General features: G+C 42.6%; 56 protein-coding genes, 21 tRNA genes, 1 rRNA gene, 2 pseudogenes and 1 riboswitch (1 of these 81 running past the window's edge). Of the genes and pseudogenes, 25 read left to right on the top strand and 55 right to left on the bottom strand.

Translation table 11 applies throughout. From position 1 onward, the window contains the following. From mnmL to ACIQXN_RS18280, 3 genes are all read left to right on the top strand, one after another. Positions 1–253, top strand: the 3' portion of a protein-coding gene (gene mnmL / locus ACIQXN_RS18290; RefSeq protein WP_402969836.1) for a tRNA modification radical SAM protein MnmL/YtqA. It extends 713 nt beyond the left edge of the window; 253 of the gene's 966 nt are visible here — the last part of the coding sequence; the start codon falls outside the window, past its left edge; the stop codon is at positions 251–253. Then, positions 250–822: a tRNA 5-(aminomethyl)-2-thiouridylate-methyltransferase MnmM gene (mnmM, locus tag ACIQXN_RS18285; protein WP_402969833.1), complete on the top strand. Its 573-nt coding sequence runs from the start codon at positions 250–252 to the stop codon at positions 820–822. Before mnmL ends, mnmM begins: the two co-directional genes overlap by 4 nt. A 126-nt stretch (positions 823–948) precedes the next feature. Further along, positions 949–1593: an alpha/beta hydrolase gene (locus ACIQXN_RS18280; protein WP_402969830.1), complete on the top strand. Its 645-nt coding sequence runs from the start codon at positions 949–951 to the stop codon at positions 1591–1593. 61 nt (positions 1594–1654) lie between these two features. On the opposite strand, the gene ACIQXN_RS18275 is transcribed toward ACIQXN_RS18280, so the two are convergent. After that, complete coding sequence (locus ACIQXN_RS18275) at positions 1655–2458, bottom strand: alpha/beta hydrolase (protein WP_402969827.1); 804 nt, start codon at positions 2456–2458, stop codon at positions 1655–1657. Positions 2459–2672: 214 nt separating this feature from the next. Here ACIQXN_RS18275 and ACIQXN_RS18270 point away from each other — a divergent pair, with 214 nt between their 5' ends. Continuing rightward, positions 2673–3191, top strand: a complete 519-nt coding sequence (locus tag ACIQXN_RS18270) for a gamma carbonic anhydrase (protein ID WP_402969872.1) — start codon at positions 2673–2675, stop codon at positions 3189–3191. Positions 3192–3304: 113 nt separating this feature from the next. Here the strand turns inward: ACIQXN_RS18270 and metK are convergent, their stop codons facing one another. Beyond that, positions 3305–4501 (bottom strand): methionine adenosyltransferase, encoded by a 1197-nt coding sequence (gene metK, locus ACIQXN_RS18265; protein ID WP_402969824.1) that lies wholly within the window; start codon positions 4499–4501, stop codon positions 3305–3307. A gap of 166 nt (positions 4502–4667) precedes the next feature. Then, positions 4668–4830, bottom strand: a riboswitch (SAM riboswitch). A gap of 576 nt (positions 4831–5406) precedes the next feature. Between metK and pckA the strand changes: the two genes are divergently transcribed. Then, positions 5407–6990: a phosphoenolpyruvate carboxykinase (ATP) gene (pckA, locus tag ACIQXN_RS18260; RefSeq protein WP_402969821.1), complete on the top strand. Its 1584-nt coding sequence runs from the start codon at positions 5407–5409 to the stop codon at positions 6988–6990. A 165-nt stretch (positions 6991–7155) separates the two neighbouring features. Here the strand turns inward: pckA and ACIQXN_RS18255 are convergent, their stop codons facing one another. The 4 genes from ACIQXN_RS18255 to ACIQXN_RS18240 form a co-directional block, all read right to left on the bottom strand. Continuing rightward, entirely contained in the window at positions 7156–8844 is a 1689-nt protein-coding gene (locus tag ACIQXN_RS18255; RefSeq protein WP_402969818.1) for a methyl-accepting chemotaxis protein, read from the bottom strand. Positions 8845–9017: 173 nt separating this feature from the next. Continuing rightward, positions 9018–9809, bottom strand: coding sequence for a DUF4097 family beta strand repeat-containing protein (locus ACIQXN_RS18250; RefSeq protein ID WP_402969815.1), 792 nt, complete (start codon positions 9807–9809; stop codon positions 9018–9020). Beyond that, the gene (locus ACIQXN_RS18245; protein ID WP_402969812.1) at positions 9806–11431 is read right to left on the bottom strand and encodes a hypothetical protein; all 1626 of its coding nucleotides are present in this window, start codon (positions 11429–11431) and stop codon (positions 9806–9808) included. The genes ACIQXN_RS18250 and ACIQXN_RS18245 overlap by 4 nt, the downstream gene beginning before the upstream one ends. Beyond that, on the bottom strand, positions 11428–12303 hold the full coding sequence (locus ACIQXN_RS18240; protein ID WP_402969809.1) for an ABC transporter ATP-binding protein: 876 nt from the start codon (positions 12301–12303) through the stop codon (positions 11428–11430). The genes ACIQXN_RS18245 and ACIQXN_RS18240 overlap by 4 nt, the downstream gene beginning before the upstream one ends. A gap of 215 nt (positions 12304–12518) precedes the next feature. Here ACIQXN_RS18240 and ACIQXN_RS18235 point away from each other — a divergent pair, with 215 nt between their 5' ends. Together ACIQXN_RS18235 and ACIQXN_RS18230 are read left to right on the top strand one after the other, a co-directional pair. Then, on the top strand, positions 12519–13244 hold the full coding sequence (locus tag ACIQXN_RS18235) for a response regulator transcription factor (RefSeq protein WP_402969806.1): 726 nt from the start codon (positions 12519–12521) through the stop codon (positions 13242–13244). After that, positions 13241–14350 carry a sensor histidine kinase gene (locus tag ACIQXN_RS18230; RefSeq protein ID WP_402969803.1) on the top strand — a complete coding sequence of 370 codons (1110 nt, stop codon included), beginning with the start codon at positions 13241–13243 and terminating at the stop codon, positions 14348–14350. Before ACIQXN_RS18235 ends, ACIQXN_RS18230 begins: the two co-directional genes overlap by 4 nt. 117 nt (positions 14351–14467) lie before the next feature. On the opposite strand, the gene ACIQXN_RS18225 is transcribed toward ACIQXN_RS18230, so the two are convergent. The 6 genes from ACIQXN_RS18225 to ACIQXN_RS18200 all read right to left on the bottom strand — a co-directional run bounded on the left by ACIQXN_RS18225 (position 14468) and on the right by ACIQXN_RS18200 (position 19103). After that, positions 14468–14608 carry a hypothetical protein gene (locus tag ACIQXN_RS18225; protein ID WP_402969800.1) on the bottom strand — a complete coding sequence of 47 codons (141 nt, stop codon included), beginning with the start codon at positions 14606–14608 and terminating at the stop codon, positions 14468–14470. 145 nt (positions 14609–14753) lie between these two features. Continuing rightward, positions 14754–16100, bottom strand: a complete 1347-nt coding sequence (locus tag ACIQXN_RS18220; RefSeq protein ID WP_402969797.1) for an MATE family efflux transporter — start codon at positions 16098–16100, stop codon at positions 14754–14756. A 25-nt stretch (positions 16101–16125) separates the two neighbouring features. Next, positions 16126–16695 (bottom strand): TetR/AcrR family transcriptional regulator, encoded by a 570-nt coding sequence (locus ACIQXN_RS18215; protein WP_402969794.1) that lies wholly within the window; start codon positions 16693–16695, stop codon positions 16126–16128. A 176-nt stretch (positions 16696–16871) separates the two neighbouring features. Next, positions 16872–17642 carry a TSUP family transporter gene (locus ACIQXN_RS18210; RefSeq protein WP_402969791.1) on the bottom strand — a complete coding sequence of 257 codons (771 nt, stop codon included), beginning with the start codon at positions 17640–17642 and terminating at the stop codon, positions 16872–16874. A 390-nt stretch (positions 17643–18032) separates the two neighbouring features. Beyond that, complete coding sequence (locus ACIQXN_RS18205; protein WP_402969788.1) at positions 18033–18275, bottom strand: DUF2584 domain-containing protein; 243 nt, start codon at positions 18273–18275, stop codon at positions 18033–18035. Between the two features lie 39 nt (positions 18276–18314). Next, on the bottom strand, positions 18315–19103 hold the full coding sequence (locus ACIQXN_RS18200) for an alpha/beta hydrolase family protein (protein WP_402969785.1): 789 nt from the start codon (positions 19101–19103) through the stop codon (positions 18315–18317). A 180-nt stretch (positions 19104–19283) separates the two neighbouring features. Here ACIQXN_RS18200 and ACIQXN_RS18195 point away from each other — a divergent pair. Beyond that, positions 19284–19790: pseudogene (locus ACIQXN_RS18195) on the top strand (ABC transporter substrate-binding protein); the annotation flags it as partial. Between the two features lie 26 nt (positions 19791–19816). On the opposite strand, the gene ACIQXN_RS18190 reads toward ACIQXN_RS18195, so the two are convergent. From ACIQXN_RS18190 to ACIQXN_RS18180, 3 genes are all read right to left on the bottom strand, one after another. Continuing rightward, complete coding sequence (locus ACIQXN_RS18190) at positions 19817–21409, bottom strand: recombinase family protein (protein ID WP_402969782.1); 1593 nt, start codon at positions 21407–21409, stop codon at positions 19817–19819. Continuing rightward, positions 21406–21597 carry a hypothetical protein gene (locus ACIQXN_RS18185; protein WP_402969779.1) on the bottom strand — a complete coding sequence of 64 codons (192 nt, stop codon included), beginning with the start codon at positions 21595–21597 and terminating at the stop codon, positions 21406–21408. Before ACIQXN_RS18185 ends, ACIQXN_RS18190 begins: the two co-directional genes overlap by 4 nt. 108 nt (positions 21598–21705) lie before the next feature. Then, positions 21706–23136 carry a DHA2 family efflux MFS transporter permease subunit gene (locus ACIQXN_RS18180; protein ID WP_402969776.1) on the bottom strand — a complete coding sequence of 477 codons (1431 nt, stop codon included), beginning with the start codon at positions 23134–23136 and terminating at the stop codon, positions 21706–21708. Between the two features lie 166 nt (positions 23137–23302). Between ACIQXN_RS18180 and ACIQXN_RS18175 the strand changes: the two genes are divergently transcribed. The 5 genes and pseudogenes from ACIQXN_RS18175 (at position 23303) to ACIQXN_RS18155 (ending at position 28065) form a co-directional block, all read left to right on the top strand. After that, complete coding sequence (locus tag ACIQXN_RS18175) at positions 23303–23845, top strand: TetR/AcrR family transcriptional regulator (RefSeq protein WP_402969772.1); 543 nt, start codon at positions 23303–23305, stop codon at positions 23843–23845. A gap of 561 nt (positions 23846–24406) precedes the next feature. Next, the gene (locus ACIQXN_RS18170; RefSeq protein ID WP_402969770.1) at positions 24407–25906 is read left to right on the top strand and encodes a malate:quinone oxidoreductase; all 1500 of its coding nucleotides are present in this window, start codon (positions 24407–24409) and stop codon (positions 25904–25906) included. Between the two features lie 113 nt (positions 25907–26019). Next, positions 26020–26490 (top strand): annotated as a pseudogene (locus ACIQXN_RS18165) (ABC transporter substrate-binding protein); the annotation flags it as partial. 23 nt (positions 26491–26513) lie between these two features. Further along, on the top strand, positions 26514–27284 hold the full coding sequence (locus ACIQXN_RS18160; protein WP_402969767.1) for an ABC transporter ATP-binding protein: 771 nt from the start codon (positions 26514–26516) through the stop codon (positions 27282–27284). Then, positions 27274–28065, top strand: coding sequence for an ABC transporter permease (locus ACIQXN_RS18155; protein ID WP_402969764.1), 792 nt, complete (start codon positions 27274–27276; stop codon positions 28063–28065). The genes ACIQXN_RS18160 and ACIQXN_RS18155 overlap by 11 nt, the downstream gene beginning before the upstream one ends. Positions 28066–28111: 46 nt before the next feature. Here the strand turns inward: ACIQXN_RS18155 and ytkD are convergent, their stop codons facing one another. Next, positions 28112–28603, bottom strand: coding sequence for an RNA deprotection pyrophosphohydrolase (gene ytkD / locus ACIQXN_RS18150; RefSeq protein WP_402969761.1), 492 nt, complete (start codon positions 28601–28603; stop codon positions 28112–28114). Positions 28604–28705: 102 nt separating this feature from the next. Then, a complete protein-coding gene (locus ACIQXN_RS18145) occupies positions 28706–29047 on the bottom strand; it encodes a hydrolase (protein WP_402969758.1) in 342 nt (113 codons plus the stop codon). A gap of 243 nt (positions 29048–29290) precedes the next feature. On the opposite strand from ACIQXN_RS18145, the gene ACIQXN_RS18140 reads away from it, so the two are divergent. Further along, complete coding sequence (locus tag ACIQXN_RS18140; RefSeq protein WP_402969755.1) at positions 29291–29548, top strand: DUF6154 family protein; 258 nt, start codon at positions 29291–29293, stop codon at positions 29546–29548. 280 nt (positions 29549–29828) lie between these two features. Here ACIQXN_RS18140 and ACIQXN_RS18135 read toward each other — a convergent pair whose 3' ends face one another. The 3 genes from ACIQXN_RS18135 to pdxR form a co-directional block, all read right to left on the bottom strand. Beyond that, complete coding sequence (locus tag ACIQXN_RS18135) at positions 29829–30470, bottom strand: DUF4272 domain-containing protein (protein WP_402969752.1); 642 nt, start codon at positions 30468–30470, stop codon at positions 29829–29831. A gap of 134 nt (positions 30471–30604) precedes the next feature. Beyond that, positions 30605–31057 carry a GNAT family N-acetyltransferase gene (locus ACIQXN_RS18130; protein ID WP_402969749.1) on the bottom strand — a complete coding sequence of 151 codons (453 nt, stop codon included), beginning with the start codon at positions 31055–31057 and terminating at the stop codon, positions 30605–30607. A gap of 27 nt (positions 31058–31084) precedes the next feature. Next, the gene (pdxR, locus tag ACIQXN_RS18125) at positions 31085–32476 is read right to left on the bottom strand and encodes a MocR-like pyridoxine biosynthesis transcription factor PdxR (protein ID WP_402969746.1); all 1392 of its coding nucleotides are present in this window, start codon (positions 32474–32476) and stop codon (positions 31085–31087) included. Between the two features lie 150 nt (positions 32477–32626). Here pdxR and ACIQXN_RS18120 point away from each other — a divergent pair, with 150 nt between their 5' ends. After that, complete coding sequence (locus ACIQXN_RS18120) at positions 32627–33535, top strand: DMT family transporter (protein ID WP_402969743.1); 909 nt, start codon at positions 32627–32629, stop codon at positions 33533–33535. A 92-nt stretch (positions 33536–33627) separates the two neighbouring features. Here ACIQXN_RS18120 and ACIQXN_RS18115 read toward each other — a convergent pair whose 3' ends face one another. Further along, the gene (locus ACIQXN_RS18115; RefSeq protein ID WP_402969739.1) at positions 33628–34068 is read right to left on the bottom strand and encodes a Dps family protein; all 441 of its coding nucleotides are present in this window, start codon (positions 34066–34068) and stop codon (positions 33628–33630) included. 122 nt (positions 34069–34190) lie between these two features. Here ACIQXN_RS18115 and ytzI point away from each other — a divergent pair, with 122 nt between their 5' ends. Next, positions 34191–34346, top strand: a complete 156-nt coding sequence (gene ytzI, locus ACIQXN_RS18110) for a YtzI protein (RefSeq protein WP_402969737.1) — start codon at positions 34191–34193, stop codon at positions 34344–34346. A 40-nt stretch (positions 34347–34386) separates the two neighbouring features. On the opposite strand, the gene ACIQXN_RS18105 is transcribed toward ytzI, so the two are convergent. Next, positions 34387–34860, bottom strand: coding sequence for an S-ribosylhomocysteine lyase (locus ACIQXN_RS18105; protein WP_402969734.1), 474 nt, complete (start codon positions 34858–34860; stop codon positions 34387–34389). Positions 34861–35065: 205 nt separating this feature from the next. On the opposite strand from ACIQXN_RS18105, the gene yidD reads away from it, so the two are divergent. The 3 genes from yidD (at position 35066) to ACIQXN_RS18090 (ending at position 36651) form a co-directional block, all read left to right on the top strand. Next, the gene (yidD, locus tag ACIQXN_RS18100) at positions 35066–35296 is read left to right on the top strand and encodes a membrane protein insertion efficiency factor YidD (protein WP_402969869.1); all 231 of its coding nucleotides are present in this window, start codon (positions 35066–35068) and stop codon (positions 35294–35296) included. 126 nt (positions 35297–35422) lie between these two features. Beyond that, a complete protein-coding gene (locus ACIQXN_RS18095; protein WP_402969731.1) occupies positions 35423–36376 on the top strand; it encodes a metal ABC transporter solute-binding protein, Zn/Mn family in 954 nt (317 codons plus the stop codon). Positions 36377–36489: 113 nt separating this feature from the next. Next, the gene (locus ACIQXN_RS18090; protein WP_402969728.1) at positions 36490–36651 is read left to right on the top strand and encodes a DUF1540 domain-containing protein; all 162 of its coding nucleotides are present in this window, start codon (positions 36490–36492) and stop codon (positions 36649–36651) included. 53 nt (positions 36652–36704) lie between these two features. Here the strand turns inward: ACIQXN_RS18090 and ACIQXN_RS18085 are convergent, their stop codons facing one another. Next, a complete protein-coding gene (locus ACIQXN_RS18085; RefSeq protein ID WP_402969725.1) occupies positions 36705–37766 on the bottom strand; it encodes a DctP family TRAP transporter solute-binding subunit in 1062 nt (353 codons plus the stop codon). A 143-nt stretch (positions 37767–37909) separates the two neighbouring features. Here ACIQXN_RS18085 and ACIQXN_RS18080 point away from each other — a divergent pair, with 143 nt between their 5' ends. After that, entirely contained in the window at positions 37910–39514 is a 1605-nt protein-coding gene (locus ACIQXN_RS18080) for an ATP-binding protein (protein WP_402969722.1), read from the top strand. Next, positions 39511–40206 (top strand): response regulator, encoded by a 696-nt coding sequence (locus ACIQXN_RS18075; protein WP_402969718.1) that lies wholly within the window; start codon positions 39511–39513, stop codon positions 40204–40206. The genes ACIQXN_RS18080 and ACIQXN_RS18075 overlap by 4 nt, the downstream gene beginning before the upstream one ends. Positions 40207–40247: 41 nt before the next feature. On the opposite strand, the gene ACIQXN_RS18070 is transcribed toward ACIQXN_RS18075, so the two are convergent. The 9 genes from ACIQXN_RS18070 to ACIQXN_RS18030 all read right to left on the bottom strand — a co-directional run bounded on the left by ACIQXN_RS18070 (position 40248) and on the right by ACIQXN_RS18030 (position 48785). Then, positions 40248–40394: a hypothetical protein gene (locus ACIQXN_RS18070; protein WP_402969716.1), complete on the bottom strand. Its 147-nt coding sequence runs from the start codon at positions 40392–40394 to the stop codon at positions 40248–40250. A gap of 146 nt (positions 40395–40540) precedes the next feature. Then, positions 40541–40825 (bottom strand): hypothetical protein, encoded by a 285-nt coding sequence (locus ACIQXN_RS18065; protein WP_402969713.1) that lies wholly within the window; start codon positions 40823–40825, stop codon positions 40541–40543. Beyond that, positions 40822–41124, bottom strand: coding sequence for a DUF2089 family protein (locus ACIQXN_RS18060; protein ID WP_402969710.1), 303 nt, complete (start codon positions 41122–41124; stop codon positions 40822–40824). The genes ACIQXN_RS18065 and ACIQXN_RS18060 overlap by 4 nt, the downstream gene beginning before the upstream one ends. A 187-nt stretch (positions 41125–41311) precedes the next feature. After that, on the bottom strand, positions 41312–42415 hold the full coding sequence (gene menC, locus ACIQXN_RS18055) for an o-succinylbenzoate synthase (protein WP_402969707.1): 1104 nt from the start codon (positions 42413–42415) through the stop codon (positions 41312–41314). Further along, positions 42412–43893 (bottom strand): o-succinylbenzoate--CoA ligase, encoded by a 1482-nt coding sequence (locus tag ACIQXN_RS18050; protein ID WP_402969704.1) that lies wholly within the window; start codon positions 43891–43893, stop codon positions 42412–42414. Before ACIQXN_RS18050 ends, menC begins: the two co-directional genes overlap by 4 nt. A gap of 102 nt (positions 43894–43995) precedes the next feature. Continuing rightward, on the bottom strand, positions 43996–44814 hold the full coding sequence (gene menB, locus ACIQXN_RS18045) for a 1,4-dihydroxy-2-naphthoyl-CoA synthase (protein ID WP_402969701.1): 819 nt from the start codon (positions 44812–44814) through the stop codon (positions 43996–43998). Then, on the bottom strand, positions 44811–45635 hold the full coding sequence (gene menH, locus ACIQXN_RS18040; RefSeq protein WP_402969699.1) for a 2-succinyl-6-hydroxy-2,4-cyclohexadiene-1-carboxylate synthase: 825 nt from the start codon (positions 45633–45635) through the stop codon (positions 44811–44813). The genes menB and menH overlap by 4 nt, the downstream gene beginning before the upstream one ends. Continuing rightward, positions 45632–47383 carry a 2-succinyl-5-enolpyruvyl-6-hydroxy-3-cyclohexene-1-carboxylic-acid synthase gene (gene menD / locus ACIQXN_RS18035; RefSeq protein WP_402969696.1) on the bottom strand — a complete coding sequence of 584 codons (1752 nt, stop codon included), beginning with the start codon at positions 47381–47383 and terminating at the stop codon, positions 45632–45634. Before menD ends, menH begins: the two co-directional genes overlap by 4 nt. Further along, complete coding sequence (locus ACIQXN_RS18030; RefSeq protein WP_402969693.1) at positions 47376–48785, bottom strand: isochorismate synthase; 1410 nt, start codon at positions 48783–48785, stop codon at positions 47376–47378. The genes menD and ACIQXN_RS18030 overlap by 8 nt, the downstream gene beginning before the upstream one ends. 276 nt (positions 48786–49061) lie before the next feature. Between ACIQXN_RS18030 and ACIQXN_RS18025 the strand changes: the two genes are divergently transcribed. Both ACIQXN_RS18025 and ACIQXN_RS18020 read left to right on the top strand, forming a co-directional pair. Further along, positions 49062–49985 (top strand): 1,4-dihydroxy-2-naphthoate polyprenyltransferase, encoded by a 924-nt coding sequence (locus ACIQXN_RS18025; RefSeq protein WP_402969690.1) that lies wholly within the window; start codon positions 49062–49064, stop codon positions 49983–49985. A gap of 134 nt (positions 49986–50119) precedes the next feature. Continuing rightward, entirely contained in the window at positions 50120–50890 is a 771-nt protein-coding gene (locus ACIQXN_RS18020; RefSeq protein ID WP_402969687.1) for a TraR/DksA C4-type zinc finger protein, read from the top strand. Between the two features lie 167 nt (positions 50891–51057). On the opposite strand, the gene ACIQXN_RS18015 is transcribed toward ACIQXN_RS18020, so the two are convergent. Beyond that, complete coding sequence (locus ACIQXN_RS18015) at positions 51058–51423, bottom strand: winged helix-turn-helix transcriptional regulator (RefSeq protein ID WP_402969684.1); 366 nt, start codon at positions 51421–51423, stop codon at positions 51058–51060. A gap of 208 nt (positions 51424–51631) precedes the next feature. On the opposite strand from ACIQXN_RS18015, the gene hxlA reads away from it, so the two are divergent. Together hxlA and hxlB are read left to right on the top strand one after the other, a co-directional pair. After that, positions 51632–52264, top strand: a complete 633-nt coding sequence (gene hxlA, locus ACIQXN_RS18010; RefSeq protein ID WP_402969682.1) for a 3-hexulose-6-phosphate synthase — start codon at positions 51632–51634, stop codon at positions 52262–52264. A gap of 8 nt (positions 52265–52272) precedes the next feature. After that, complete coding sequence (gene hxlB, locus ACIQXN_RS18005; RefSeq protein WP_402969679.1) at positions 52273–52830, top strand: 6-phospho-3-hexuloisomerase; 558 nt, start codon at positions 52273–52275, stop codon at positions 52828–52830. Between the two features lie 879 nt (positions 52831–53709). Here the strand turns inward: hxlB and ACIQXN_RS18000 are convergent. From ACIQXN_RS18000 to rrf, 22 genes are all read right to left on the bottom strand, one after another. Further along, positions 53710–53781, bottom strand: a tRNA-Glu gene (locus tag ACIQXN_RS18000). A gap of 3 nt (positions 53782–53784) precedes the next feature. After that, a tRNA-Ser gene (locus tag ACIQXN_RS17995) sits at positions 53785–53875 on the bottom strand. Between the two features lies 1 nt (position 53876). Continuing rightward, positions 53877–53951, bottom strand: a tRNA-Asn gene (locus ACIQXN_RS17990). 11 nt (positions 53952–53962) lie between these two features. Beyond that, positions 53963–54039 (bottom strand) — tRNA-Ile (locus ACIQXN_RS17985). Between the two features lie 4 nt (positions 54040–54043). Next, a tRNA-Gly gene (locus tag ACIQXN_RS17980) sits at positions 54044–54117 on the bottom strand. Positions 54118–54121: 4 nt separating this feature from the next. Continuing rightward, positions 54122–54197, bottom strand: a tRNA-His gene (locus ACIQXN_RS17975). An 18-nt stretch (positions 54198–54215) separates the two neighbouring features. Next, positions 54216–54291: transfer RNA gene (locus tag ACIQXN_RS17970), tRNA-Phe, on the bottom strand. 15 nt (positions 54292–54306) lie between these two features. Then, positions 54307–54382: transfer RNA gene (locus tag ACIQXN_RS17965), tRNA-Asp, on the bottom strand. A 6-nt stretch (positions 54383–54388) separates the two neighbouring features. Beyond that, positions 54389–54462 (bottom strand) — tRNA-Met (locus ACIQXN_RS17960). A 105-nt stretch (positions 54463–54567) separates the two neighbouring features. Further along, positions 54568–54660: transfer RNA gene (locus ACIQXN_RS17955), tRNA-Ser, on the bottom strand. 20 nt (positions 54661–54680) lie between these two features. Then, positions 54681–54757 (bottom strand) — tRNA-Ile (locus tag ACIQXN_RS17950). Between the two features lie 10 nt (positions 54758–54767). Further along, positions 54768–54844, bottom strand: a tRNA-Met gene (locus ACIQXN_RS17945). Positions 54845–54873: 29 nt separating this feature from the next. Next, positions 54874–54949: transfer RNA gene (locus ACIQXN_RS17940), tRNA-Ala, on the bottom strand. 18 nt (positions 54950–54967) lie between these two features. Further along, positions 54968–55044: transfer RNA gene (locus ACIQXN_RS17935), tRNA-Pro, on the bottom strand. Between the two features lie 9 nt (positions 55045–55053). Beyond that, positions 55054–55130 (bottom strand) — tRNA-Arg (locus ACIQXN_RS17930). Positions 55131–55139: 9 nt separating this feature from the next. After that, positions 55140–55228: transfer RNA gene (locus ACIQXN_RS17925), tRNA-Leu, on the bottom strand. Between the two features lie 12 nt (positions 55229–55240). After that, positions 55241–55315, bottom strand: a tRNA-Gly gene (locus ACIQXN_RS17920). 8 nt (positions 55316–55323) lie between these two features. After that, a tRNA-Leu gene (locus ACIQXN_RS17915) sits at positions 55324–55405 on the bottom strand. 11 nt (positions 55406–55416) lie between these two features. After that, positions 55417–55489, bottom strand: a tRNA-Lys gene (locus ACIQXN_RS17910). A 21-nt stretch (positions 55490–55510) separates the two neighbouring features. Beyond that, positions 55511–55586, bottom strand: a tRNA-Thr gene (locus tag ACIQXN_RS17905). 16 nt (positions 55587–55602) lie between these two features. Next, positions 55603–55678: transfer RNA gene (locus ACIQXN_RS17900), tRNA-Val, on the bottom strand. 9 nt (positions 55679–55687) lie between these two features. Then, positions 55688–55781 (bottom strand): 5S ribosomal RNA (gene rrf / locus ACIQXN_RS17895); the annotation flags it as partial.

Here is a 55781-nt window from a genome sequence, read left to right as displayed (position 1 = left end):
GCAATATGAAAAAGGAATGCTTGAATTCCTCGACCGCGACGACTATGTAAGACTTGTATGCGACCAGTTGGAAGTCATCCCCCCTGAAATGATTGTTCATCGAATTACCGGAGATGGTCCCATCGACTTGATGATCGGACCGATGTGGAGCGTCAATAAGTGGGATGTCCTGAATGCCATCGACGCCGAGCTGAAACATCGGAACAGCTGGCAGGGAAAACATTATCAATCCAAGGAGGTACCCTTACCATGAAGCTGGATCGAGTGCTATCTTTTGCGAAGCTGCTCCTTGAAAGAGCCGTACACCCCGGGGACATCACCGTCGACGGCACGATGGGTAACGGACATGATACCGCCTTTCTCGCCAAATTGGTTGGCGAAACCGGCCATGTCTATAGTTTCGACATTCAAGAGCAAGCCATTCACAATACCGCAGATAAATTGGAAACGGAACATCTACAGAAACAATGCACGCTCGTCCACGGTGGACATGAGCAGCTCGATACGTATATTTCCGGGGAACATGCAGGAAAGATCACCGGGGCCATCTACAACCTTGGCTATCTGCCCGGAGGAGATAAATCGATCATCACTCAAGCTGATACGACAATCGCCTCACTTACTAGGCTATTCGAAATGATGGCTCCAGAGGGCATCATTGTCCTGGTCATCTATCATGGACATCCAGGAGGCGAAGTGGAACGGGACGCATTAATGCAATACGTACAGAACCTGTCTCAGCAAAAAGCCCATGTGCTGAAATACGACTTCATAAACCAAGTCCATTCCCCTCCATTCCTGATTGCAATAGAAAAGAGATAATACAGTACCACTGTTATGTAACGGTGGTATCTTTCATAAATAGACGGAATTTTTTTAATCTTTAACTAAAAATCGGAGGAAATTAAACCTTGAATTTTATTGCTTATTTATAACGGAGGAAATTGAATGAAGGTACATGAAAAGAAAATACAAACCAACGATAAATCCATAAGCTATACACATATTGAAACAGGTTCGAACACCATTTGTTTTATGTTTTCAGGTTCAGGATACAATTATGATAAACCCTTATTTTATTATGCAACGATGACGATGCTTCAAAATAAAATCGATATCATCCATGTCCATTACTCCTATGGGGAACACTTTCTCAAAAAATCTCTTGAAGAAATATCCAAGAAAATGATGGATGATATTGACCCTGTCATTTTGAATGTGCTTAAAAATGGTGAATATAACGACACAATATTCTTAGGTAAATCCCTTGGAACCATTCCCATTGCAAATGTCCTGCTGAATAGAGAAGAGTTCTTACATTCAAAAATGATTTTACTTACTCCATTGTTAAAGGTCGAATCGATTTTCGAATCGCTCTTAAACAGTGAACATCAAGGACTTCTCGTTATCGGGGACAAAGACCCCCACTATCATTCGAATCAGATCGATCAATTAGATAGCTCTAATCTAAGCATTGAGATTGTCCCAAATGCTGATCATCATTTAGACATCGGGGAATTCGAGACAACTCATTCATTGTTAGCTCTATCTAGGGTAATGGAAAAACTTCAAAACCTAATAACGACCACGTAGTAATCGTTAAAACAAACAGAAAAGAGGCGCAAGTTGCACCTCTTTCCTGATTCGAACCATTTTAAACGACATACCCCAATATCTTCAACCGGTTTTCAACGAAACTGAGTGCATATTGAAAGACATCATCCCGTTCCGGTTCATTGAAAATTTCATGATATAACTTCGGCCATTCCTTGTATTGCTTTTCGCTGGCCAAATTATAATTGAACCACTCACGGACCGCTTTCTTGTTGACAACCTTGTCATCTCCGCCCTGCATCAGCAGGAAAGGCACATCTTGGAACTCCGGTATTTCTTCGAAAGCATCCTTCATAGCCTGTACAAGCTCGCGATACCATCGAACAGAAACCTTGGTAATGTATAATGTATCATTCGTATCCGATTCACGGATTTCCGAATTCCTTGTCGCCATTTGGGGAGTTAACCCAGAATCCACCCGGAATTTAGGCATTACGATATTCATCCCGTGTGAAAGGGCAGTTAAATATTTGGGCGGGTGCGTCATCAGGCCGAGACATGGCGATGATAAAATGACCCCCGCAATATCCCATTCTTCCTCCTGAAGCAGACGGATTGCAATCAAACCACCCATGCTATGTCCTAATAAAAAGACAGGAAGAGAATAATCGTAGGCATCTTCTATCCAGCTTTTTACTTCTTCTAAATATTCGTCAAAGGAATCGATATGCCCTCGGAAGGCGCGAGTAGTCATCCCCTGCCCAGGAAGGTCACCCATGACGACATGGTATCCGGCTGAAAGCCACATTTGGGTTAACCACTTATAACGGCCATGATGTTCCATTGCCCCATGAATAATGACGATGACACCTTTAGCGTCTCCGTCCGTCTCCCATTTCCACATTCGAAATCCCCCTTTCACTTTTTCTCTAGTTGTATCCGTTCCATGCTGAATGAAAAATAATCTATATGATAAATTATAACCATCTTCATGATTTTCGACAAAAACGAAGCCGAATAAGTTGGCTACTTCAAATATTAGCCAAGCCTATTTTGATACGGTATATTAAAATAATACAGTAAAATTATCCACTTCGGAAAGGAAATGATTAAAATTGATTATTTATCCATTCAAAGATACAGAACCGGAAATTGCCGAGAGCGCTTATCTTGCTGAAAATGCCGTCGTAACTGGCGATGTAAAGATTGGAGATGAATCAACGATTTGGTTCAATACGGTCATACGTGGTGACGTAGCTCCTACCATCATCGGTAAAAGAGTAAGTGTCCAAGATAATAGTGTCCTTCACCAAAGCCCCAATAACCCATTAATAATCGAAGACGAAGTGACGATTGGCCACCAAGTGATCCTACATAGCTGCAAGATTCGTAAAGGGGCTCTTGTCGGTATGGGCTCCATCATACTGGATGGTGCGGAAATTGGTGAAGGTGCCTTCATCGGTGCAGGTAGCCTTGTTTCCCAAGGAAAAGTGATCCCGCCAAACACGTTAGCGTTCGGACGCCCAGCCAAAGTCGTTCGCGAGATCACTGATGAAGATCGCCGCGATATGGATCGAATCGTCCGGGAATACGCGGAAAAAGGGCAGATCTATAAACAGGCTGAACGGATTAAGTGACCTTCACTAAAATAGGATTCATTGAATTATTCCCTAGGTAAACATATTTAATCCTATTTTACTCCATCAAAAAAGGTGCCTCGCAAAATGCAAGGCACCCTTTTTATTATGGTTTACGCTTGTGCTTGTGTTTTTAAAGCCTCAGCTTTATCCGTGCGCTCCCAAGGCAAGTCAACATCTGTACGGCCGAAGTGACCATATGCAGCTGTTTGTTTGTAGATTGGGCGACGAAGATCAAGCATCTTGATGATACCAGCAGGACGTAAGTCGAAATTCGCTTCCACCAGTTCTACTAATACTTCTTCACTTACTGTTCCCGTGCCGAATGTATCGATTGAAATCGATACAGGCTTAGCCACGCCAATTGCGTATGCTAATTGTACTTCCGCTTTATCAGCTAGGCCGGCAGCCACGATGTTTTTCGCAACGTAACGTGCAGCGTATGCCGCAGAACGGTCAACTTTTGTCGCATCTTTACCAGAGAAAGCACCGCCGCCGTGACGAGCGTATCCGCCGTACGTATCAACGATGATCTTGCGGCCAGTAAGACCTGCATCCCCTTGTGGTCCACCAATTACGAAACGGCCAGTCGGGTTGATGAAGTATTTCGTGTTTTCGTCGATTAAGTCAGCCGGTACAACCGCTTTAATGACATGTTCTTTCAAGTCAGCTTGAATTTGCTCAAGTGTCACTTCAGGGTCATGCTGTGTAGAGATTACGATTGTATCTACACGTACAGGCAGATTATTCTCATCATACTCAACCGTTACCTGCGTTTTACCATCAGGACGCAAATAGCTAAGGGTATCATTCTTGCGGACTTGAGAAAGACGGAAGGAAAGCTTGTGTGCCAATGAAATCGGAAGTGGCATAAGCTCTTCTGTTTCATTACACGCGAATCCGAACATAAGACCTTGGTCCCCTGCGCCGATTGCGTCGATTTCCTCTTCGGACATCGTGCCTTCACGTGCTTCCAGTGCTTTATCAACGCCCGCTGCTATATCAGCAGACTGCTCATCGATCGAGCTTAGTACGGCACATGTCTCGGCATCGAAACCATATTTCGCACGCGTATATCCGATTCCTGCAATCGTATCACGGACAATACGTGAAATATCCACGTAAGCCGATGTTGTAATTTCTCCAGCAACAAGCACAAGACCTGTCGTTACACTTGTTTCACACGCTACACGTGCATTTGCATCCTTAGCAAGGATAGCATCTAAAATGGAATCTGAAATCTGATCACAAATCTTATCCGGATGGCCTTCTGTAACAGATTCAGAAGTAAATAGACGTTTCTTTGACATCTTATTTCCTCCTTGGAAGTTAGTATGTTGTAGGCATAAGCCTGATTTTTACGGAACTCGTTTCCCTTATTAGTTTCAATCATAGACACAGAATTCATGAAAAAAACACAAAAACCTTCCCTGGGTAATGAGGAAAGGTTTAAAAATTCTATCATCTATCCTTTCACTCTTATCGTTCAAGGGTTTTTACCTTGCTCAGGTTAGCACCATCACCACAATTCCTTGAAGAATCATCGCTTTATTTTCGGCGATTGATCTTTGGGCCAAGTTCAATATGGCAGGTTGCTGGGTTTCAAAGGGCCTGTCCCTCCACCAACTCGGGATAAGAGAATCCGTACAATTTTAGATACTATCGCATTTAGCCTGAATTTGTCAATGTTTTTCTAAAAAGAACATTTTCCCCATTGAAAAAATAAAAAAACTTTTTTTATGGCATAGCCGATCTATAAATAGTATTCTTAAAGAGAATAGACTGGAAGGCCAGACCATAGACTATCGGTGGATAACTCGGTCAAAAGCACGAGCACGATTGAAACCATATATTTATCCCTTTTTCCTTTTCATATATGGTCCTTCACTTCGTTTCTTCCTATATAAATGAAAATTTTCGTTAATCCAAGATAGACCCCATTTTTTTACGGCGGCATTCGTTTCTCACAACCAAGATTGACTACCATAAGATTGTCTTCCTGTTGATACAACTTTTCTGTTGACCATCATCCAGGATGACTCACTGCAAGTATATGCCGGCATTAAACACTAGGTTACTCATATAAATAAAAAAATTGATTACTGTGACTAATCTCTAATCATTCACAAAAAACGATTAAATAGTATAGACTATTTAATCTAATGTGTTATACTAATTGTAATATAAAACTTATACAAAGGATGGTATCTCATATATGAATTCTGTTGACGTTAATGAGTTACACCAATTATTAGCAGGGAATAATGTGCAAACTCAGCTCTCAGTTCCTCAATTAGTTGAAAAAGTATTAAGCAGAAATGAAGGCGTTTTAACTTCAACTGGCGCAGTAAAAGCTGAAACTGGCAAATACACGGGCCGTTCACCTAAAGATAAATATATTGTAGAAGAAGCTTCCGTAAAGGACAAAATTGACTGGGGTCCAGTGAACCAGCCGATTTCCGAAGAAGTCTTCAATAAACTATATAGCAAAGTAGTGGACTACCTAAAAGCTAAAGAAGAAATCTTTGTGTTCAAAGGCTTCGCTGGTGCGGACGAATCATCACGCCTTCCCATCCGAGTTGTAAATGAATATGCTTGGCATAACCTTTTTGCTCATACTTTGTTCATCCGTCCGAACGAAGAGGAATTGAGAGGGCACGAAGCAGAATTCACGATCCTTTCAGCACCTAATTTCAAAGCCAATCCAGAAGTCGACGGGACTAAATCCGAAACGTTCATCATGGTCTCATTCGAACGCCGTACGATCCTGATCGGCGGAACCGAATATGCAGGTGAAATGAAAAAATCGATTTTCTCCATCATGAACTACCTACTTCCGGAAGAAGAAATCCTTCCGATGCATTGCTCGGCAAACGTAGGTCGTGAAGGCGATGTCGCTTTATTCTTCGGATTGTCCGGTACTGGTAAAACCACTTTATCTGCCGACACGAACCGTAAACTGATCGGTGATGACGAACACGGCTGGTCTTCTAACGGTGTATTCAACATCGAGGGTGGGTGCTACGCAAAGACCATCAACCTTTCACGTGAAAAGGAACCACAGATTTTCGACGCCATTCGTTTCGGCGCGGTATTGGAAAATGTAGTGGTAGATCCCGATACACGCGAAGCGGATTACGATGATAGCTCGTTAACGGAAAACACGCGTGCCGCATACCAAATGCAAGCGATTGACAACATCGTGAATCCAAGCATCGCGGGACACCCGAATACCATCATTTTCTTAACAGCTGATGCTTCCGGCGTACTGCCTCCAATCAGCAAACTTTCTAAAGAGCAAGCCATGTTCCACTTCTTGAGCGGATACACTAGTAAATTGGCTGGTACAGAAAGAGGAGTGACGTCTCCTGAAGCAACCTTCTCGACATGCTTCGGTTCACCTTTCCTACCACTTCCTGCACAACGCTATGCTGAAATGCTCGGGGAAAAAATCGACGAGCATGATGCAAAAGTGTACCTGGTCAACACAGGATGGACTGGCGGAGCGTACGGAACTGGAAGCCGTATGAAGCTTGCTTACACTCGTGCCATGATCCAAGCGGCACTTGAGGGCGAATTGGCCAACATCGAAACCATTAAAGACGATATCTTCGGCTTGAACATTCCGCTTCATGTTCCTGGTGTTCCTGACGAAGTGCTTCAACCAATCAAGACGTGGGAAGATCCTGCTGCGTATACAGAGTCAGCAAAAGACTTGGCAGCACAATTCCGTGCCAACTTTAAAAAATTCGGTAGCGTACCAAATGAAATTGAAGAACTTGGCGGACCAATTGCATAACCTAGGATACAAAAGGACCAAGCGAAATTCGCATGGTCCTTTTTTTTATCATGGCAGCGCTATGCTGTTAGCCTTTCTATTCTATCTACTGATTCATCACCTTCGTGTCTATCAAGAAAAAACCCGAACGAGATAATAATCCTCGTTCGGGTACTGATCCTATTTTTAAATCTTAAAATGACTCACTTCTTTTTGCAGCCTTTCAGCCAAGGATGCTAGTGATTGGGCCCCAGTGGTAATTTGTTCATTCGCAGCCAACTGTTCTTCGGTTGCTGCACTGGTATCATGGGCACGTTCGGCAGCCGAGACCGCAATTTCTTTGATGGATAAGGAACCTGCTGCCACTTCTTCGGTCATCGCTTGAATTTCATCGATAGCAATGGATGCCGATTCCACCCGTTCGCTTACCTCTCCGACTGCAACTTTGATTTGTTCGAACATCTGTAATGAATTTTCAGAAGCCACCAGTCCATCTACCGCTTTCTCGGTTCCGATCTTGATGGATTCAACGCCTTTTTTGGTAGCATCTTGAATCATACAGACCATGTTTGCAATCTCGGAAGCGGACCGTTTCGATTGCTCAGCCAGTTTCCGGACTTCATCAGCCACTACAGCAAAACCTTTTCCATGCTCACCAGCACGGGCAGCCTCGATGGCCGCATTCAAGGAGAGTAAGTTCGTTTGATCGGAAATGTCCGTGATCAAAGCTGTCACCCTTTGAATATCACTTGAATGACTCGCCATCACTTCCATGATGCTCGCTGAATCTTGAATGGTAGCGTTGATATTATTCATTTCCTTTGTCACGGCATTCATGCTGGACGCACCTTCTTGCACGAGCGAATTCACCGTTTCAGCCGATTGAAGCATGTCGACATTACTCTCTGTAATCCTTCCTACCGCTGCAGCCATTTCATTCATGGAATTGACTGAATCCTCGATTATGACAACCTGCTGATTCGTTCCCTGCATATTATCCTCTGCCGTTGTTGCGACCATCTCCGAAGATGCCAGGCTTTCCTCGGAACTCGCCGACATTTGTTCTGCTTGGACGGCAAGCTGTGTCGAGGAATCCCTCATACTCGCCACAATCGACTTCAGTTCTTTGACCATCTTATTGAAGGCGCCGGCCATCTCCCCAATCTCATCTCTGTTTCGAACCTGTACGTCTTCCACTTGGAGGTCACCGCCTGCAACCTGTCCAATTGCATCTGTAAGCTTCCGAACAGGAAGGGAAATACTACGGCTCAAGATAGTCGGCATAACGATGCTAAGTACGAACCCTCCGATGATGACCAACGTGATGATGAGCTGCATGTCCTTCACCAACATATCTATCTCCTTGCGTTTCTCTTTCATATACACTTTTTGGTTCTCACTTAACTGTGTTGCCAAATTGATGATCGTTTCTTCCAGTACACTTGCCTGCTTCGCGATAACCAATGCTTCCTGATTTTTCTCCTTCTGCACGTTCAAGATTATTTCCTCTGCAAGATCCGTATATTCCTGTTTCGATTTATATACTTGTTCCAATAGGACTCGGTCTTCTTTAAGATTAATTTTCTTTCCTAATTCTTTATATCGTTCTTCAAATAAATCATTTTTTTCTGATCTTCCTTCTAAATACTTAGAATCTACATAAATCATATACCCACGGATATCATTGGAATAATCTTGCTGATTGATGATCAGTTCATCTACAAGCTGGGTCTTTTTCACACGATCATCCAATAATAACTTATACTGGCTATTTAAATGACTAATAATCAATAAATAGACAGCCCCCATGGCCAATAAAAATAAAAGCAAAGACAAAAAACTACCCCATAGTTTTTTTGATACAGATAATTTCATGTAGCATCCCCCAAGTCGTTTTATATCTTCTTTGTCCCTAACCATCATCCTTACATCTTTTGTCAATTAAGAGTATAAAGTCCTATACCAATATTACCATATTCTTCATAATATTTTGTCAATTTACACAAAAAAACCTAACACTCTTTTAAGAGTCATTAGGTTTCCTAGTCTTAATCTATATAAATCGTACCGGAAGCTGATTGGACTGATAGAGTTGCCCCGCCTGAACCTAGTATGCCATTCAATATACTTTTCCCCCCTTCCACCTTCAGTTCTTCTGAAGAAAATAAGGAATTCTTGATTTTTCCTGACCCTGTCGAAGCCTCCACCTTTAAAGAATTTGGTTTACTCTCAAATTTCATGACTACCTTGCCTGAATGCGTAGTAATGGTACTATCTTCTTCCAATGCTCCTTTATATGAGATATCGATGTCCCCAGTATCGTTAGTAAGGTTGAAATTCCCTTCTATCTTTTTTAAGTTCATATCCCCAGCAACGATTTCCCCTGCGATCTTCTTCCCTTCAAAGCCATTGATGTCAATTTGACCGGAATCGGCCGTCACTATTAATTCTTCTGCGGTTATTTCCTTCCCGGATATTTTGCCGGACGTCGTATTTAGGTTAATTTCCTTAAAGATTTTCCTCGGGACTTCAACATATAATGTGTCTGTCTTAAAATTGATTAAACTCGATGATCCTTCAAGGTCAACTGTGAGAACATTTCCTTCCAACGTTATCGGGACTTCCTTTCCTGCCTTCTCGCTTACTTTCACTTTCTCATTATCGGATGGTCGCATTTCGATATTTTGCCCATCGGTTGTAACGAAGATTTCCTCTATTTCCTCTGCATCGAATGTCTTGGCTTCTACGTCAGAAGTAGAATCTGAACCACATGCCGCCATGAAAACGCATAACATTGCAACAGTTAGGATAAACATGAACCTTCTATTTAAATTTCTCATCGAATTCCTCCATTTGAATATTCTTTTTCTACCATGACCTTCTTAAATCCTGAACGGAGATGACCCGTTTTTACTAGTTGTAAAACGATCGTGATACCTAATAGGACAAGAGTCAAGCTGAGGTAAAACCCGTTGTAACTTGTCGATACGCCTAAAAAGTCAAGATACGGAATATCATTCACAGGTCCTAGATACCACCAAAGCATATAAATGACCTCAAATAATTTCCGGGATCCACTCCAAACCCCAAGAGCCAATCCGATTGTCGGAATGAAGAAAACACCAGTCATCCACGAATAAAATAAGGAGAGCTCTCCATCGATTAAAAAATGAACGATAGCCCCAATCGATACCAGTAAGGTCACAAGAACTCCCGAGATCCAGACTGCAAAGAATTTATACAAAGGCGGGCAGCTGGCAAAGATGAGTTCTTGAGTAAAATAATATTTTTCCCTTGTCCCCATTTGTGACCACATGGCTATAGGGAATACCATTATAGCGGGAAGCCAGCTTCTAATTTGATCTAATGGAAGAAGAAAACTCCCTGCCACCATCCCTATCGCAACCAAATACCACCAAATCGAGTGACCCTTAAGCATGATTTGCAATTCGGCTTTAACTAGCCTTGAAAGAGAGACTTGTTTATCTTTTTCCACCGGCGATAATTGAGGGACCTGATTTAGATGCACGTTTGTCTCCTGCTTTCTTTTCGATTCGAATAACAGCACCTTCCCTTCTTGACTGTTTCGCTTCTCGTTCTTGAAACGGCTGAACAACATAGCCGATAACATGGTAACGATGATTGCAATCCCTAACCAAATGAACCTTTGCAGCAAAATATGTGAATCCCATTCAACACCTTGCCAGACAAACGTCGCTATTTTCTCTTCCACCGGATAATACCCGAAACTTCCTCCCTCCTCGCCATCTTTAATGAACTCATATTGAGTCGCTGCTTCTTCGACCATATCGGAACGAATGGAGTCGAGTCCATACAGGTCCCAAAAACTGTTCGGACTCGCTATCGAGATAACACTAAAAAAAATCCAAAGGAAGAAAAATAGAATGTTTCCGACCACACCCTTCAATCCAGGAGCTACATCAAAAAAGACCGATAATGCAGCAAGCACTAGGAGTGAAGGAAGAGCGATGAATAGGAATGGCGCGAAATATCCCCAGACCTGAATGTGGTATTCCTCCCCGCGCAAAAGCTGCATAGCCATAAACGCCACTACCGTAATGGACTCGATTACTATTAACAAAAGGAAATGGGAAAGGACCTTGCTCGAGATATAGCGCATGTTACTAATTGGTGTCGATGCAATAATCTGTCCGACTTTAAGCCTGTAATCCTCCGAAACTTGATTTCTTAACAAATAGAAACCAAAAAGCCAGAGAAGCAACGTGGAGAGCATGGCAACCATGCCTCCTAGCCATGCTGAGTTATAAAGACCCCGGACCCCACCAATATAGAAAACCTCATAGCCTGCTGTGGCATCGGGCACACAGGCAAAGCCAATGAAAATGCTCATTCCAATGACAATAAGAAATGGATAGCTTCTCGTCTGCTTTATCAAATTATTTTTCACAAGATAAAAGTAGGAACCGAATGTAGAATTCATTGTTTTACTCCCATTGTAGAAATGCAATGCAGATAGGCATCCTCTAGTGAAGAAGGCAAAGAAGTCGCATCCACGCTCGGCCTTTTGGCGGAAACGATTCGTGCATGAACCCCGTCACTTCTGTGAACGGCACTGCTGATGGAGTAGCGATTCTGTACTTCCTGGAGGCTAGAGGCCGGGATTATACAGTTCCACACTTTATTATCGACACTAAGAATTAATTCCTCTGGCGTTGTGTATGTAACCAGCTCTCCTTTAGATAGGACCGCTATGTTTGAAGCTATGGACTCGATGTCCGTAACGATATGGGTAGATAAGATGACCACTCGATTGGAGGACAGAGTGGATAGCAAATTCCTGAATCGAATCCGCTCCTCAGGATCGAGTCCGACCGTGGGTTCATCCACTATCAACAAAGAGGGATCATTCAATAGAGCTTGAGCAATACCCACCCGCTGTTTCATTCCTCCGGAAAAACCACCCAAAAGCCTTTTCCGGTCATGAGACAAGTTCAAGGCTTCCATTAACTCCTCAATCCTCCTTCTAGCCGACTTCATCTTCAACCCTTTCATCGCAGCCATGTATTCAAGAAATTCTATGGGGGTCATGTTTGGATACACACCAAAATCCTGCGGTAAATACCCCAATTCCCTTCGTAATCCATCGGGTTTCTTCGTAATGTCCATGCCGTTCCAGGTGAGGCTCCCATTCGTCGGTTTCTCGATCGTGGCTAGCATTCGCAACAAGGTGGTTTTCCCCGACCCATTCGGACCCAATAAACCCGTGATGCCGGATTTTAAATGTATGGATACATCACTTAAAGCCTGTTTTGATCCATACCTCTTCGTTACATGTTCTATATTCATTTCCATGTCATGTCTCCCCTTCCTTGCTTTTAACTCTTCCTAACACTCAGTTTAAACAGCCAAAGTAAAATCAAGGTAAATTGAAAGCGAAAAAGAGGTATTATTTCTACTTACATATACACATACATAAAAAATACAAAAAACCGAAATTAACCATAAAATACTAGATTATGGTAAAATTAAGGACCGAGTGATTATATGGTTTAGGAGGTACTTACTAGATGAATCCTGAAAAAATCCTATTGGTGGATGACGAAAAGGGGATATTAACATTATTAGAAATAACCTTGAAGAAGGAACGGTTCCATCATATTACCTGCAGTTCGACCGGCCAGGAAACTTTGGAACTAATCAAGAAACATACATACGATTTAATCCTGCTGGATGTCATGCTCCCAGATTTCAATGGTTTCGATTTATGCAGCGAAATTCGTAAGCATACAAATACACCCATCATCTTCCTCACATCTTGTTCTAGTGATTTCGATAAATTGACCGGGCTTGGCATTGGCGGCGATGATTATATCACCAAACCCTTTTATACACTCGAAGTAGTTGCCAGGGTGAAAGCCCTGTTACGCCGAAAGAAGATGTATGAAACATCCGCTTTACAAAATCCAGAGGCTACAAAAGAATATCACTTTAGTAGTTTTTCCTTGAATTACAGTGAAGCGCTTCTTACCGTCAATAATAAAAAAATGGATTGTACGGCTAAGGAATTGGATTTACTCGCTTTTTTCTGCAAAAATCCAAATCGCATTTTCACAACTTCACAAATTTATGAACACGTATGGGAAGAACCAGGATTCGGAGAGGAAAAGACGGTTACCATCCATATTTCGAAGATAAGAAAAAAATTAGGAGATGACCCGAAGCACCCGAAGATCATCTTGAATTTAAGAGGGATAGGTTATAAATTCATTCCCCCTGTAGCGGAGCACGTATGAAGATAAAAGTACGTTTCAGCCTGTATTTTATTATCGGTCTTCTTCTTTGGATCTTGAGTATGGGACTGACAATCATGCTGACCATAGAAGTCATCTTTCCCTTTATTAGCTTCAAAGAAGGTGACAAAGGATATGATGCACTAGTGTTGATGGCATTTTTACTAAACATCACGGCCTGCAGCACGTTCTTCGCCTGGTATTTCGGCAGTCCATTATGGTTCATCATGACTTGGATCCAACAACTAACTCTGGGGAAATATATTGACCCTCCGCAAAAAGAAAAAGCCTTCACAAATAAAGGTACATTACGAAAGCACTACCAGCTCTATAAAGAAGTGATTTTCAATATTTTTTCATTATCTGAACACCTAAAGCAAGCGGAACAAGATCGCGAAAAAATCGAAGAGATAAAAAAAGATTGGATAGCCGGAATCTCACATGACCTCAAGACGCCTCTTACCTATATCACCGGATACTCCTCGTTATTACTAAATCAAGATTACTCATGGACGGAGAATGAAAAACTAACATATATCAAAGAAATTGCGCAAAAAGGTGAACAGATAGAATCTCTGATTGAAGACCTTACCCTTTCCTTTCAGATGAATCATATCAAAACCTATTTGCCTATTACTTTAAGAAGGGAAAACATCGTCGAATTCACTAAAAGTTTAATAGCCGATATTGGCAATGATCCGAGAGCATTTGAATACAACCTAAGCTTCGAATGTCCTGAACCCTTTATCGAGATTTCATTTGATGTTCGCTTAATGTATCGGGCCTTACAGAATTTACTCACGAATGCCCTCCTCCATAATCCACCTGGTACGAACATTCATGTCTTATTAAAGAAACAAGCGAGCACCGTCACTATCTCTATTTCTGACGACGGTATTGGGATGAACCAACATACTTTAGATAACATTTTCAAAAAATATTACCGAGGCACCTCAACTGAAATGGGAACTGGCTTAGGTATGGGCATCGTGAAAAACCTTATTCATGGACATGGCGGGCAGATCAAGATTACTAGTGAAGTGTCAAAAGGAACCACCATTCATGTCACACTTCCTCATCAAGAAAGTGAAAAACAGCTCATCTTGTAAAACAACGAGGGCCAAATTTGAATACATAACAAAACCCCACCTTTACTATAACGTAACGGGTGGGGTTTCTATATGGCTTCCACATCGGCTAAATCCATCTGTATGAACACGTCCTTTTCAATTAATCGCTAATTTACTATATTCGTCCAACTGATCTTCGGTTAAGTGTTTGATGAAATGGTGAAAGTTAATCGACTCGATTCCATATCTTTCGCAAATCATTAAATACGTTTCATATGCTTTATTATACATGTTCATTTTCTTTCTCCTCCTCTGTTATATAACAATAAATTTAATATACAAATAATATATAACAGGAGGATGATCCTGTCAATATTTTTTCGAAAAATTTCTGGAAAGCAAAAAAAGACCACCCACTTGGTGATCTTTAGATTCCATGACCTCATTTACCGAAGAACGCACCTTCTCTTTTTAAATACAGCAAGATCGTCCCGAAAATGACTACTTCTGATAACGGAATCGAAAGCCATGCGGCATTGGTTCCAAATATCAGGGGTAGTGTCATGAGGAAGATGAGCATGAAAAGGAATTCCCGCCCGATCGTGATCCAGGCTGCCATCCTGACTTGTCCGACCGATTGAAAATAGGTCATCATGACGAAGTTTACTCCCATCAGAATATAGCCACCAAAGAATATCCGAATGCCGATGGTCGCGAGTTCCTTCACATCTTCCGAAAAGTCCCCGAATAAATCTACAATATAGGGAGCGGTCACTTGCCCGAGCAAGGTGATGAAAACCCCTGCTCCGATTGCCGTAAAGACGGCAATGCGGACCGTCTCACGTTTTCGCTTCTCATCCTTGGCTCCATGGTAATAACTAACGAGCGGTTGGATCGCTGACCCGATGCCAAGAAACATCAACAGCATTACACTATGTGCATAATTGACGATGGAAAAGGCAGCCAAGCCATCTGTCCCTGCAAGACGGGAAAACACATTATTATGGGCAATCGTGAAAACGGACACTCCAAGTTCGGATAAAAAACTCGGAAAACCAATCGACATGGTAAGAAGAAAAAGCGTTTTGTCAAAACGAAACTTGACCAGACGAAGCGTATTTCTTTTCGTGAAGAAATGGGCCGAAAGCACAACGATCCCGAGTGCTGACGCGGTGATTGTCCCAAACGCAATCTCGCGGACCCCTAAATTGTACACATACAAAATGATATAGTTCAAAATGAAATTAGAAACAGCCGTGACGATCAAAGCCGACATCGCAAGCGTCGGATTTCCGTTATTCCGGATAAATATACTCAAGGCGTTTTCTAAAGTGAATACAAAGCCCAGCATCAAGAAGACATTCATATAATCCGTCGCAAAGGGCGCCGTGGCCTCATTTGCCCCTAACGCGAACACGAGCTGATCATGAAACAGGAAGGCAATCAAACCGATGATAATCGTGAAGCCTGTAATTAAAACGATGGAATGTGTAAAAATAAAACGAGCCCGTCCATGATCCTTCGCCCCCATGCTTTGGGAATATAGCGTGGCACCCCCGACACCAATCCAAATCGACATCGCGACAAATATGGTATAAATGGGGCCAGCAATATTCACCCCTGCTAAGGCGACGGAACCAAGTTTATTTCCGACCATGACGCCATCGACGACAAAGTTCAATGCCATCAAGATCATGCCGATCATCGATGGAATCAAGTAGCGTAAAAAGACCTTTCCCGTCGATTCTATTTCTAGAAGATTTTTCTGTTGTTGTTCTCTCATTGCCATGTTTCCATCTCCTATTTACCTAACCTTACTTGGATATTCCTCTCCAAAATACGGTCCATAATGCTTCGAATTTCTCTTCCAGTCGCTTGGAATCATCGGAGTAGGCCAGCTCAACCATGATTGCGACGATTACACCTGTGTACGCCAACGTCAGCGTCCGGGCACTCCCCGCAAGGACCCCTTCCGATATCCATGATTCGAATAACTCTTCTAACAAAGCTTCTTGTTGATTCTCAAGATCCATCGCTTCCCGCTGCACCTCTTTGTACAAATGCGGAGGCGGAAAGAATTCCATCCGAAGCCAGAACTTCAAATTCTCGTTCTCCTGAAACATCTTTCTCATCTCTTCCAGGAATCCATACAATGTCTTTTCCGGTTCCTGTTTTTGCTTGAAATACGCCACGTAAGAGGAGAGCTCCATCTCCTTGGCATCTTTGAGGACGGCGAGAAATAAATCATCTTTCCCTTTAAAATGAGAATAAATCGACTGCTTTTTAATCCCCACATCGTCAGCGATTTGAGAAAGCGACGTCCCCTCATATCCATGAATCGAAAAATATTTGAGTGCCGCTTTTTTGATATCTTCACTTTTCATGATCTTCACCTTTCATAAACCAATATCTTACCGCACAAGCACGCCCTTCATCCTAACGAACGTTCGTCAGGAAATTATCGCATAAAACTATTATTCTGTATACAGGAACTATCTAACAATAAAAAACGGCCGCAGTTATCCCACGGCCATTTTAAAATATGTATTCTAGCAAACTCTTAAATCAGATGAAGATAGTTCAAGATATTCTTGCCTATCAATAACACGGTGACGCCAATGAATAATACCCGGACATAGGAAGATCCTTTTTTTATCGCGAAGTTGGTCCCGACCAAAGCCCCGGCAACCATCGCAATCCCCATCGGAATCCCGTAAGCGAAATTGACCGTACCCATCGATAGGAACACGACAAGCGCGGCAATGTTACTGCCAAAGTTCAAGATTTTTGCATTCCCTGCCGCTTGAACAAAATCAAATCCGATGATCAAGAAAGCAAACAACAAAAACGAACCCGTCCCTGGTCCAAGAAACCCATCATAAAAGCCGATCGCAAAAATGACCAATAGCATCATGATCAGCTTATTCCGGGTTAACCCTTTATATAAGGTTTCTTTTCCCCAGTCCTTTTTGACGATCGTGTAAATCGCGACTATCACTAATATTACTAAAATCAGCGGCTTCAAAATATCAGGCGATACAAAGTGAACGACATATGCGCCTAAAATCGACCCGACCACCGTAAGCGGCAAAAACTTGATGACAAATTTGAAGTTCACTTTCCCAGCACGAATGAATGATATCGTACTCGTCAAAGATCCCATAGAGCTCGAAAACTTATTCGTCGCAAGTGCCGCTGATGGCGACATCCCCGTAAACAACAAAGCAGGAATGGAAATAAGTCCGCCTCCGCCCACAACAGAATCAATGAACGCAGCAATAAAACCGGCAATCACTAAAAATAGCAGTGTATAAAGATTAATATCCTCCATCTAGTCTCCTTCTTTCAACAGCAATATCTCATCTATTATACTCCCACTTTTGGATATTTTATAAAAATCAAATAACTTTCCACGAAAATATGGAACCAAATTAGTCTCGCACTTTTGCGTGGTTGAATTATTGGATGTTGTGGTTGAATTATTCCTTTCTGTGGTTGAATTAATTTGTGGCCTGGTCGAATTAATCGTCTTCGTGGTTGAATTCCACAAATCTCGACCGGTTTTTGTGCTGAAAGTCGAATTATGAGCGTGAATGTTGAATTATTCCTGTGAATGTTGAATTATTCCTGCGAATGTTGAATTATCCGCCCCAACGTTGAATTCCGCACAACAACCCACATCAAAAAAAGCGCATGCTAGGTCGCCATGCGCTTCAGGTATTCAGTTTGTTGAATTCAGTGAGATCAATTGGTATGTAATGGTGGTTTTTTCGTTCGTCCATTCGACTTTTTGGATAACCGCCGTTCCGCTTGAATCAGATTGAATCGTTTTACGGACGTCAATCGGGATGTCGATAGGATACAGGCGGTACCCAGCTTTCGTCAGGCTGAACACATTCTCTTGTTCACGAACTTCGTTTCCCTTTGTCACGATCATGGTGTTGAGTTCCATAGGCATGCCCATGTATATCTCCTCCTCTGGTCAATATACTTCATTCTATCATTATTCGGTTTTACTTTTCATCCAAGTTGTTAAATCTTCGACCACTTTTCGATTGACCGCAGGCGGGAAGAAATGCGTGAATTGCGGGAAAAACCAGCTCTCGACCGGCTTATCGTGGGCCTTTAACCTTTTCTCCAGTCGATAGGCATGTTCCACCGACACATTGTCGTCCCGTTCCCCGTGTATGATTAGCACTGAAACATTCAACTCCTCAATCGCAAACAACGGTGTCCTGTATTCATATTGTTCCGGACATTTCTTAGGTGTACCACCGATGACCCGCTTCATCATCCGCCGCATGTCGACTCGTTCGACATACGTCATGAACATATCGGACACCCCGCCCCATGTGACAAGGGAAGCCGCCGTCTTGCAGTGAATCGCCGTCCAAAGAGCCATGATTCCACCCCGGGAAAAACCGAGGATATGAATATGTTCCTTATTCACCCGCGGATGTTGCTCAAGCAGATTGAAGCCCGATATCGCATCGAACCGGTCTTCTCCGGCAAAATCTTCGTCACCCTCGCCGCCTTGGTTCCCCCGGTAAAAAGGGGCAAAGACGATGAAACCTTCTGCTGCGTACTGTATGATACGTCCTGGTCTCACCTTGCCTACATTTTTAATGCCACCCCGTAAATAAAGGAAAGCATCATGAATGTCCCCCTCCACCGGTTCCGCAAGTAATCCCTTTACCTTCAAGCCCTGAGACATGTATGTGACTAAAAAAAGGTGAATGCCTGGATGTGGTGAGGGGAACCGTTGCTTTGAAATGATACTTCCGTTCTTCATGTTCCGCTCCCCCTTTCTCTTTCCCTTATTGTAAAACATTCACCCAATTTTATCCCCTGATAGGCATTCACAAATTCCCCACTCGTTCATACGATAAGGTAGGCAAAATTCCTATATATCAAGGAGGAAGGTAAATTGAAAAAATGGTGTAAAGCGGGTGTCCTATTTTTACTTGTTTGCATGCTGGTGATTCCACTCGGGGCCTGTGGAAAAAAGAAAGAAGAAACGACGAAGGTCCGCGTGGCCGAAGTGACGCGCTCGCTTTTCTATACGCCACAGTATGTCGCGATTGAAAAAGGTTTCTTTGAAGAAGAGGGCTTGAAAGTCGATTTGAAAACGACGGCTGGCGGCGACAAGACGATGACCACTTTACTGTCTGATGGCGCAGACATTGCACTCGTCGGATCGGAAACATCCATCTATGTCCAGGCCCAAGGATCCAGTGATCCGGTCATTAACTTCGCACAGCTCACGCAAACGGATGGAACCTTCCTTGTTTCACGTGAAAAGATTGAAAATTTCGAATGGGATATGTTGAAAGACTCCACTTTCCTAGGTCAGCGGAAAGGCGGAATGCCGCAAATGGCTGGGGAATTTGTCTTGAAAAAGCATAATATCGACCCACAAAAAGACTTGAAGCTCATTCAGAATATAGATTTTGCGAATATCGCGACCGCATTCGCATCCAGTAACGAAATGCATGTTTGAAGTCTCTATAAAGAAGGTTCCTCATTGTTTGGTTTCAGGCACTCCTGTAGGGTAAAATTGAACATGATCTCCACTTCATTTTTTCCTAAGATCACTTTATCAATAATCCTCGACAGCATCGCCTTCTTCAAATCATTGTCCGCTTTATCGAATTCTAGTTCCCAATGTTTCACATCATTAACTTCGGCGCTGCGATTTTCCATGTCTGCTCTTACCCTCATCCTACTAGCGGTATTTTCAGCGACCTTCCTATTAATATCTTCTATGGCACCTGACAGTTGTTCCGGGGTAAATACACTCTCGCCAACCAATGATTTACTGATTTCAGCTTGCAGCCTCACTAATTGCTTCATCCATGCTAGATATTCCTTATCCAACAGCTTTAAATTCCGCTCACACTGTGCCAGATGGGAGGGTTTGTGAACAGCGCGGGCCAAGTATGGGCTTAAATCGAGCTGTGAAAGTACAGCCTTCACCTGTTTCATCAGGATCGCATCGTACTTCTTGGCTTCCCATGTACTGCTTTCATGAGCACCATATGCCCTGCCTTTATTGAGTGGACATTTATACCGATACGTAACAGTGGAATCTCCTTTACCTTTTTGTTTTCGATAAAGATAGTTCCCGCTCAACTTCGCCCCGCAATACTTACAATGGGCCATTCCTGAAAACATCAACTTCCCTGCAAGTGGTATGCCTGATTTGTCTTGTTTCTTGATGTTGTTCCTTCTTGTGCTCCTGATCTGCTCGGCTTGCTTGAATAGATCATCTGAAACGATTCGTAACGTCCCATTATATGGCTGAGTATGTCCCTCTTCCCCATTAAACCCTTTGTAACGTTTCTTTCCTATATAAATCGGATTGGATAAAATACGCTGGATCGTACTAACCCCAAATAGGTTTCCTTCCCGGTTTCGGTAGCCTCTGTTATTCAAGTAATCCACGATCTTCCGATAGCCCATGTGGCGGTCGACATATAAACTGAAGATCAGCTTGATCATCTCCGCCTCTTCTTCATCCACCGCCAATTCTTTTAGATATCTGTCTTTGCTCTTCCAGTGCAATCGATTCGTTTCGAGGATCCTGTAACCAATCGGCGCCGCCCCTCCTTGAAAGTACCCTTGCTCACTTAGCTGCTTTTTAGCTTCTCTAACCCTCATGGATGTTTTCTGGCTTTCCCCGTCAGATTGCCAGAAACTAATATAATTTAATAACTTATCGATATGTGATTCCGTGTTCCGTCGCCCTTCTTGTGTTGACCAAACTTCGATAGCATTTTGATTCAGGAAATTAACGATCAACGGCGTTTCATCCTCCCTCCTTCCCAACCGGTCAAACATGAATACCAATAGAACATCGAGTTCCTTATCCTTGGCCCCTTGTTTAATCGTATTCAATGCGTCCCTTTCATTCGCTTTCTTCGACCAGCCTGACACCCCTTTTTCTATCAATTCATTGGTAATCATCCAACCTTGCTTATTTTTCACGAATTCATGGCACGCGTTTTTTTGAATCGGGATGTCATCATCAGTAGCGACTTGCTTCATGGTAGATACACGATACAGACACCAAACACGCTTCATCTCGCCGTTCCTCAAGACCATATCCCCCTGAAAAACGCTGTAAGCCCTTTTTTCGCCAAATCATTTTTTTCTAAACTCTTAGTGAATGTCAAACTAACTTTCACTTTATGACTCGAATCCTCCATCAAATAGTCATATTCTTCGTCTGTTTTGTGCAAATACTTCGCTTTCCCCACAACAATCATATCTTCTTTGATGGCCATCACCCCGTTAGCATGGATTCCTATAATGTATTTCTGTTGGAGTGATAGTATTAGTAATCTTCCAAAGACATAAAAAAGCCAGTACACGAATGTACTGGCCTTCACCGTTTATGATGTTTGTTTCATTTTTTCCTTGGATGGAACGAAAAGCGTCAAGATAAAGGCGATGATAGCCAAAATCGTCATGAAATAATAGGCATCACTTGATCCTAAAATGGCAGCAAGGGAACCGATCGCTTCAGCCGTTGCATTAGGTGTTTCTCCTAGTAATGTTTTCGCATGACTTGTCGTTTGTGCGGTGAAAACGGTAACGACTACCGCCGTTCCGATGGCACCTGCAATCTGGCGAACCGTATTATTCACAGCCGTACCATGCGTCACAAGTGTTTTCGGCAAGGCGTTCAAACCAGCCGTGTTCAATGGCATGGTAATGAAGCTCAATCCGATACGAAGGAAAATCGTCCGTACCATTAGGAAAACGAAGGTCGTGGATTCTGTTAAATCCGTCACGACCCACATCGAAGGTATGATCAAAATCAAACCGATGATGAATAATGGTTTTGCACCAAAGCGGTCATACAGTTTCCCTGTTACCGGAGACATCAATGCATTGATGATGGCACCCGGCAATAATAGTAAACCAGCATCGAATGCTGTAAACCCTCTACCATCTTGTAAATAGATCGGTAATAATATCATATCCGCATACATCATCATCGTGACAAAGATGTTAATGATGGATGTTAGCGTAAAGACTTTATTGTTAAAGACGGATAAGTTAAGAAGTGGATCCGAAGATTTGATTTGGCGACGACAGAATATAGCAATGGTCACGATTCCCACAAGTATGGTCGACATGACAACCTTATCATCCCAACCATGACTACCCGCATTACTGAAACCATACAAAATGAGGCCAAAGCCAATCGTAGATAAGACAACGCTTACTACGTCCAACTTCGCCTTTTCTGTTTCCGTTACATTAATTAAATATTTCAACGCTAATAAAATGACGATCACCACAAATGGAATGATCCCGATGAATAACCAGCGCCATGAATAATACTCTATGACAAAACCTGCCAATGTCGGTGCTATGGCTGGAGCGAAAATAATGGCTAGCCCCATTAACCCCATCATGCTGCCCCTTTTTTCTGGAGGAAAAATGACCATGACCACGCTCATTAGCAATGGCATGATAATCCCCGCGCCAGCCGCTTGAATCATGCGACCCATTAGTAAGATGGCGAAATTCGGTGATACTGCACACAAAATCGAACCTATTAGTAAAAGTAGCATCGAGGTTATAAATAAGTGGCGTGTAGAAAAACGTTTCATTAAGTAGGCCGTAATCGGGATCAGCACTCCATTGACCAACATGAAACCAGTGGATATCCACTGTACGGTAGTCGCAGATACAGAAAATACATCCATTAAGTTACTCAATGCAACGTTTAACAATGTTTGGTTTAACGTAGATAAAAAACATCCTAAAATCAACACGGTTAATAACACTTTCTTATTTATCGATTCTGACATATTTTATCCTCTCTTCATTTGCTTTTTTGACACACTGTCAATAAAATAGATAGTACCATTCATTTTTTTTCATGCCTATTCACAATTTTTAATGAAGTGTTAATTAAACAACACATTTCAAACTTTTATTAAATAAGTCCGAGATAATAGATGATGGAGGTTTAATTTGTCGACACAAAAAAAACAGGATCCACGTGCCATCCGCTCAAAGCGGGTGATTAAAGACGCGGTTGCAGAGCTATTGGTTGAAAACCCGGATATTTCAAAACTTACCGTACAAAAAATCTCCCAACGGGCAGAACTGAACCGGGCGACCTTTTATTTACACTTTGTAGATATTAACGATTTATTAAAGCAATTGGTTTACGATATCTTCGACGACTTGACGTTGGAAATGTCCCCCATTTTACAAATTGATAATTTAAATGATGAGGAACGATTAACTACATTTCTAGATTATTTTTATAAGCACCGCAAACTTTTTGCCGTTCTTTTTGCCCACCCTGGTTTCAAGAAGAAACTGCATATGCTCTTAAAGGACTCGATTGTGATAGAACGTGTAAGTGGCCGTACTGTTGCTAAAGAAATCACTCTATCCAAGGACATTCTCGCATCCTCCATACTCGGGATCATTATGTGGTGGCTCAAAGATGGGGTGCACTTCAGTTCCGAATATATAGCCCAACAAATTATCGAGCTATATCGATAATCCATCGTAAACTCCTGTTACCGGGAAAAGCTCATTGTAATAGGATATGATGGGCGAAGAATCAGAAATAATTTAAATGTGCTTTTTTTTTACATTTATTATGCATTCTTCTTGTTAAAAGGTGTAAAATAAATATCGACCTTATTATCAACTAGGTTGCTCGCTTACGTCATGGTCTTATGTATGCAATTCTCCTATAGTATCCTTAATATAGGTTTGTAAATGCATATATATACGATGGTTGCAAAAGGTCTTAATGAAACGGCGAGGAGCCTAATTTAGTATGGGTTGATCTTGTTTTCAATGGTTTTACCTATTGGTATGGGGTTTACGCTCATAACTAAAGAAGCAATATAATTTACGTTCACTTTTTCACATAAACTATATTTTAACAATATAGTGATAGTTGCTATTTTAATCTATTAAAAAATGCAATACAGTATGATATGCTTATAATAAAGACAGGAAAGATGTGACCAGGTCACGCCTTGGCTTATTGTTACGCCTAAGCAGGACCACCTACATCCTTCCTGCAAATTTTAGGGTATAAGGATGGTAATGATGAGCAACGGAGAAATCAAAACAGACGTCATCTTAATTGGTGCCGGAATCATGAGCGCGACTTTGGGGACAATGCTTAAAGAACTAGTACCGGAATGGGAAATCAAAGTGTTCGAAAAGCTTGAAAGCGCGGGGGAAGAAAGCTCGAACGAGTGGAATAATGCGGGGACAGGACATGCAGCATTGTGTGAACTTAATTACACCACTGAAAAGCCAGACGGATCTATAGATATTAGCAAAGCCATTAATATTAATGAACAATTCCAACTTTCAACACAGTTTTGGTCTTACCTTGTAAAGAACAAGCTGATAAATAATCCACAAGACTTTATCATGTCATTGCCACATATGAGTATGGTGCAAGGCGAAGAAAATATTGAATTTTTAAAGAAACGTTTTAAAGCGCTATCAGAAAGCCCTCTATTCCAAGGAATGGAATTTTCTGAAGACCCAGCGAAATTGATGGAATGGATTCCACTTATCATGGAAAACCGTCCAGCGAATGATCGCATTGCGGCAACTAAAATTGACTCTGGAACGGATGTTAACTTTGGGGCCTTGTCTCGTATGTTATTTGACCATCTAGAAAATAAAAACGTGGACATCAAATACAAACATACTGTGGATAACATTAAACGTGCTAGCGACGGTTCGTGGCAATTGAAAGTCCGAAACGCCAGCGGTAACATAGAACGCCATACAGCAAAATTCGTTTTTATCGGCGGCGGCGGCGGAAGCTTGCACTTACTGCAAAAATCCGGTATTCCTGAAGGAAAGCATATTGGAGGATTCCCGGTCAGCGGGATTTTCATGGTGTGTAATAATCCTGAAATCATCGAGCAACATCATGCTAAGGTATACGGAAAAGCTAAAGTGGGTGCTCCACCAATGTCTGTTCCGCATCTTGATACAAGATTCATCGACAATAAAAAATCATTGCTATTTGGACCATTTGCAGGCTTCTCACCAAAGTTCCTGAAAACGGGATCCATGCTTGATTTAGTCACTTCCGTGAAACCGAATAATGTCTTGACAATGTTATCGGCTGGAGCAAAAGAATTGCCATTGACTAAATACTTGATCCAGCAATTGATGTTATCTAAAGAACAACGCGTTGAAGAGTTACGCGAATTCATCCCGAACGCAAAAGTCGAAGATTGGGATCTAGTCGTAGCAGGACAACGGGTGCAGGTTATCAAGGATACGGACAAAGGTAAAGGAACGCTTCAATTCGGTACCGAAGTCATTACTGCAGCTGACGGTTCGATCGCGGCATTATTGGGTGCTTCTCCGGGAGCTTCTACTGCCGTACATGTTATGCTACAGATCATCGACAAATGCTTCCCAGAACAAAAACAAGAATGGGAACCGAAACTAAAAGAAATGATTCCATCATACGGGATTTCATTGAAAGATAACCCAGACGTCCTTGAAGAAGTTCATGCTTTTACAGCAGAGGTGCTTGGTTTACACAAAAAAAAAGAAAAAGCCTATAATTAATTCGACTACAACCTTCAATCGCTTTTTGGATTGAAGGTTTTTTTATGTACAGATGTCTATAGGTTCATCCCTCATGGTCTATCGTTCCATTCTACTGGGTGTAGTGTATTTTGTTAGCCCTTGCCTTCGCATCCGGAACGGGCGATTATGTTCAATTATTCGAGCCGACCGCCAGTGTGTTTGAAAAAGAAGGCAAAGGCCATATTGTCGCTTCCTTCGGTACGGAGTCCGGTCATCTGCCTTATACCACCTATATGGCAAAGGAAAGTTATCTGAAGGACGATAAAGAGACCGTGGAAAAATTCACTCGGGCTTTGAAGAAAGCACAGGACTGGGTGCAGGAAACGGATGCCACAGAAGTTGCCAAGGTCATTCAACCCTTCTTCGAGGATATCGATGTTGACACGATGGAGACCGTCATCGAGCGTTACAAAGAGCAAGGTTCCTTTGCCACTGATCCAATTCTTGACGAAGAGGAATGGAATAACCTGCAGGATATCATGGACGAAGCCGGTGAACTGCCTGCACGCATCAAACATGAAGACTTAGTCAATACGGACTTTGCCGAAAAAGTAGCCAAATAGCTACATGTTTAGGAGGATGTCTCATGAGCTTTTTGACAATCGAAGACATTCACCACACGTATTTTTCAAATCAAGCGGCCCAGACCGCAATCGAGGGCATTTCTCTCGATATTGAAAAAGGTGAATTTGTCTCATTCCTTGGTCCGAGCGGTTGCGGGAAAACCACCCTGCTTTCCATCATCGCCGGACTCTTTCCCCCCACCTCTGGAAAAATACTGCTCGAAAACAAGCCGCTTGAGACAGAGCATGATTTCTCGATCGGCTATATGTTGCAACAGGATTACTTATTTCCATGGAAGACTATAGAGGAAAACATCACATTGGGGCTACGCCTTTTGAAGCAAAATGAAGGGTTGGAACGGATCAAGGTATTGAAGTTATTGAATGAGGTCGGGTTAGCTGGAACTGAAAATTCGTACCCGCGTGAACTTTCTGGCGGAATGAGACAACGTGCTGCCCTGGCACGGACACTCGCCGTGGATCCGAAAATCCTGCTTCTTGATGAACCTTTTTCGGCACTCGACTATCAAACGAAATTAAAGCTTGAGGATCTTGTATCTGAAACTTTGAAATCCTTTGGAAAGACCGCTGTCCTTGTGACCCATGATATTGGTGAGGCGATTGCCATGAGTGACAGAATCTACCTGTTCGCTTCAAAGCCTGGTAGAATCCATAAGACATTTGATGTACCCGAAGAACTGCGCGAACTGACACCTTTTCATGCTAGAAACCATCAGCAATATACAGCCTTATTCCAGACCATTTGGAAGGAGCTTGAGAGTCTTGAATATTGAACAGCTTCATAGCCAATATAAAAACTCGTTGAAAAAGGAAAAAAGGCTGGTCCGTGTGTATCAGCTCCTCATTTTCATCGTCTTTTTCAGCGGGTGGGAAATTTGTTCGCGGATGAAATGGATCGATCCGCTCATCTTCAGTTCACCGTCGAAAATCTGGGATTTATTTTTAACAAAAATCGCTGATGGATCACTGCTTTCCCATTCCGGCGTGACACTATTTGAAACCGTACTCGGATTCCTTATCGGAACATTTCTTGGAACCGTGCTTGCGTCCGTACTTTGGTGGTCACCACGACTTTCGCATATCCTCGATCCCTATCTTGTCATTTTAAATGCGATGCCTAAGGTTGCCCTCGGTCCCATCATCATTGTCGCATTCGGGCCCGGCTTCCCGTCCATCATTTCCATGGGGGCGATTATTTCCATCATCATCACCACAATCGTCGTCTACACGGCCTTTCGTGAAGTCGACCCAAACTATCTGAAGGTCCTGCAGACATTTGGTGCCACCCGGTTACAATCTTTTCGGGAAGCCATTTTACCGGCATCCTTTCCGACCATCATCTCCACATTGAAAGTGAACGTGGGACTCTCATGGGTCGGTGTCATAGTCGGAGAATTCCTTGTCTCGGCAAAAGGACTTGGTTACTTAATCATTTATGGATTTCAAGTCTTCAACTTCACCCTCGTCATGCTTGCCTTAATGATCATCGCCGTCTTTGCGACCATCATGTACCAGCTCGTCGAACTACTTGAACGGAAATTAATCAAAGATTGATCTGGCTGCTGATCATAAATCGGCAGTTTTTTCATGTGGTTTCCATCTACTGACGATCTCTTTGCCGATTTTTGTATTCATCATCCATCATTTCTTCCATCCTTTTCAGACTCAGTTGCAAAATCTCATCTCTCATAATAAAACTGTACTCCTCACCCACCACTTCAGGCAGTGTAGCCAAAAGGAGAGGGCCATCCGTTTCCAGATAGTCATTTTTTCTTTCCAGACCGCTCAACTCAGCAAAAAAGATCGATTTAACGAACGGTTTTATGGGATCATAGACCTTGTATTGCCCTAAAAAAATCAATTCGTTGACCAATCCCCCGGTTTCCTCATACACTTCCCGCTTGGCTGCCCCTTCGATTGTTTCCCCTTCCTCACGCTTTCCACCAGGAAACTCCATCCCTCGCTTACGATGCTTCGTCAATACCCACTGCCCTTTATACCGGCATAAAACAAATACATGATAGGCTTCGCCAAAAGCCGCATCATGAGAGAATTCAACCTTATAGCCATTTTCATCAATAAAACTTTTCATATTTACCCATTCCCTAAACCTTATTTCACCCATAACTCTCCATGTTGAGTTATACTTTTATTATAAGATAAAAAATGGGACATGTAGCAAAAAGATGACCCCTTAATATTCAAGGCCATCATCTGTACGTTTTGCCTCCAGAATACCCATGCTTTCGATATGCCGCTTGCCTTCATCGCTTCCGAGCATATAAATCATTTCATAAATTTTTTGTAGCGTGACATCCTGCTCATCATTTTCACGATCATAATGGTATTGCAGATACGGTACATGGGCGCGATAAAAATTTGCTTCCCCGACCGAATAATTGTGATCGAATAACTCCCTAAGCTGGATGATTTCATTATCTGTTGCTTCTATTTCAAAATTCCACGGTGAACTCTCCCGATCCTGCGTTATTTGCCCATTTGGAAGATACACATAATATTTTTTTCTGTTTTCCATCACTTATCAACACCCTTTCCCTGCCTGTTACGCTTATTTTCCCACCAGTTTTCACCTTCATACGATGGAAAATTTTGTTTGCGTAAATAGGGAAGATGTTAAATAATAGATTAAAGTATCTTTCAAAGGGTAAAACATATAATAAGCCCAAGCATCCTACAGATTTTTATATGCATCATGAGGTTTTTTTGATAACCTACATATAAAGAGATAACGGATTTCAAGAAATGTGAGGTGAAAGTTATGAAGTTGATTGAAGAATTATACAACATGTACCGTAATAAACTGACTGGTGATGAAGAAGATATTGATATGCTAACGTTCGCCGTCTTGGAACAACTGGACCGCAAGGAAATTTTCGAATTGCTTCAAGAGATGGATGACCAAGAACTAACAAATCTTATGGGCCTTTACATTATTGAAACGTTAAAAGGAAAATTTGCTCAAAATAGCTTAAGTGATACGAAACCTACACACTTTTCACCACGAAATATACATTAATTACATATCATATAAGGCGTCCCTCATTTTGGGACGCCTATTTTTTCTGCAAGCTCATTTATCGTTAAATTTTATATTTCATCAAAAGAAAAGAACCCATCTTGAGTTCTTTTTGTAGGCATCTTCTTTCACTAAAGCCTCCGTTAGTTCATAAAAAGATAGCCGCAGCAACCTAGTTATTGAAGTCAAAAGCCTATTAGTTTAAGTGTAAGACTCCAGTTCAAACTCTGATCTATCATATCTAAAGTAGCATAAAAGTATTTATGATATATAGGAACATTTAAGTATTTGTACTTACTTCTTCCCATTCTTGCTCCATATAATTTACTAGCCAATTAAGAGTGTAATGTCTTTCATAGACAACGCCTTCATCTAGAGATTCTGGAATTATTAAGTCATTTAATTGCGCTTCTCTTACTGCCCAATGTGCTCTATAAATAAAATCAAGGCTATCTAATATATCACTGATTGGTTTTAAAGTGGATTTATCCATCATATCCTGTTTCGTATTACTAAGCACCGTTTCAAAAACAAATTCAGCATTACACGTACTATCTGGAACTCCTATATCGGATATTAAATTAACGGACCAAAGCAACAGCCATATGCATTCTAACTTCCAAGAGTACTGAATTCCCTCGTTATGATTGAAGTGTTTTTTTAATAGAAAATTATGTTCTTCTTCAGTAAATAGTTTATTTGCGTTATACCTTTCAATAAATTCCTCGATTTTTTCTGGGGGAGCCTCCATTGCTTTCGCTGCGACTATAGTTAAAGGAATAATTCTGTTTATTATCTCTTCCTTTGTTCTAAGAGAAACGACTTCTTCATTTTCTCTAAGCGGTAAATGTTTATTTATTGGAACCTTTAAGCTCTTTAAAGTTTTTTCGGATTCTTTTTTTCTTTTTTTCGAACTTTTCACCCTGCACCTCACTAAGTTAATCTTATTCTCTGCCAACTACTATTAGAAAAACTATCCATTTACCTTAACAAAATCACTACTCTTATACAACAATCAGATTCTTAATGCAAGCAATTCATCTCAAATATATCCATTCAAGATATATCCCTTGTCATTACCACCCTCGCTTCATTTGTTGCATAGCCATTCTTAGAGAAAAACAACTCCGGTTTGCCTTGGCCTCTCTCAGTCGATAAGTAGGCGGAATCAATTCTTTTCTCCGTTAAGATAGTACTTAAATGTGTCAACAAGTGGGTTCCGATCCCCTTTTGTTGAATGGTTCCTCGTACACAGATTTCATTGATATAAAAACTCTTGCCATCAGCCCATTGCTCTTCATTCCCGACTAAAAACCCAATTAATCGGTCAGTGGAATCAAAATAACCGATTCCAATGTACCCAGGCGTCAGACTTATATCCGATAAACGTCTGTAAGACGTCTTAACACTCCAAGGTTCGTTCCAAGGAGTGGAGGAAAATACGCAAGTGAATAGTTGTGCCGCTTCTTCTAAATCATTTTCTGCTAATAGTCGCATACTAGTTTCCATAACAAAATCCCCCTTTTTTTCTATCATTCAATTCATCCATGCAGCTTTTAATTTTTTTATACCCGCTCGGATGTCTGCTTCTGAGACTCCTGCGAACCCGATGAAGACGGTGTTGCCCGGAGGTTGCTTCGTATAAAACGGTGAAGCGGGATATATTTTTACGCCTTGCTCTTTTGCTTTTTCAATAAGCTCTTTTTCATTAAAATGAGAGTTCACATCAAGCATGATATGCAGTCCCGTGTCTCCTCCACGAACCTTCACTTGTTCTCCCATTTCACTTTGTAGAGTCTCTAATAAAATCTCTCTCTTTCTTTGGTATAGCTTTCTCATTTTATTGATGTGTTTCTGCCATTCTCCCTTTTTGATAAATTCCACAAGTGTCAGTTGGACATGACAAGACACCGTTTGCTTATATAAGGATGTGATTTCGCGGCCTTTTTCTAAAAGAGATGAAGGAAGAACCATATAGCTGACGCGCAATGAAGGCAGAAGCGATTTAGAGAAAGTCCCCATAAAGATGACTCGTTCATGCTGGTCTAGCCCTTGCAGGGAGGGAATTGGTTGTCCGCTGTATCTATATTCGCCGTCATAATCATCTTCAATGATGAATGATTGATTTTCTGCTGCCCACTTTAGCAGTTGTCTTCTTCTATCAAACGTCATGACGGTGCCAAGTGGAAATTGGTGTGAAGGGGTCACATACACAAGGGATGGATTTTCTTTTCGGATTCCATCCATACAGATTCCTTCCTCATCCACTGGAATGGGAATAATCTTCATGGAATTCATTTCAAAGATCTTCCTTGACCTCGGAAATCCCGGATCTTCATACCCTATGGAAATATCCCTCCGTAAGACTTGGCATAGAATCTGCAACAGAATCGGATTCCCCGCCCCTAAAATGACCTGTTCAGGTCGACAATGAACACCCCGGGAATGATATAAGTTTTCGGCAATGAGCGTCCTCAACTCGAGTTCCCCCAATATATCTCCTGGCCGATGAAGCTGTTGACCATATTGGTCTAAACTACCGACCATACTTTTTCGCCAAGCGGAAAAAGGAAAATGGACAGAATCCACATTGCCATAATGAAAATCAATCCAGTTCTCCTTCTCTCTTGTAACAGGCTTAATAGACGGGTTATTCGCCATTTCACTATGTATTAAATCAATTTCGTCATAATCTGCGAACCAGCCACTTCTTGGTTTACTCACAATATATCCTTCAGCAGCAAGCTGTTCATAGGTCCGTTCTACGGTCGTTTGGCTGATTGAAAGCTGAGCCGCAAGCAACCTTTTGGAAGGAAGTTTCACTCCTTTTTGAATATGGCCATCCTGCATGTTTTTTTTGAATAGTTGATAGAGCTGCTGATATAAGGGAATATCTAGATTTCTATTTAAGAAGAACGTGATATCCACTTCTATGCTTCCTCCTAACTGGCATGGTTTTATTTATGGAAACTGGCCGTTTATTAAAGGTCACTGTCGGTATATATTCATTGTAATCCATTAAAAGGAAATATGACGATAAAAAATTCAGGAGTTACGTGATTTGAGGAGTGATTTATCATGAAGAAGAAAACAACGAATGGTTGGGTGAACGGTTTTATTGGTGTACTGATTTTTAGCGGATCGCTCCCTGCGACACGCTTGGCTGTAGCGGATATCGATCCATTATTCCTAACATTCTGCCGTGCGGCGATAGCAGGCGTATTGGCAGGCGCCCTCCTTCTCCTATTCAAGCAACAACGTCCTGGAAGAAGCGATATTGTTCCGCTAATTGTAATAGCGTTGGGCGTGGTGGTTGGTTTCCCCCTGTTGACAGCCCTGGCCCTGCAATATGTCACATCGGCACATGCCATCATCTTCATAGGGCTCCTTCCGCTCTCGACCGCGATATTCGGGGTCGTACGTGGCGGCGAGCGTCCTCGCCTCTCCTTTTGGATCTTTTCGCTCATTGGCAGCTTTCTGGTCGCAGGATATGCCTTCATCCATAATCGGGAATCATCGCCGATTGGCGACGCATTCATGCTCGCTTCCATCATCGTATGTGGTCTCGGTTACGCAGAAGGTGCCCGTTTATCCCGGCGGCTCGGGGATTGGCAGGTAATTTGTTGGGCACTCGTCCTATCACTCCCCCTCATGTTGCCGCTTTCGATCTATCTCTCGCCCAAATCGTGGACGAACATCGGAGAACCCGCTCTTTTCAGCCTTGCCTATGTGTCTTTATTCAGCATGCTCATTGGCTTCGTGTTCTGGTACCGGGGCCTCTCACAAGGGGGTACAGCGGCAGTTGGACAATTGCAGCTGCTTCAACCATTTTTCGGGCTGTTGCTTGCTTCATTCATTTTAAATGAGGAAGTAACCCTGGCCCTCGTGGCCGTGAACACTGCCGTGGCGCTATGCGTGCTAGGCACTCGGCGATTTGCCCGTAAGGAGAAGACACAGGATAACAGTACGAAGACTCTTAGTGGGTAATTAGTTTCAGATTGGGGATTTTCCTTGCCTTCAATACCTTAATCTTGTCAAAAAAAAAGACCCTACCGAAGTAGAGTCTTTCTCATTCAAGCTTAGTTACCTAAGTAAGCACGTAGCATCCATGCGTGTTTATTCAAGCTTTTCTTCATGCTAGTCAGCATGTCGGCTGTTACAGGATCTTCCTCTTCAGCCGCTTCGATGATTTCCAGGAATTCCGTAGAAAGCAGTTCGAAGTCGTTTATGACGCTTTGCACCATATCTTCTGTATTTTCCTTGCCAGTTGCTTCTTCAAGAGTGGTCAATTCTAGATACTCTTTAAGTGTAGCGACTGGTTTTTCGCCGATGGCAAGAAGTCGTTCAGCCAACTCGTCCATATCCGTGCCGATTTCTGTGTATAATTCTTCTAATTTTTGGTGAAGTTCAAAGAAGTGAGGTCCATTTACGAACCAGTGATAATTGTGGATTTTTGTATAAAGAACGTTGAAGTTTGCAATTTCTTTGTTCACTAATTTCCCTAATTTTTTCTGAGCCATAATATCTACCTCCGTTATTTGGTTATAGTTATATAGTTCCCGTTCTGCAAAGATCGAAACATCCCTCGTCCAAATACTTATGTTAAAATTAACCTAATATATAACAAAAAGGGGTTATCCATATGATTACGGTTTTAGTGATATCCATTATAGTGATTCTGATTGTCCTGGGGTTGTCTGTCCTGACCATTGGTAAAGGCTACAGCTACAAGCATACGGTCGATCCCATTGACCCCCTGCCAAAAAACGAAGAAGAGCAAAAAGATCATGATAAATAAAAAAATCCTGTCTTTTCCAAGACAGGATTTTTGCAAGAGATTAACCGAATACTTTATGAAGGTCCGCTTTATCTTGTGATAACCAGAAATTCATCAATTTCTTGGCTCCTTCAAGATCATGCAATTTGGCTTGGCCGCATTGTTTCTCGTTAGCAGCTGGAATTTCTGTGATTTGCAGCGCATCCTTGAACGTATCTTCAAGTACGTCGATGATTTCCGTCACGGTCGGCTCACCGCTGACAACTAGGTAGTACCCCGTTTGGCAGCCCATTGGCGAAATATCGATAATATCAAAATGATCGTACTGTTCCGAATGCTTTCGGATGTTAAACGCTAGCAAATGTTCTAAAGTGTGGATCGTATCCGGCTTCATTGCTTGCTTGTTCGGCTGGCAAAAACGGATATCAAATTTATTAACAACACCATCTGTCCCAACCTTATGGACACCGCAATGTCTTACATAGGGGGCTTTAACAGCATCATGATCTAATTCAAAGCTTTCAACTGAAGGCATTTAATTCACTCCTTAATTGTATGTCTCTTCTATTTTACCTTGAAATACAATATATTTCACCCTTTTAAATTTGTGCCGATAATCCATACAAGCCCAATTTTCTTTCCCACATCCTTTTATAACCTTCTTGAAAACCAAAAAAATATGGTATAATAAACGATAGTGAATTTATCCGAAAAGAGATGAAAGCGTCTTGTTAAAAAAAATGATCATGGGAGTCATACGTTTTTATCAAATTGTCATTTCTCCATTAAAACCGCCTACCTGCCGTTTCTACCCTACCTGTTCCCATTACGGCTTGGAAGCAGTCAACCGTTTTGGCCCTATAAAAGGAAGCTGGCTTGCCATCATCAGGATTCTTAAATGCCATCCATTCCATCCAGGCGGTATCGACCTTGTCCCAGAAAAAAAGAAAAAACAAAAAAAAGGACATTAACAAAAAACTCTTGCTTTCCAGATATTTTTTTTGTATTATACTATAATCAAATCGTAATCATTTCGTTTTTTAACCATACATTTTAAATCGTAATCAATACGAATTATTTATAAAGGAGCATTTTTCATGAAAAGTAAAATCCTACTTTCTCTTTCGCTTATTGCATCATTGGCTCTTACCGGCTGCGGCAACTCAGAGGAAAATAAGAATGAAGATAAAAATGTTTTGGATATCCATACGACTGTTTATCCACTCGAATATTTCACAGAAGCCATCGGGGGAGAATTTGTGAATGTGGAAACGATTTACCCACCCGGTACAGATGAGCATACCTTCGACCCTTCTCAAAAGGATATTGTAAATATGGCTAATTCCGATCTATTTTTCTATATCGGCTATAACCTGGAAGGGTTCGTGACAAAAGCAAAACCGATTTTAAAGGATGAAGGGGTTTCTACAATTGCTGTGGGTGAGTCCGTTGAAGTCGATGAACATAAGCAAGAAGAAACCGAACATCATGATCATGAAGGAAAGGAAGACGATGGCCATGACCATGGTGGCGTCAACCCTCATCTGTGGCTTGACCCGGTTTACTCCATCGAGATGGCTGATACCATCAAGGATGAGTTAACAAAGCAACTGCCGGAACAGGAAGGGTATTTTACGAATCGATTTAACGAGCTTTCCGATAAATTGAAGTTACTTGATAAGCAATTTGCGAAGACCATCAAAGCTGGACGTACGAATAAAGTGATCGTATCCCATTCCGCTTATGGTTATTGGGAGGAACGCTACGGACTTGAACAAATCGGGGTGACCGGTCTTACATCGTCCAGTGAACCTTCACAAAAACAACTGGCCGGCATTGTTACCATGGCTAAGGAAGAAGATCTTCACTATGTCGTTTATGAACAAAATATCAGTTCGAAGCTTACCGAAATCATTCAAAAGGAAATGGGAGCGGAAGCACTTGAATTCCATAACCTTTCCGTCTTGACTGATAAAGACATTGAAGCCGGTGAAGATTACTTCAGCCTCATGGAAAATAACATCAAGACATTACAAACGGCATTACAATAAACATACATGAGGTGAGTCCATTCAAGGATTCACCTCTTTCCATTTTTAACACAGTGTAATAGCCTTTCCTTTGTTCAAAGCTATAGGTGTACCATTATAGAGGAGGAGATCATATGGCTCAGGATGTAAAATGTGCTGTTGACAGCTGTACTTTTTGGAAGCACGGCAATCGATGTTCTGCGGATATGATAAAAATCGAGCACTATTCGGAAGAACGGGCTCATACTAGCCACCAAACTGGATGCCGTACCTTCAAACCTGCTGAAGAGTTGTAATACCAAAAGAAGCCGGACTCAATCATTGAAATTGAGTCCGGCTTCTTATTTTATCATTCTATATATTTATCCCTTATTCTTTCCATTTTATCCAATAGGTCTTTTCCGATGGTTGACTCGAATTCAGGGTAGATGTCAGTCATTGCTTCCATCCATTCCTTCCGCTCTTTTTCGGATAGTGTATAAATCTCGATATTGGATTTCTTCTCGATATCATGCAACTGCGTCTCGTTCATTTCCTTCGACTTGTCCCAAAGCCAAGAAGTCGTATCATCCATGGCCCGCTGGATTTGCTGCTGGATGTCTACGGGGAGCTCTTCCCAAAAAGATTGATTCATCATGACGACATACCCCAAATATCCATGGTTACTTATGGTTAAATGCTTTTGCACTTCATATAGTTTCTTGGAATAGATATTGGAAATCGTGTTTTCCTGGCTATCCGTTTTATTGATTTCCAAGCTTTTGAATGTATCGTTAAACTCCAGCCTCGAAGTCGATGCTCCAAAATGTTGAAATTGACTTTCAAGCACCGGACTTGGCATGATTCGAAAGTTTTTCCCGGCAAAATCCTCAGGATGGCGAATCTGCTCATTACTGGTTATTTGCTTGAAGTTATTCGACCAAAATGCCAGTCCCTTAATGTCCACCGCATGTAAATGATTGAGTAGCTCATCTCCCACTTCCCCATTCAGCGCTTCTTGCAGCGCCTCATCGGTGGGGAAAATATAAGGCAAGTCCAAAAGCATCCATTTTTTCGATATATTCGTAATTTTTGAAGTGGTTGGCGCAATCATCTGAACCTTATTCTCTTGTAATGCCTCTATTTCTTGATGATCACTATATAACGATTGGTTCGGATACACCTCAATTTTGACACGATGATCGGTGTATTCATCCACAAGGGCAGCAAACCGACTTGCCGCTAGACCCTTGGGTGTATTTTCAGCCACCACATGACTGAATTTAATCACGATTTGATCCTCCATTCCAACCTGTTCTTCATCTCTAGGTAAATCGAACCCAAAACTTGTAAAGAACGATTGAAAGGCAACATAAATCGCAATCAATACGCCTATCCCAATCAAGACAATGTATCCCGTATAAGCACGCATAGTGACATCTCCTTACCGACCCGCTTCACATATACGTTTATTCTATCACAGCTTCCCTCCTGTAGTATGACCACGTTCGAAAATGGGCGAAAATAATCGAACATTCTGTTACTATTAATAGGAGATATCACGGAGGAAAACTAATGGATAAATCCTTTCATATGCCCATACAATTAAAAATCACCCTACTATCATTCATAATCGTGGCTTTTTCCATCATTATAGGTGGAATTATCATATTTGGAAATATTGTATCCATCCGGGAAGAGGAAACCGGTACACGTTCAATGATCACGGCCCATACCATTGCCGAACTTCCCGAGGTACAGGAAATGGTTCTTGAACCGGAAGGGTGGAATGACCTAAATCCCATCATCGAAAATTTAAGAAAGATTCATCAGGCAGATTATATTGTCGTGCTGGATAATCAGCATTTGCGTTATTCCCATCCGGTACACAGCCAACTGGGAACCTTATCGAAAAGCAATGATGAGAGTGCCGCTTTTGCAGAACATGAATATATCTCGAAAGCCGTGGGGGACCTTGGCGTTTCCGTCCGTGCCTTCGTTCCCATCCTTGATAAAGAAAACAAGCAAATCGGTGTCGTCCTTGTCGGGAACATCCTGCCGACGATTCCAGAGGTGATTGTTGACTTAAAGACCGAAATCCTGATCATTCTCCTTTTGACATTACTCTTTGGTGTATGCGGCTCATGGCTTCTAGCCAGACGCATAAAAAAGGAAACCTTCCAGCTTGAGCCGCACCAGATTTCCCAGATGCTCGTTGAAAGGACAGCCGCCTTCAATGCCATGCATGAAGGGGTCATTGCCATCGATAACAATCAGATTATTACGATATTCAATGAAAAGGCAAAACAGATGCTGAACATAAGCGGTCCAGTGATTGGCAAAAAGATTACGGATGTCGTGAGCGATACCCGACTACCAGAAGTACTGGAACGGACGACCCCCATCGTCAACCAGGAGATATCCGTCCAGCAAAAAAACATCCTGAGCAACCGGGTACCGATTAAGATAGCCAATAAGACCGTTGGTGCCGTAGCCATTTTCCAAGACCGGACCGATGTGACGAAGCTTGCAGAAGAATTAACTAGCGTAAAAGCTTTCGTTGAAGCCCTGCGCGTACAAAATCACGAGCATATGAACAAGCTTCATACGATTGCCGGGTTAATACAGCTGGGTAATTTAGACGATGCCTTGCAATACATCTTTCAGATTACCGAAGAGCAAGAGGAATTGACCAGGTTTTTGACGAAGCACATTCACGATGATAATTTAGTGGGGCTGCTTTTGAGTAAAGTTTCTTTAGGACGGGAGCTTGGAATCGAGCTAATCATGGACAAGCATACAAGGCTGGATCACTTTCCACCTGTTTTGGATTACCATGATTTTGTGTTAATCATCGGTAACCTGATTGAAAATTCGTTTGCGGCACTCAAATATTCAGACGAAGAATCCAAGCAGGTCTACCTATCCATCTATCAAGATGAACAGCATTGCCAAATCGTACTTGAAGACAATGGTCCAGGCATTCCTGAACACATCCATAACGATATTTTCGAGTATGGCTTTACAACAAAAGGGGCTGAAGGTTCGGGAATCGGGCTTTATTTAATCAATCAAATCGTAAAAAAGGCGCATGGCGAAATGAGTTTTACGACACGACCTAACGAAGGGACCAGCTTTTTTCTTTCCTTCCCCATGCACGATATAGAGGAGATCACATGACCAATCAAATATGCGTACTTTTAATTGAAGATGACCCGATGGTCCAAGAGGTAAATAAGCAATTTATCGAACGGGTTCCCGCCTTTACAGTGGTGGACACTGCCCATAACGGACTTGAGGGACTTGAAAAAATCAGGAAGCTGAAACCAGATCTCGTCATTTTGGACATCTTCATGCCGAACTTGAATGGCGTGGATACGCTTTATCAAATTAGAAAAGAACAGATTGATGTCGATGTGATCATCATCTCGGCGGCCAATGATCAGAAAACGATCCGCAAGATGATACAGAACGGGGCCTTTGATTATTTAATTAAACCATTTAAATATGAAAGGCTGAAACATACACTGGAACAATACTATGCCTTTCGCATGGAAGTTGAGCCAGAACATTCTATATCCCAAATCCAACTCGATCGCATTCTCTTTCAAAATCAGTCGTCATCTAAACAGGTGTTAAAAGACGACGTTCCAAAAGGCTTGAATAAATCCACGTTAGAACAAGTCACAAAATTCGTTAAAACCCAACCTGGGGCTTTATCTGCGGAGGACGTGGCCGACGGAATCGGAATTGCGAGGGTAACAGCCCGGCGCTATCTCGAGTACTTACATGATGAAGAGATCCTTCAACTTGATGTACAGTATGGCAACGTTGGCCGTCCTGTCAATCGTTACCGTCTTAAAAAGGCATAGTTCATATATAAGGGACCGATTCATACGTGACGGTTCCTATTTTATGCTTCGGTCGTTCGGTCATAGATTCCCCATTTTCTTTTCAAAAGAAATAATTCACACTCCGCTAATGCAGTGATTTCCTTAATGACCAAATCCGGCATCCCTCTTTTCAGCAAAATCTCTGCAATAAGGTATGGTTTCTTCATATACTTCCCCCCTCCCTGTTCTTACGTTGTTATCGCTTTCTCCCATTATACAAAATAATCCATAAAAGGAAAAATAGACAAAGCCCCATTTTTCATTAAAATGGGGCTTTTACAAATAAATATTTTTTTAAGACTGATCTAGTTCATCATTTTATATCCATTGTCTTCATTTTTTCTAATTCTCTTTTTCTCTTATTGGATACCGTCTTTCTTCCAATGACCCAGTAGTACAATAAAACGGCTTCGCCCACAACAATTAAAAGAACCACCTGCATCACGCCTTCGATGCTACCTGTAAACCCTCCGAATAGTAAAGCGGCTAAATATATGATGGGGAGGACACTTCCCAAGTATCGATTACTCCTTGTTGATAAAAAGTGCTGAAGTGCAAGCAGCAATATAATAATTATAGGCCTATACCATTCATTCATTTTACATCCTCCCTTTCCTTTTTATATTTATCAATGATCATTTTTGCATCCTCTAAGCTGATTCGGTCATCGATAGATAGTTTTTTAATGAAACTGATGAACTCCTCGTTTTCCGAATTCTCGCTCAGCTGAATTTTCTGGATCAACTTATCCAATCTAATCCTTACAGTCGGGTAGGAGACACCATAGAATTTGGCGATTTCTTTTAAACTGCCTGAATTCATGACAAAATTTTTGATAAACTGAAAATCTTCCGCTTCTAAAGATGTAATCCAGCTTGGTAAATCTTTAGCATCCATTTTCAAAACCCCTTGTTTTTTACAATTATTTATAAATACTTTAACATTTACTTTAACTTTATTCAATAAATACTAAATATTATTTATGTTGCAAGAAATGTTCAATAATTGGCAACAAAAAAAGCTGCCCCATGACAGCTTCACCACTCGTTCTATATTTTTCCCAAATTAGATCATGGTTTTACATTCACTTATACACGTTCCTATAGCTTGTCAGCTCATCCAACCGCTTCTTGTTTATTTTAAAACCGATTCCCGTTTTATACGGAACCTGGATGACACCATTTTTCACGATGACTTCCGGTTCGATGATGTCACTCTCCCAATAGCGGGACGAAGAGGAGATATCCCCTGGAATCGTGAATCCTTGTAATGTGGCCAGCGCCAGGTTATGGGCCCGTGATATGCCGAACTCGATCATGCCACCACACCAGAGAGGAACACCGTGTTCCACGCATAGGTCATGGATTTTGACCGCTTGGGACCAGCCGCCGACTTTGGCCATTTTAATGGTGATCACTCCGCAGCTCTTTAGCATCAGCGCACTTTTCGCATCATGATACGAATTGATACTTTCATCGAGGCAAATCGGGGTCTTCAGTTCCTTTTGTAGCAAGGAATGCTCCAAGATGTCATCGTGCCCAAGCGGCTGCTCGATCATCATGAGGTTAAAGGCATCCAGCTTTTGCAGGTGCGGGACATCTTGTAGGGAATATGCCGAATTGGCATCCACCATCAAGGGGATATCGGGATAGGCATTTCGTATTTGTGTAAGGAATTCGAGATCATTCGTTGGATTGATCTTGATTTTATATCGCCGGTAACCGACTTCCAAGCTTTCTTCTATTTGACGTAGTGCATCCTCTATACGGTCAGAGGCAATGACGACCCCCGCATCTACCTCGGTCCTTTCCCCACCGAAAAGCTTTCCTAAATAGATACCCTCTTGCTTTGCGTACAAATCCCAGATTGCCTGTTCCAGAGCCGATTTTGCCATAGCATTCCTTCTGATTCCGCTCCAGAGGCCAGCCAGTTCATTCGGATGCTTCAAATCGAAGGCCAAAGTCTTAGGAATCAGGAAGTCCTCCAACACATGAAAACAAGTTTTAACCGTTTCCTCTGTATACCAGGGACTCGAAAACGGCACCGCTTCCCCGTATCCGGTCATCCCGTCCTGATTCTTTGCTTCAACAATGATGACTTCCCGTTCAGTCACCGTTTCCAGATGAGTCTTGAATGGGCGCTTTAAAGGGGCCTTCATAAGCCTTAAAGCGATGGACGACAACTTCATACCTGTCCCTCCCATCGCTTCTTCAGTTCCCTACGCAAGAGCTTGCTTGCACCATTGCGTGGTAGCTCCTCAAGGAAAATCACGTTTCGGGGAATTTTATAAGCAGCCAGCCCTTCTCGGCAATACTCCAAAAGCTCGGCCTCGCTAACTTCCATGCCTTTATGCCTGACAACGAAAGCAAGCGGCACCTGCCCCCATGTTTCATCTTCCAAACTCGTGACCCCCGCCTCGAAAACGGCCGGGTGCGTACTAAGGACATTTTCAATCTCGGCTGGATAGACATTTTCTCCTCCGGATATGATTAAGTCCGATCGCCGGTCGAGTACATATAAAAAACCTTCTTCATCAAGATAACCAAGGTCTCCCGTATACAGCCATCCGTCTGAAATCGCCTGCTCCGTCGCATCCAATCGATTGAGATAGCCTTTAGTTACATTAGGTCCAGATACCACGATTTCACCCGCTACACCTGGTCCACAAATCTTACCGTCTGTTTCTATCCTTAGTTGCGCAGGAAACAAGGGCTTTCCCGCAGATCCAATCTTTGTCATCGCACTTTCCGGGGCAAGTGTCGCAATTTGCGAAGCGGTTTCCGTCATGCCATAAGATTGATAAACAGGTATTCCTTTTTCCTTACACGCTTCAAGCATATGGACAGGTGCCGGGCCTCCGCCAAGCAGCACACAACGAAACGTCTCCGGGTAACGCGCATCACCGAGGTCATGCAGCATTCGGTTCAACATCGCCGTTACAACCGAAATCATTGTCACTCCGTTGTTCTGGATGCTTTGGTTCGCCTCCCGTTGATCAAATTTCTCCACCAATACGACCTTCATTCCATATATCACGCTTTTCATCAAAATCGACAAACCGCTTATATGAAAAATGGGAACCGCACAATACCAACTGTCCTCTTCCCTCAACCCGAGGTTCAATGCGGAACCGACCGCATTCCACCAATGATTGCCGAACGATTGGATGACGCCTTTTGGATGGCCCGTCGTACCCGATGTATACATGATCGTCGCGGTATCTTCAAGATAGAATACATCGCGAATCTCCGCGGTCCCTTCCTTAGGCAATTCTTCTTTCAACAGTACCGGAACACTTGGAAGCAAATCCTGAATCCCAGAAAGCTTCTCGGAAAACCATTCTTCCGATATCAATCTCGTTGACTCACTGTCTTTGATTTGCCATGATAATTCCCTTACCGTGAGCTTATTGTTAAGCATGACGATTTTCACACCGAGATAAAAGAGTGCATGAATCACGACGACACTATCGATATGGTTCCGAAGTAAGACCGCGCATGAATCACCAACCTTTACACCACTACCTGCCAATTTACCGGCCATACTTTCCGTCAATCTATGTAATTCGAGAAACGTATACGTGCTCCCTTCAAACTCAATCGCCGGACGGTCAGGTGATAAGTGAGCACGGTTTTTCAGCCAATTCGGCAATTTCTCTTCAGTCATCCAAGAGCCCTCTCCTTTTTCTTTTAGATACAGAAAACAGCTCGACGAATAGTTTCGCCAAGCTGTCCCCTAATCAAACCACTCATTCTCTTACTTTTTTCATTAAGGGAAACGAGGGAATTGTCCGAAGTCTGGATCACGTTTTTCTTTGAACGCGTCGCGGCCTTCTTTTGCTTCATCTGTTGTGTAATATAAAAGAGTTGCGTCCCCAGCAAGTTGTTGAAGACCAGCAAGTCCATCTGTATCGGCGTTCATCGCTGCTTTTAAGAAACGAAGCGCTGTTGGGCTCTTCTCAAGCATTTCTTCACACCATTTAACTGTCTCTGCTTCTAATTGATCTAGAGGCACAACCGTGTTGACTAAGCCCATATCCAATGCCTCTTGTGCATTGTATTGACGACATAGGTACCAAATTTCGCGCGCCTTCTTATGTCCAACGATACGAGCTAAGTAACCTGAACCGTAACCGGCATCGAAGCTACCCACGTTAGGACCAGTTTGACCGAAGATTGCATTGTCAGCAGCGATTGTTAAGTCACAAACGACATTCAATACATTACCGCCACCAATCGCATAACCTGCAACCATCGCTACGACCGGCTTTGGAATCACACGGATTAAACGTTGTAAATCAAGTACATTCAGGCGTGGGATATTATCTTCCCCAACATACCCGCCATTGCCGCGTACTTTTTGGTCTCCACCTGAACAGAAGGCTTTGCCGCCTACACCTGTCAAAATGATGACACCGATGCTGGCATCATCACGTGCTCTTGCGAATGCGTCAATCATCTCTGCAGTCGTTTTAGGTGTGAATGCATTATGTACATGCGGACGGTTTATCGATACTTTCGCGATGCCGTTATACTTCTCGTATAAAATTTCGTCATATTCACGAATAGTTTCCCATTGAATTGTCATTGTAATTCCTCCTTATTTCGCTTTAAAAACTCACTTATTATTTTACCAAACTTTTGTCCATCTTCCACATGAATCGCATGCCCGACGCCATTAATTTTTTTCCATTCGACATTTTTCAATCGATTTTGCATCATTTTAGCAATATGACAGAACTTTGGATCAAGTTCACCCGTCACAAGCAACACTGGAAAATCCAAGTCTTCAAGCTTCTCCCAATAAGAAGGTTGGCTTCCAGTCCCCATGCCTAGCAGGCTATTCGACAGCCCGGTCGGTACATTCCCAAGTCGTTGTTGCCGAATCGAGGTTTGTACATCTGTTGGCAGCACTTTCTGCGTTTCAAACAACGGGATGTTTTCCCACTTTTCGACAAACGCTTCCATCCCGTTTTCAAGAATCTGCTGGGCAAGCTTCGCATCATTGCTTCTGCGACTCTCTTGTTCCTTCTCTGTCTCAAGACCGGGAGAGGCACTTTCCAGCATCAATGTATGAACAGATTCCGGATACAAACAAGAGAAGGCCAAGGCAAGCCTGCCTCCCATCGAGTACCCAAGGATATGGGCTTTAGGTAGTTTCAGCTCATCTAAAATATGCTTCAAATCCTTTGCTACCTGCTCCATCCCATACCGCTCGAAATTGTCAGGCGCCACCGTTTCCCCATGGCCGATGATATCAACCAGGATGAGCGAATAGCGATTCTGCAACACTGGAACAAGAAAATCCCATGTATCCCGATTTCCGGTAAACCCATGCAGGCACATGAGAGGTTCGCCATTTCCCGTTATTTCAACAGCATATGTGACATCTCCACTGACTATTTTCATGAAATTTCCCTGTTTAGCACCTTTTTTATTTCCTGGGAAACAAAACTCCACAAATTTCGATGTGTTTGCAGATTGGATTCCCGTTCTGTCGGTACTTCGATGATTTTCAAGCCAGGTACTTCAAATGACTCTGTGAATACTTGCTTTAATTCTTCCCAAGTCTGAACCTTGTTATATTTCCCACCATAAAGTGAAGCAGCATGGGAGAAATCAAGTCCGTGCGGTGTCCCGAATAATGTTTCGAAGTGTTCCTTCTCATTCGCCTGCGGAAGGAAGGAGAATATCCCACCGCCATCATTATTGATCAATAACACCGTGAAATTCTGCTTTTGCAGTTTAGCCGCTAGCAAGCCGTTCATATCATGGAAAAAGCTTAAGTCGCCTATAGCCAATACCGTATTTTCAGAAACCGTACTGACTCCAAGTGCCGTGGAAACCACACCATCGATCCCGTTCGCTCCCCGGTTGGCCATCGTCTTGATTTTTTTATCATTATTCAAAAAGAACGTATCAAGATCTCGGATTGGCATGCTGTTGCCGACGAATAGTGTCGAACCTGCCGGCATCAAATCCTGTAGTAGAGAAAATAGCTTTCCTTCGCTTAACTCCACTTCATCGCGGATGGAAGATAAAGCATGCTTCGTTGCTTCATTAATGGATTGCCATAACCCAAGCCAGTTTCTCTCTGTAGCTCTCGTTAAGTTTTCACCGATGCGATGACAAAAATCCGTTTCATCGCAATAAATCATGCTAGTAGCCAAGCCAGCCGGTTCACGCCAGCCTGCGCCACCATCGATGACCAATGTCATTGCCTGTTTCTGCTTTTTCAAGAATAACAGCAATGGCTTCGAGACAGGCATCGCACCAAATCGAAGCACGACATCCGGATAGAATGCCTCCTTCGCTACTTCATCGCGTAAAAATGTATCATAAGTCTCAATGATTCCATCTTTTTCATGCGTACCGCTCCTTAATTGGGAAAGGGGGTCTGCCAGTATCGGGAATGCGAGCTTGTCCGCTAAAGCGATGATTGCTTCCTTCATCTCTGGATTCCTTAATTCCCCGCACACGATAATGCCTTGTTTTGCTTGGGATAAGGTAGAGGTCAATGCTTCTATTTGTGACGGTGTTAGTGAACGAATGCCACTATCGATCATCACAGCCGGTGTCAGTTTAATGTGCCTATATTCTTCGGCTTGTTTTAGATTGGGAATCAGTGGCTCACGTAACGGGAAGTTCAAGTGGACAGGCCCGGAAGGTTCCATCGACGCCGTTGCTACCGCTCTCGCCCCAATGGTCCTGGCATACCGAATCATTTCATCACTATTCTCCGGAAGGGCCATTTCGACAAACCACTTCACTTGCTTTCCATATAAGTTGATTTGATCGATTGCCTGTGGAGCCCCTACATCGCGCAGCTCATGTGGCCGATCGGCCGTCATCACTACAAGGGGCACCCTTGAATAGAAAGCCTCGATGATGGCAGGATGATAGTTCGCCGCAGCCGTTCCGGACGTACAAAGAAGTCCGACAGGTTCTTTTAATGCCTTAGCCAATCCAAGAGCAAAAAAAGCGGCCGAACGCTCATCAACATTAATATGTGTCTTGATATCAGGATGTTCCACCAGCAACAAAGCGAGAGGGGTAGAACGTGAACCCGGGCTCACAACTACATGCTTCATTTGATTTTGTGCCAGCTCATCGACAAACGAAGCAGCATAAGCTGTCAATGCATCTCGGTCATTCATTCATTTTTCCTCCTAAAGCGCTTAACATCGGATTGAATTTAATCCCCGTTTCCTGGAATTCACTTTCCGGTGTTGAATCTTCTACGACACCGCATCCTGCAAATAGCGATGCCTCATTGTCCTGTAACAGTGCGGAACGGATTCCGACTGCAAACTCCCCGTTACCATACGTATCCACCCAACCAAGTGGTCCCGCATAAAAGCCTCGTTCCAATCCTTCTATTTCCCGGATGCGACTGACAGCCTTCTCTTTTGGAAGTCCGCCCATTGCCGGTGTGGGATGAAGGTTCTCGACACATTCAAAGATCGTCGTACCCTCTTTACAGATTCCTTTTACCGGTGTGAATAAATGCTGGATATGACGGTTTTTCATCAATTCCGGACCAGGTGGAATCATGACCTTTTCACAAACCACTTCAAAAGCATTGGAAATCATCGAAACGACGTATTGATGCTCTTGTAAATTCTTTTGGTCCGAAAGAAGTTCATTCCCTAGAAGCGTATCCTCTTCCTCGCTTTTCCCTCGTCCCATCGAACCCGCAAGGCATGTTGAAAAGATTTCATTTCCCTGCTTTTTGATTAATCGTTCTGGGGTCGCACCGATAAAGCAGTCGCCACCTGCCTCCAAACTAAAAATATAACTCAAAGGCTGTTCTGCAATCAATTGCTCCAATACCCTTGTTGAATCGATGGAACGTTCGAACACAAGACGAAGTTCTCTTGCAAGGACAATCTTATCAAGATCCGTCGTCTTAATTTCTTCCACGGCCTGCGCAACAGTCTGCTTCCATGCCTCTGGCTCGACTTCCTTCTGCTCAACAAAGGCATTGGCATGTAAATCGCCATCATTCATTTTTTCGATAAGGAATGCTTCCCTTTCGTTTATCATATCTATGAAGAGTTTTTCTGAATCATCCGGCGAACAAAGTAGGTTTGTCGTTAAGTAAGCCTCCCCTTCCACTATCGATAGCATGAAGGTAGGTATATAGAACAGATTGTCCCCAAATTGATTCCACAAGAACGTACTGTTGGTTTCATAATCAAAAGAAAAGCCCCCAAATAGTAAAGGGCCGGTCGCATCCACATCGGTCACTCCTGTTTTAACAGCAGTATTCTGCAGCTTGATCCAGCTCATTTCAACTTCTCTATAACGGTCGGCATTTGGTGCCGCCTGGATTTTCTTAACGTTTCCTAAACCAGTGATGGTTAGATCTTTTGCGGGATCCTGCCAGAAGAAGCGTTCACCCTTATACCGTTCTCTTCCAGCTTGATAAAATGAAAGGGGGTTAGTGAATTCTAATTTCTTTATATGACTGAATAGAACTTGTTCATTCAAGTTCTTCGCCTTTTGTATGGCAATAGCCAGTCCCTGAAACCGTTCAGTTTCTTTCGAGATAGCCATGAAAATCCCCCCAAATCGTACATTTTAAAAGCTTTTTAACCTATTTAAAGATACACCTCCATTCAACCTCATGTCAATAAAACGACCCCTTAATCAAGCAATCCATACCCTCTTTTTTCCTTATTATTTGATTCTTAGATAATGATGTAGTTTCTCCTTCAATTTGGCAGGCCAGGTTCATCAATTTTCCAACACTTTATAGGATAACCTTTTGTGAACAAATTCAATCTTTGTTATAATTTTAAGGTACTGATCATGATTTTGAGGAGAGAAATAATGCAAACAGAATACGACGAGCTTCCCCATAAGAGAACCTGGAAAATCTGGTGGGAGTTAATTCGTCCACATACACTTACCGCAGCTTTTGTACCGGTCCTTCTCGGAACCGTAATTGCTTTAATAGAGGATGAAGTAAATTGGCTTTTATTTGCGGCCATGATGATTGCAAGCATCCTTATTCAAGCTGCAACGAACTTATTTAATGAATACTATGATTTCAAAAGAGGTCTTGACACAGAAGAATCGGTCGGCATCGGTGGCGGAATTGTCCGTCATGGCATGACCCCGAAACTTATCATGACCTTGGCCCTTGGCATGTATGGGATTTCATTATTACTGGGAATCTATATTTGCGCCGCATCATCTTGGTGGATTGCAGTGGTTGGCCTTGTTTGTATGCTGGTCGGCTACCTTTATACAGGAGGCCCGCTTCCGATATCCTATACACCATTTGGGGAACTTTTTTCCGGTCTATTCATGGGCTTCTTGATCATCTTGATTGCCTATTATATTCAAACCGGTACTGTTTCTTCCATGGCCGTCTTGATTGCCGTACCAAGCGGTGTTCTAGTGGGGTTGATCAATTTATCGAATAACCTGCGGGACCATGACGGCGATAAGGCCCACGGTCGCAAAACGATGCCGGTCGTAATGGGAAGACAAAATGCTCTGACCTTCATGTCCATCATGTTTGCTTTCTGTTATGTGTGGATTGTTGGCCTTATCCTATTAGGCGACGTAACACCATGGATTCTTCTTGCTTTCCTGAGCATTCCAAAGGCCCTGACTGCCATCAAAGGCTTTGTAGGCAAGACGGAAGCCATTACGATGGTGCCAGCAATGAAAGCAACCGCACAGACGAATACCTTCTTCGGACTGCTAATGTTCATCGGCTTGCTCATCCATTACTTCATTCAATAAAGCAACGCCACTTCACCCCATGCCCATGCATGGGGTTATTTACTTGTTTCCCCTTCCATTAATTCGGGTACTTACTATTAACAGAATAAAATCGACTGTATCAGATAATGTATTTATAAAAGGAGTGGAAATCAATGGCTATTGAAAAACAAATCATGACATTAAAAGAAGAATTGTTAAGGGAAAAAGAGCAACTTCAACAAAGAATCAAGAATGACGAAACCCTCACGAAACAGGCACAAACCGATTTTTCCGGTGAAATTTCTTCCTATGATAATCATCCTGCCGATTTAGGCACCGAGCTTTTCGACAAGGAAAGATATCAAGCAATCAGTGAACATGGTGAAGAGGAAATCGCAAAAATCGACGGTGCATTGGAAGCTATACAGGAAGGGACTTACGGCACCTGTAAAGAATGCGGTAAGGATATCCCTTATGAACGTCTAGAAGTAGTTCCTTCCACCTTATATTGTATCGAGCATACACCGGAACAAAAGGTTCATCCCGATGCCATCGACGAATACAGACCAGTCGAAGAAGAAATCCTGATTCCTTCTAAGGGAGATAATTTTGAAAATAGGCGCAAAGTAGATAAAGATGACGAAAATTCCGTCAAAGAAGATAGTTTCGGTGAAGTTGCCCAGTACGGAACTTCAGACACTCCAGCGGACTACCAGCATAACCGCACGAGCTATAATGAACTTTATGATACCGAAGACGAAACAGAGACGTTCCCTGAAGACTATGAAGGATATGCATCCAATGATATAAAAGGGAAAAATCGTCAAGTGGTCTCTAATGAAAACAAAGAAGAATACGAAGACATGCTGGATAAGAAAAACATCGATTCAAAAATAGGCGATATCCCATACAAAAAGAAAGATAGCTATATAGACGAAAAATAAAGAAAAGTCCCAGGCCTGTACAGAAATCCGTACAGGTCAGCACTTTTCTTTTTTTATGATAATGTGCATTTCTATTGGAGTACACTCTCTCCATATAAGACTTTAAAAGTTAAGGCAACGCGTTAGTGCTTTTTTCTACCTAAAGAATAAGGAGAAACATCGGTTCTCTACTTGATGCCCTTTTCTCTATCTTCTTCGCCTCCAACGACATTCTCCATATAATTTTTACCCCAATTATACATCGAGTCAAGAATTGGCATTAGGCTTTCTCCTTGTTCTGTCAGAGAGTATTCCACTTTGGGAGGAACGATTGGATAGACTTCGCGATGAACAATTAGGTCCTCTTCCAGCTCTCGAAGCTGGTTAACGAGCATTCTTTGCGTGATGCCCGGCATTAGTGCCTTCAGTTCACCAAACCGCTTGGTTCCCTGTTTCCCCAAGTGCCATAAAATGAGCATCTTCCATTTCCCACCAATAACCGAGAGAGTTAATTCCTTCTCACAATTGAAGGTTTTATTCTGTAACCTTGTCAACCACATCACCTCCAAATATACATCCTATTTCCATAGTATACTTTTTAACACTATGTATAATTAAAGTGCGTACTGTCAAAAACATTATACTTACTATATGATTAATTGTACAGTCAATTATGATTTTCATGCCTGTGCATTGAACGAAGGCAAGAAGTACATACTTACTGTGCACCATACTATAACTACTATTAGGAGTGAATGATAAATGGAATTACAATTGGCACTGGATTTAGTAAACATTCAAGAAGGTATTGAATTGGTTAAACAAGTCGAGGAATATATTGATATCGTTGAAATCGGTACACCTGTGGTAATTAATGAAGGACTTCGCGCTGTTAAGGAAATGAAAGAAGCTTTCCCATCTCTAACAGTATTAGCTGACCTAAAAATCATGGATGCAGCCGGTTATGAAGTGATGAAGGCATCTGAAGCTGGCGCTGATATCATCACGATTCTTGGTGCAGCTGAAGATATGTCCATCAAAGGGGCTGTGGAAGAAGCTAAAAAACAAGGCAAAAAAATCCTAGTTGATATGATCGCTGTGAAAGATCTAGAAACTCGTGCCAAAGAATTGGATGCACTTGGCGTCGACTACATCTGTGTGCACACTGGCTATGATCTTCAAGCAGTTGGAAAGAATTCTTTTGAAGACCTTCAAACCATTAAACGTGTTGTGAAAAATGCCAAGACTGCTGTAGCAGGTGGCATAAAATTAGACACACTTCCGGAAGTCATTAAAGCGCAACCTGACCTTGTCATTGTTGGTGGTGGTATCACTGGACAAGCCGATATTAAAGGGACAGCAGCCCAAATTCAAAAATTAGTTAAACAAGGCTAATATCTATCATGCAGACTTCTCAATATTTAGCTAAAATTATACAAGAGCTAAGTCAGTCAGTAGACTTAATAGCTGACGAAGAAGCTGAAAAACTGGTTAATGCGATTCTTGAATCAAAGAAAGTTTTCGTGGCGGGTGCAGGAAGATCCGGGCTTATGGGTAAATCCTTTGCCATGCGCATGATGCACATGGGGATAGATGCGTATGTAATAGGTGAAACGGTCACCCCTACCTTTGAAAAAGACGACATTTTAATCCTTGGGACCGGTTCAGGAGAAACGAAAAGTTTGGTTTCCATGGCTGAGAAAGCAAAAAGCATCGGTGGAACTATTGCGACTCCAACCATTTCCCTTGAGTCCACCATTGGAAAAATGGCGGATATCACAATAAAAATGCCTGGTGCACCTAAAGATCAATCAGAAGGCGATTATCAAACGATCCAACCAATGGGCTCTCTTTTTGAGCAAACTCTCTTACTTTTTTACGATGCTGTCATTTTGAGGTTAATGGATAAAAAGGGAATGGATACTAATAAAATGTATGGCCAACATGCAAATCTCGAATAAAGAAATAATAACTAAAAAGGACCGCAAGAAATTCTTTAGAATTTCTGCGGTCCTTTTTTTAGGAGTTTTATTCATGCAAGGTCTGTCCCAACTAATCGCCTATGAAGGGATATTATCAAATAACACAGTTACTTTGCTGCTGGGACCGGATTATTTTCTTTTAATGGTAACTATATAAAACGTCTTAACGTTATTACATATAATTTTTTTTATCGGTTTAAACAGTCTAAACCACTTCTAGTTTATTCATATCAACTATCCTGACTAATTAGCCCTAGTAGGACATTTAACCTTAAGCCACCAAAAGTCTCCATTCGTCTTAAGGTCAAGTTTATAGGTGAAATCAAACTCGCATCCCTTCTCCTACTCTTCCATAAGTGCTTGAACGCCATCTGGCGGCTCTTCATCGCAAATAGATCTATCGGCTCCAACAGATACAGCAGTAGATAGGGTTTCTACAGTATGGCCCACTTCTGACTTTCTGGTTAGTCCACTGAGACAGTATAGTAGGGGGTATCCCCTCTATTTTTAATACCGTCAAATGTTTGTTGGCCTACTGTTTAGATTTCACTGTAAACAGATTCGATTAGAACGATCTATCAGTTTCTCTTATCTATTTCACTATTTTTTAGAGTAAGTAATTACTCATCACTATCACATTTAGTTTGGTTTACGAGATCAAGTAAGCCGTGTGACTGTTTGTTTAGTGAGGATGCCATAGACATTCTAAAATTAAGCTTTTGATCAGAATGAATGCTAGGATTAAGGAAAGAAACTGGATTGCGCTAGCTACTTCCCATGAATAATAAAAAAACAGGTGAGAAAAACGAATCGTTTTTCTCACCTGTTTTTTTAGGACTAATTAGATAGCCTTTATTATGACCCGTACGGGAATCGAACCCGTGTTACCGCCGTGAAAGGGCGGTGTCTTAACCGCTTGACCAACGGGCCGTATGGCGGAGAAGGAGGGATTTGAACCCTCGCGCCGCTCGCGCGACCTACACCCTTAGCAGGGGCGCCTCTTCAGCCTCTTGAGTACTTCCCCATGGCTCCGCAGGTAGGACTCGAACCTACGACCGTTCGGTTAACAGCCGAATGCTCTACCACTGAGCTACTGCGGAACAATAAAATATGGTGGGCCTAAATGGACTCGAACCATCGACCTCACGCTTATCAGGCGTGCGCTCTAACCAGCTGAGCTATAGGCCCATATTGGAGCGGGTGAAGGGAATCGAACCCTCATCATCAGCTTGGAAGGCTGAGGTTTTACCACTAAACTACACCCGCGAAATGGGGCGACTGATGGGAATCGAACCCACGAATGCCTGAACCACAATCAGGTGCGTTAACCACTTCGCCACAATCGCCGTAATTTAAAATAAAAATGGTGGCTCAGGACGGAATCGAACCGCCGACACAAGGATTTTCAGTCCTTTGCTCTACCGACTGAGCTACTGAGCCGAACAAAATAAAAAATGGCGGTCCCGACGGGAATCGAACCCGCGATCTCCTGCGTGACAGGCAGGCATGTTAACCGCTACACCACGGGACCTAATAATTGCGGGGACAGGATTTGAACCTGCGACCTTCGGGTTATGAGCCCGACGAGCTACCGGACTGCTCCACCCCGCGACGGTAATAATGAAACTATTTTGCCTCAAGTTTTCATGAATACTGTTTTTTTACTTCCTAGTATGTAAGGTTGTTTTAAAACAACTTGCTGCTTTTTTTAAAAAATGGAGGAGGTAGAGGGATTCGAACCCCCGCGGGATTTGACTCCCCTGTCGGTTTTCAAGACCGATCCCTTCAGCCGAACTTGGGTATACCTCCATGGCTAAGAAAAATTCATATGGTGGACCTTGTAGGACTCGAACCTACGACCGGACGGTTATGAGCCGTCTGCTCTAACCAGCTGAGCTAAAGGTCCTTATATTTATTGGTAGCGGCGGAGGGGATCGAACCCCCGACCTCACGGGTATGAACCGTACGCTCTAGCCAGCTGAGCTACACCGCCAAAATAATATAAGTTTTATAGTTGAAAAATGGTGGAGCCTAGCGGGATCGAACCGCTGACCTCCTGCGTGCAAGGCAGGCGCTCTCCCAGCTGAGCTAAGGCCCCATTCACATTAAAATCACATGGTCGGGAAGACAGGATTCGAACCTGCGACCCCTTGGTCCCAAACCAAGTGCTCTACCAAGCTGAGCTACTTCCCGCAAAAAATATGGTGCGCCCGGCGGGAGTCGAACCTACAACCTTCTGATTCGTAGTCAGATGCTCTATCCAATTGAGCTACGGGCGCATATTAAGATGGTGCCGAGGACCGGAATCGAACCGGTACGGTAGTCACCTACCGCAGGATTTTAAGTCCTGTGCGTCTGCCAGTTCCGCCACCCCGGCACATACGAAAAGTGGAGCGGAAGACGGGATTCGAACCCGCGACCCCAACCTTGGCAAGGTTGTATTCTACCACTGAACTACTTCCGCATGAAAGATGCGGGTGAAGGGACTTGAACCCCCACGCCTTGCGGCGCCAGATCCTAAGTCTGGTGCGTCTGCCAATTCCGCCACACCCGCATGAAAAATGATGAGCCATGAAGGATTCGAACCTTCGACCCTCTGATTAAAAGTCAGATGCTCTACCAACTGAGCTAATGGCTCATGCTTGTCTTACTATAAAAGTGGTGCCGGCAAGAGGACTTGAACCCCCAACCTACTGATTACAAGTCAGTTGCTCTACCAGTTGAGCTACACCGGCAGTTGTAAAATAATAATGGTGGAGGATGACGGGATCGAACCGCCGACCCTCTGCTTGTAAGGCAGATGCTCTCCCAGCTGAGCTAATCCTCCATATTATATGCTTGGCGGCGTCCTACTCTCACAGGGGGAAACCCCCAACTACCATCGGCGCTGAAGAGCTTAACTGCCGTGTTCGGAATGGGAACGGGTGTGA

Source organism: Peribacillus sp. NPDC097295 (assembly GCF_044761665.1).
GTDB lineage: Bacteria > Bacillota > Bacilli > Bacillales > DSM-1321 > Peribacillus.
The sequence above is the reverse complement of the archived record's forward strand: the minus strand, read 5'-3'. Positions and strand labels throughout refer to the sequence as shown.

Excerpts from the sequence above, each read along its gene's own strand:
- mnmM (WP_402969833.1), top strand. The coding sequence starts at position 250 with ATGAAGCTGGATCGAGTGCTATCTTTTGCGAAGCTGCTCCTTGAAAGA.
- ACIQXN_RS18280 (WP_402969830.1), top strand. The coding sequence starts at position 949 with ATGAAGGTACATGAAAAGAAAATACAAACCAACGATAAATCCATAAGC.
- ACIQXN_RS18275 (WP_402969827.1), bottom strand. The coding sequence starts at position 2,458 with ATGTGGAAATGGGAGACGGACGGAGACGCTAAAGGTGTCATCGTCATT.
- metK (WP_402969824.1), bottom strand. The coding sequence starts at position 4,501 with ATGTCAAAGAAACGTCTATTTACTTCTGAATCTGTTACAGAAGGCCAT.
- pckA (WP_402969821.1), top strand. The coding sequence starts at position 5,407 with ATGAATTCTGTTGACGTTAATGAGTTACACCAATTATTAGCAGGGAAT.
- ACIQXN_RS18255 (WP_402969818.1), bottom strand. The coding sequence starts at position 8,844 with ATGAAATTATCTGTATCAAAAAAACTATGGGGTAGTTTTTTGTCTTTG.
- ACIQXN_RS18250 (WP_402969815.1), bottom strand. The coding sequence starts at position 9,809 with ATGAGAAATTTAAATAGAAGGTTCATGTTTATCCTAACTGTTGCAATG.
- ACIQXN_RS18245 (WP_402969812.1), bottom strand. The coding sequence starts at position 11,431 with ATGAATTCTACATTCGGTTCCTACTTTTATCTTGTGAAAAATAATTTG.
- ACIQXN_RS18240 (WP_402969809.1), bottom strand. The coding sequence starts at position 12,303 with ATGGAAATGAATATAGAACATGTAACGAAGAGGTATGGATCAAAACAG.
- ACIQXN_RS18235 (WP_402969806.1), top strand. The coding sequence starts at position 12,519 with ATGAATCCTGAAAAAATCCTATTGGTGGATGACGAAAAGGGGATATTA.
- ACIQXN_RS18230 (WP_402969803.1), top strand. The coding sequence starts at position 13,241 with ATGAAGATAAAAGTACGTTTCAGCCTGTATTTTATTATCGGTCTTCTT.
- ACIQXN_RS18225 (WP_402969800.1), bottom strand. The coding sequence starts at position 14,608 with ATGAACATGTATAATAAAGCATATGAAACGTATTTAATGATTTGCGAA.
- ACIQXN_RS18220 (WP_402969797.1), bottom strand. The coding sequence starts at position 16,100 with ATGGCAATGAGAGAACAACAACAGAAAAATCTTCTAGAAATAGAATCG.
- ACIQXN_RS18215 (WP_402969794.1), bottom strand. The coding sequence starts at position 16,695 with ATGAAAAGTGAAGATATCAAAAAAGCGGCACTCAAATATTTTTCGATT.
- ACIQXN_RS18210 (WP_402969791.1), bottom strand. The coding sequence starts at position 17,642 with ATGGAGGATATTAATCTTTATACACTGCTATTTTTAGTGATTGCCGGT.
- ACIQXN_RS18205 (WP_402969788.1), bottom strand. The coding sequence starts at position 18,275 with ATGGGCATGCCTATGGAACTCAACACCATGATCGTGACAAAGGGAAAC.
- ACIQXN_RS18200 (WP_402969785.1), bottom strand. The coding sequence starts at position 19,103 with ATGAAGAACGGAAGTATCATTTCAAAGCAACGGTTCCCCTCACCACAT.
- ACIQXN_RS18185 (WP_402969779.1), bottom strand. The coding sequence starts at position 21,597 with ATGGCCATCAAAGAAGATATGATTGTTGTGGGGAAAGCGAAGTATTTG.
- ACIQXN_RS18180 (WP_402969776.1), bottom strand. The coding sequence starts at position 23,136 with ATGTCAGAATCGATAAATAAGAAAGTGTTATTAACCGTGTTGATTTTA.
- ACIQXN_RS18170 (WP_402969770.1), top strand. The coding sequence starts at position 24,407 with ATGAGCAACGGAGAAATCAAAACAGACGTCATCTTAATTGGTGCCGGA.
- ACIQXN_RS18160 (WP_402969767.1), top strand. The coding sequence starts at position 26,514 with ATGAGCTTTTTGACAATCGAAGACATTCACCACACGTATTTTTCAAAT.
- ytkD (WP_402969761.1), bottom strand. The coding sequence starts at position 28,603 with ATGAAAAGTTTTATTGATGAAAATGGCTATAAGGTTGAATTCTCTCAT.
- ACIQXN_RS18145 (WP_402969758.1), bottom strand. The coding sequence starts at position 29,047 with ATGGAAAACAGAAAAAAATATTATGTGTATCTTCCAAATGGGCAAATA.
- ACIQXN_RS18140 (WP_402969755.1), top strand. The coding sequence starts at position 29,291 with ATGAAGTTGATTGAAGAATTATACAACATGTACCGTAATAAACTGACT.
- ACIQXN_RS18130 (WP_402969749.1), bottom strand. The coding sequence starts at position 31,057 with ATGGAAACTAGTATGCGACTATTAGCAGAAAATGATTTAGAAGAAGCG.
- ACIQXN_RS18120 (WP_402969743.1), top strand. The coding sequence starts at position 32,627 with ATGAAGAAGAAAACAACGAATGGTTGGGTGAACGGTTTTATTGGTGTA.
- ACIQXN_RS18115 (WP_402969739.1), bottom strand. The coding sequence starts at position 34,068 with ATGGCTCAGAAAAAATTAGGGAAATTAGTGAACAAAGAAATTGCAAAC.
- ytzI (WP_402969737.1), top strand. The coding sequence starts at position 34,191 with ATGATTACGGTTTTAGTGATATCCATTATAGTGATTCTGATTGTCCTG.
- ACIQXN_RS18105 (WP_402969734.1), bottom strand. The coding sequence starts at position 34,860 with ATGCCTTCAGTTGAAAGCTTTGAATTAGATCATGATGCTGTTAAAGCC.
- yidD (WP_402969869.1), top strand. The coding sequence starts at position 35,066 with ATGATCATGGGAGTCATACGTTTTTATCAAATTGTCATTTCTCCATTA.
- ACIQXN_RS18095 (WP_402969731.1), top strand. The coding sequence starts at position 35,423 with ATGAAAAGTAAAATCCTACTTTCTCTTTCGCTTATTGCATCATTGGCT.
- ACIQXN_RS18090 (WP_402969728.1), top strand. The coding sequence starts at position 36,490 with ATGGCTCAGGATGTAAAATGTGCTGTTGACAGCTGTACTTTTTGGAAG.
- ACIQXN_RS18085 (WP_402969725.1), bottom strand. The coding sequence starts at position 37,766 with ATGCGTGCTTATACGGGATACATTGTCTTGATTGGGATAGGCGTATTG.
- ACIQXN_RS18080 (WP_402969722.1), top strand. The coding sequence starts at position 37,910 with ATGGATAAATCCTTTCATATGCCCATACAATTAAAAATCACCCTACTA.
- ACIQXN_RS18075 (WP_402969718.1), top strand. The coding sequence starts at position 39,511 with ATGACCAATCAAATATGCGTACTTTTAATTGAAGATGACCCGATGGTC.
- ACIQXN_RS18070 (WP_402969716.1), bottom strand. The coding sequence starts at position 40,394 with ATGAAGAAACCATACCTTATTGCAGAGATTTTGCTGAAAAGAGGGATG.
- ACIQXN_RS18065 (WP_402969713.1), bottom strand. The coding sequence starts at position 40,825 with ATGAATGAATGGTATAGGCCTATAATTATTATATTGCTGCTTGCACTT.
- ACIQXN_RS18060 (WP_402969710.1), bottom strand. The coding sequence starts at position 41,124 with ATGGATGCTAAAGATTTACCAAGCTGGATTACATCTTTAGAAGCGGAA.
- menC (WP_402969707.1), bottom strand. The coding sequence starts at position 42,415 with ATGAAGTTGTCGTCCATCGCTTTAAGGCTTATGAAGGCCCCTTTAAAG.
- ACIQXN_RS18050 (WP_402969704.1), bottom strand. The coding sequence starts at position 43,893 with ATGACTGAAGAGAAATTGCCGAATTGGCTGAAAAACCGTGCTCACTTA.
- menB (WP_402969701.1), bottom strand. The coding sequence starts at position 44,814 with ATGACAATTCAATGGGAAACTATTCGTGAATATGACGAAATTTTATAC.
- menH (WP_402969699.1), bottom strand. The coding sequence starts at position 45,635 with ATGAAAATAGTCAGTGGAGATGTCACATATGCTGTTGAAATAACGGGA.
- menD (WP_402969696.1), bottom strand. The coding sequence starts at position 47,383 with ATGAATGACCGAGATGCATTGACAGCTTATGCTGCTTCGTTTGTCGAT.
- ACIQXN_RS18030 (WP_402969693.1), bottom strand. The coding sequence starts at position 48,785 with ATGGCTATCTCGAAAGAAACTGAACGGTTTCAGGGACTGGCTATTGCC.
- ACIQXN_RS18025 (WP_402969690.1), top strand. The coding sequence starts at position 49,062 with ATGCAAACAGAATACGACGAGCTTCCCCATAAGAGAACCTGGAAAATC.
- ACIQXN_RS18020 (WP_402969687.1), top strand. The coding sequence starts at position 50,120 with ATGGCTATTGAAAAACAAATCATGACATTAAAAGAAGAATTGTTAAGG.
- hxlA (WP_402969682.1), top strand. The coding sequence starts at position 51,632 with ATGGAATTACAATTGGCACTGGATTTAGTAAACATTCAAGAAGGTATT.
- hxlB (WP_402969679.1), top strand. The coding sequence starts at position 52,273 with ATGCAGACTTCTCAATATTTAGCTAAAATTATACAAGAGCTAAGTCAG.